This window comes from Butyrivibrio sp. YAB3001, from assembly GCF_900112195.1.
Lineage (GTDB): Bacteria > Bacillota > Clostridia > Lachnospirales > Lachnospiraceae > Butyrivibrio.
Map to the genome: position 1 here is coordinate 1 of NZ_FOKR01000003.1, position 57,671 is coordinate 57,671.

Sequence of the window (57,671 nt, forward strand, 5' to 3'; positions counted from 1 at the left end):
GCAATTGTGAGCACAAAAGCAACTGTTATTATACTATGCAGCTATATTATCATTCAAGATTTTTTCGCTAATGATACAATGTCTGATTCACATTTCATACCATTTTAAAATTTCATCTTGCCAAAATAATAATGAAAATGGTATACTCATTTTCGTGCTCCATTCAGAGCAGGATGTCACATTCGTGACATAGTCAGCGATTTCGCTGCATTTTCCAATTTTTTTTGAAAGGATTTTTAATGAACAAAAGTAAACTCAACAATCGTTCCTATCAGAACGCAACAGGAACAATCGAATTCTCACTCACCAGTGATCTGGTTCTTCACTACGTAATGCAGCAGTCAAAACGCGCATTGATACGGCTTGTATGCTCTCTCAAGGGTATAAAGATTTCAGACGTGCTCGACATTAAGGTTGAAAACCCAATTGACCTTAATTCCCTAAAAAAAGAAACAGTCATGGATTTAAAGCTTCTGCTTAATAATGGAGAAATACTGAACATTGAACTACAGATGTATACAGATAAATACTGGATTCCAAGGTCTGTACTTTACCTATGCAGAGCCTATGATTGCATAAAAGAAGGTGATAATTACTCCCTTTTAAAGCCTACAACACATTTTTGTATAACCAACCAGGATTTATTCCTTGACAGTCCGGAATTCTATTCAAAATTTATGCTACTGAACACAAAGACATTTAAACCTTATACTAAAAATATAGCTCTTAACGTGCTACAATTAAATCACACAGAACTTGCAACTGATGATGATATTGCTAACGACCTTGTTTATTGGGCCAAGTTATTTAATGCCACGACATGGGAAGAATTTAGAGTTCTTGCCAAGGATAATGAAGCTATCGAGGAGGTGGGGAACTTGATTTATACAATAAATACTGATGATCAGACCAGGGAAATTCTGGAAGGACAGCGACGTTATCGCGAACAGAGTGCTTCGCAGTACGTTGCCGGATATACTGACGCGGAAGAAAAGCTCAACCCCATTATTGAGGAGCAAGGCAAAATGTTAGCAGATAATGCTGATACAATGGCTAAGCAGAAAGAAACTATTGCCCAAAAGAATGAAACAATTGCTCAGAAGGATCAGACAATTGCCGATATGAACGCAACTATCACTAATAAAGATCAGACCATTTCTGATATGAACGCAACTATCACTAATAAATATCAGACCATTTCTGATATGAACGCAATTTTACAGAAGTACAAAGAAAAATATGGTGAACTATGATTTTTCCAAATAAAATCACTCGATGATTATCAAAAAAACGTACCGGCGAATCGGTGGTTATCACCCAATACTCGCTGGTACGTTTTTATTTAAAATTATTAAAAGAGTGTGTCAAGTTAAGTGTGTAAGTTTTTTTATTTTATTAAGGTTAACAAAGGTATTACTTTGATACCCTTGTTTTAATGTCTTCGATGATTTCCAAGACTTTGTTTTCTGTACGGATAATCTCATTTTCATCAATGGCAGTCTCTGGAAGATGGTCTACGACAAATCCAGATACCTTAAGAGATAAATTTGAAAAAATCCTATTACAAACAGCATATGAAGAGCCTGCGATAATGCTGATAACATCAGCTAATTCAAGCTTTTTTAAAACCAACTGTATAAGCAGATCATCAGCATTGATCAGAGAGCCTAATAATTCAGTATTGCTTGTATAAGGTTGTTTTTCTTTATTCTGCAAATGCCAGTCACTGATTTTTCGTTTAAGTAGTGCATTTCTATCTAGCAGTTCATCGATAGACACATCAAAGTATTCAGATAAAGTGCAGAGCATTTCTATGTCTGGGATAGCATTTCCACTTTCCCATTTGGAAATGGTACTCTCTGAGACACCGATGTCGCTTGCCAAAGCCGCCTGTGTTATGTTGTGAGATTTTCTTAGCTCTTTTAGTCTGTATTTTAAAACTTCCTCAACCATATGAATACCTCTCATAACTCAAGTATAACCTATATTTTTCAGTGTTTCACTTGATTTGTATTCATTTTTCTTTCTTATAATGAATTACTAAGCGGTAACCCGATGGTGGCGATGCCAAATGCTATTTTTATCTGCCAATCACTGCTGCTTTTACAAACTTGGTTATATCATCAACAGCTTTTTCAACTGTCAGCAAGTCACCATTAATACTTTTTTTGCCGAACTTTTTGGCGGACAAGAAAAGTATATCTGGGTTACTCTCTGTTTGATAAGCCAGTGCTTTTATAAAATTTTCTTCATTAGTATTGCTGAGAACAATACAGCGTTTAGGAACATGTAGATACGCACCAAGAATTTCTGGTCTGCATTGAAAATAACACTGGCTACGTTCATTAAAAATAAAGTAATTCGCACATGGGTAATCACAGTAGTTAGGCAAAATAAAATAGGCCACATCGCTTTGAGTAATTGTTTCTAAAAGTTTGAATTCCATGTCATCAATATATGCGCAAGCTTCACGCTCTTTGAAACACTCATAATTGCATCTGCCACATGCACGAATTTCAAACTCTGAAAAATCATACAACACCGACTCTGAATTCATTGTTTGAATCAGTTTCCCTATCTGAGCGCAGTTTCCGTTAGGCCTTGAACTGAATGATATTATTGTTGTTTTCATATGATGTATCCTTAATCATTTATTAGATTGTTAAGAGTAATAAGTAATTTAAAAGGGAAGACCAGCGGGATCTTTAAGAAACTCCTCATCAAGAATAAGACCACTACTTTCGGAGCAGTTATCATGTTTGTCCCCTCCATAATAATTTAGCGCAAATTTACGGGCTTCATCAGGGGACATTCCTTGGGGCGAGTGCAGATGTATTCTTCATCTTGATAAACTTCATCGATGGTGCTCCTTAATAAGCATTATCAGTATTTTTCGTAACGCATAATACGTTTTTGTATAACTTCATCCATTGCAAGCTGGTTTCTGACAAGCGCCCAGTTGAATACCGGACGATTATTCCATTTCTTGTAAAGCTCAGTAATACGAAGGCACAAAGCTTTTAAAACAGAATCTTCGCTAGGGAATGATCCCTTCTTGGTGACTTTTCTGAAGCTGGAATTAACAGATTCAATGGCATTTGTCGTGCTATAAAGATATCGTCATAGCACGACTAACGCGATTAAAAGCCTGAATTCATGCTATCGCAGACTGAACAAGCAAAGAGCTGTATTTCCTAGCCCTCAGGCGCTGATGAAGGCTCTTTATCTTGCTACATTTGAGGTTACCAAGAAGTGGATCATGCCAATCAGAAACTGGGGTAGAGTTCGCGGTGAACTTTCAATCATGTATCCTGGCAGACTTTCAGATTAACGATTTAAACCTCTATCTCATTTGGAATAGATGTTATTCGTGCAAATAGCTATTATCGCCAAAGCTTAACTGGTACGTTTTATTATAATTATAAAAATGCTATTATATTTTAGCGTTATATGTGCATTACTTTTTAGTTACCTTTATAGTATATAATTCTCCCCAAATTGGAACATTATAAGTATAATTTGAATTTGTTATGATTATATAAGCTGTTTCTCCCTTTTTCATTTTTTTGGAAAATGTAGTCCTTGTCATCACGCTTTCTTTCTTTTTTAACTCATCCCCATCTTGATTATAGAAATACATATTCCAACCATAGCCTATACTTTCTCCTGTCGTATAACTGAATGTAAATCTATAAGTGCCATTTTCAGGCGCTTTGAACTGAAAATAATCCTCATCACTTCCATCCATTATTATTCCGGAATTATTCTTATTCAAAGCAAGTGCACTGGCTTTAACAAAATTATCATTTTTTTCCACTTCCATATATGGTGATTTTGTCTCAACAGCCCAGATCAAGTACTCATCATATTTATCAGCATATGTATTAGCGTATCCTCTTGTTTCAACTTTTAAATAGTATGTTGTCCCTTTTTTAAAGTTCAATTTAAATGTAGTTGTAACATTATCTATGAGACTATCTTCCCATAATAGTCTATTATTTGAATCATAAACATATAATGAAAGATGTCTATAATTCTTTTTTATTCTAGAGATATTGAACTGAACATAACCCTTTTCAGTAGACTTGTATTTATAATAATCTGAATTTGAATATGAATTATTTTCCACTCTTCCCTGAACATATTTCTTAACCGGAATTTTGGTGGCTGAATTAAAATTATGGTTCTTGCCTTTCACATCAGATATTTTTCCGGTAGGTTTTCCAGTTGCAGCATAGGAAGTTATGCTGTTACAGTTTAAAGAAATCAAAACAAACACAGACAACAGTAACAAAATTTTTTTTAGCTTTTTCATTCATTTTCTCCATTTCTATTAAAATACTCATTTTTCAATGATATTACTATACTTCTGCAAATGCTTTCCGGAATACAATAATCCAATCAGCACCTGAACATCCTTCTTTTTCCTCTTTACTCAACCCATGCTGAGTCCAATATTTTCTGTCTATATGTGCTGATAATTTTTACCATTGCATCTGACAACTGAATATTGTACTGAGTCTCGGGATCCCAGAAATTTATTGAATAATGATATCCATTTTTATGATCTATCTCACCATATAGCTCATCTTCAGGAGCATCACTATTCTCATAAACTGAATCGCTACATTTTTCAGCTTGGCACAGATATTCGTTGTTCATCCCCATACCTGTAACATAATATGCTTTATTTACAAGTCCGGAATTATAAAGTGGTTCTTTGGTTGTTACTTCAAGCTCACTTGGAAGATAAAAATGTATACCAAATTCTTCATCAACATATTCTTTAACGCTGATGTCTCCCCAGATTTCCGTAGTGCTATCAGATGAGTCTTCTTCAGCCTCGTCTGTATCATCTGATTCAGCATTATTATCTACTGAATTATCATCAACTATATAGTTTTCATGATTCAAACCTAAATCCTCGTAAGATACACCACTTGAAACAAAGGACATTTCAACAGAATCACATTCTCCAGTAGATAAATCGATATAAAAATGATAGTTGTATATATACGGATAATAACAAGTTTGAAAATACTCTCTGCTAAAACCATATTCAGATACTACACTCAAATCATACCCCGAATGTCCTTGAAGTCCTGTCCAATCGCTGTATGTCCATGTATTCGGTCTACTTCCTGCTCCGAAGGGAGTAATAGAATCTCCGATATACTCACTTCCATTCTCATACCCTTCAAAGAGTGATTCTATATTATCGAAATTGATATCTTTACCATCACTTCTTATACCACCAGCATAATAAACTGTTCCTGGATAATTCCATGATTGAATATAGTTTAGACGACAATCATCAATTTTGATCTTTGCATTACCATAATCAATAGTATTTGCAAAATGAAATACCAAATAGTTTTTTCCGTCAAGCTTTAAGGTAATACGTTCCTGTTCCGGAACATATTTATCGTATTCTTCCCATTCATACCTACTTGCTTCGCTGCTTTCGTTTATTATTTTGTTCACATCAGCAAATGTCATTGAATGAAGCTGAAAAATCATATCTTTTCCAACTTGCACTTTTCCATCTGTATATGACGCATTTATTATCTCTGGAAGTGGCTCAAAATCAGATGAATACATATTTTCATCAGTTTCGTTACCAGTTTGTTCCTCTGAATTTAAATCCTTTTCAAGCTCAGAAGCAATCTCATTTAGAACTTCTTTATCTTCATCAGTTAATTCATTCTCAAAAAACTCATTGATTTCTTTCTCTGTCTGATCAACCTTATTATTACCTCCACAGGCAGATAAAAGCATAAGAGACATGCTCATTATGCACGTAATTAAAATTCTTTTTTTCATATTATTTATCCAATGTGTTCCCACACACTAATCCTTTCATATTCGATTTATTAACTTATTAAAATTATTCATTGTTAGCACTGAAAAAATACTGAGAATCAGGATGATCTCCTACTCCTGCATAATCACCAAGATTCCAAGTAAATGTCTCTTCTGAGTATTTATCCATCATTTCATTCAAATATTTCTTGTCAAAATAGCCAACATAATATGCAGCGCCATTATATGATTCAGGGCAAATAAGTGTTTCGGTGAATGTATAGACATTATTAGCATAGTCATATAATGGTTCATCCTTGTAATAAATATCAAATGTTTTTCCATCAGATGTTATTTGACGTGGCAATGAAAAGTCTATATTTCCATTTTCATCAGCCACGCTGTGAAAAATAGCACCAGTATCCCGATCAAAAACTATATCACGCCAACTAATCTCGGCATCAGTTTTTTGACTTGTATCAAGAACCAACTTGAAAACAACTTTCTTCATTCCGGGCTCAACATCATCTGTTGATTCGGATATCGAAACGCTAAATGGTACATCTACCATACCTGTATCAACTTCGCCATCATTCTGAGAAGTATGTAATATATAATTTCCTTGCTCCGAAATTGTAAAACCATTTTCATTAAACCAACTATTCTTATTTAATCCACATGCTGTAACCAAGCATATACATGCGGTAATCATTGTTATAACTGTTCTTTTCACCTTTATATCCTCTACTTCAAACATTTTCTTGAACAATATCTACTTTCTTATATCGTCTAGTAGCTCGACATCCTGCAATCAAGCAGCAAATACAAGCTATCAACGCAGCACCACCAATAATAGTAGTTTTATTGAGAGCGGAAATTTCTGGGGAAGAATAATACTTTCCAGCACTTCTCCGCAAGTAATGCAGCTAATAGTCTGCTCACCTTCAGAAAAAGCTCTAGGCTTCTTTGAAATCACAGCTTCTCCTTCAGAATGGCCAAGTGCCGGAATACTTTCCTTATATGAATCTCCACATGTAGTACATGTGTAAGTATCAGTTCCGTCAGCAATACAGGTTGGATCCACAGTTACTTTTTCGTAACTGTGTCCTACTGCAGGAAGCACCTCTTCATAAGAATCTCCGCAGACTGAGCATGTGAATGTATCAAAACCTTCTGATATACATGTTGACTCAGTTGTAGTCTTTTCATAAGCATGGTCGATAGGACCTGATATTTCCTCAGTTTTGGTCTTGCCAGTAAGTGAATTCTTGTACTCTACAGTAGTTCCTTTAGTGCAAGTAGCCTCTGTCCTTGAGGCTTCCTCCCAGGCTGCATCTATCTGCTCTTGAGTATACTTGGGAGTTTTCTTCTTATATGGATTTGCTTCAGGCGGTAAGCCAAGACTTTCCAATACCTGAGGGATTCCGACTGCAATATGTTCTTCACTCCATCCCTGTTCTCTGAGCCATTGGATACAATTGTTCAGACGTACATATGGATCATCCGGAATTTCATATTCACTATAAATAACTGGAGCGCCAGGGCTACATTCCTGAACTTTAACCCATCCTTTTTTTGCTTGAACATTTAATGCAGGACAGATAACCAATGCGCAACAAATACATGCTAAACACGATAATACTTTCAATGAATTCTTTTTCATTACATTATTCCCTATAATTCTCACAACACACAAACAACATTACGCTTCTGCCAAATACTTCCTGGCGTTGAAATATCCCATCAGTACATGAATACCTGTTATTGCTACTCCAACCATTAGAACGAATACATAAGCTGTAACTATATACGAAATAACCGCTCCCCAGAAGCAATAACCCAAAACGCAAGCTGCTATGATTGAATGGAAATCTTTACCCATTTTCCATCCCTTCTTCGCAGAGTAAGGTATCAATTTAAGAAGATACATTATCTTATCAATGCCAATCAGCCACCAGATCAAAGCTATTAGAGCAACCAGTATCACTGCCCAAATTGATGATTCAGAAAATTCTATCTTACCAATCAAAAATATAGGTGCAAAGGAAAGTGCAAAAGCAATTACAATCTTAATCAGCCTCTTCACAAAACCATCAACATACTCCTGTGCCATTGCATTACTTGTTATTTCTTTTCCAATAATCTTTCTCATTTTTGTAAACCTCTTTCTATGAACTAAAACAATAATTACTTGATGAAAATATCTTAGCTCATCCTCGAGGTCGTTTTTTTAAGTAAACTTTACAATTTAAAATTTCAAAGTTTTCTCCACTCCTCTTTTGCTAAAAATAAAAATCTACTCCATTCACAATATAAATCCTGTGCATCTTTTTTTAACTTATCCAGACTAAGTAACAGAGTAAATTCAATTACAGTTATCCAAAACAAGCATCTCGGAGCATCTACATAAAAATAATCAGTTCCATGAATGATATCTGAAAATAGAATGCACGTCCCCCCAATATTCCATGCTTCTATTGCAAGTATTGATAAAAGGTATGTCATATCAATTTTTCGAAACAAATATAAACATCGATATATCTTTCTGTTACGTATGCATAGGGAAGCTGCCTTTATGCATACCACAAATCCCAAAACTGCACTTTCGGTCAGCCATGGCTGATATTCTCCCATTCCACTTATTGCCCCTTTAGCAATGAGCAATATTCCAAAAATAACATAACTCCAAATGTGCTTAACCTGCATCCCATACCATGGCCTGACCATGATACCCACTATCATCCCGATAATATCTCTCATTTTCTTAGGACGGTCTGCAGGATGGTAGCTGCACATTTTTCTAAGTATCATATACAAGTAATCATCATCTTCACTATCGTTTACAGGCTTTTCTAAAACATAATCTTCCTGATATTGCAATTCTAAGTTTGGACTATAATTACTCGATCCAATCTTAACCAATTGATTTCGAAGAATATAAATAGCCATGCCAAGTGAATAGATATCTGCAGCAGCATCAAATTTCCTTACAGTGCAGTTATAAACCTCCGGAGCGACATATCCATTCGTATACCCCGCAACTTTTGCGACTCCAAATTCAGTTTGTACTGCACTTCCGAAATCGCCCAACTTATATATTTTATGCACTTTGTCATAAAATATGTTTTCCAGCTTTATGTCTCCATGTAATATTTTGCGTTTGTGTGCTGCTTCAACCGCACATGCAGTGTCATAAAAAAGCTTCATTACCTCTTCATTAGTTTTACTGATAAGCTCATTATTAAAACACTTTATCTTACCGGACTCATCTTTATATATGACCGGTTGAAGTTTTTCCATACGAATAAATGCAAGAGTAATACAGTTACAGTCATATTTAAATTCATCTTTAGCTGACTCTTTCTGCATTATTTGTGTCTTTGTAACCTGTCCATCTTCATTGAGCCACAGCTTAAGACAAACAGCTTCATAGATCTTAACTACATTTTTACATTGCCTTGCAACCTCTTGTTGCAACATAGTTTCTCGATGGATTCCTATGTAATCAGCAAAGTCTTTAAAGCCAATTACTTTTATTACTCCTTCACATTTTCCATCACGGCGTCTATAGCAATCGAATACATAGCCCGATCCGCCTTCACCTAATTCTTTATTTTGATTCGAAAAAAATATAGAGCTATTCGTAAACGGCAACTGCATTTTATCCAGTTGCCATAATATTTCCTCTATTTCTTTTTTTGTCCAGCTCGTATCCATTTGTATAAATCCCTAATCAAACAAACGATCATTGTCAACATACCGCACAATCGAAAGAAATACTCAACATAATCTCTGTGAAGTATGCTCTTTCTGGCACCATAATACTCAGGGCTTCGAAATAGTATCACCATCAATATCAATGGCAATAAGTACCTGAACAATCGATAGTAAAATAATAGAATTATATTTCCCTGTTTGAACTTTATGCGGTAATTCATCAATCTCTGTATCAAAATAATCAATATAGTAACAATAAAAAAATAAACTGCTTTCGGAACATAGTGCGTAAACGTATATTCAAGAGGAATGGCCAGAAGTGCTCCCGGCACAACAGCAATCATTACAGAAGGAGTCAATGACAATATACAAACATATATTGCAACCATTATTCCTTCGTAATTATGATGCGCATAACCATCCCACGTTATTCTTGCCACCTCTGCCAGCAATACAACAAACAGCGGCATCATCAAAGCCACATACAGTATTTCCTTTTTTCTATAATCAATCTTGTTACGATGCTTCTCTTCAATCAAAAGTAATCGCTTTGAATTCTCATTTTGTAAAGCGTTTGACTGAATATTAGGCTGTTCTCTCAGATTCTTTATATTTGAGTTATCTTTGCAAATCGTTTCTTCGTCTATACAAACTGTCTCTTCATTATCATTATGCTCAACATCAACATCTGTAATCATTTCTTCATGATGTTTCAAACCATTAATTTCAACCATTACCGCTTCCATGGAAGGATAACGATCATTTAAATCAAATGCACAGAGAGTACGAATGATACAAGCCATCTGCTCAGATGCATTCACCGGAGCCGGCAATATAAAATCATTTTCATATTGTCTTCCTGAAGGATGATAACCATTTGATCCAGGAAATCGAAGTTCATTAAGCAGAACATACAAACACATTCCAAAGGAATATATATCTGCCATTTCGTTGTAATATGCCTTATTCATAGTATTCAGCACTTCAGGTGCCACATACCCCGCAGAGCCCAATCGTGTCATTGTGCGATTTGTAATCTGAACTGTAGCAATACCAAAATCCCCCAATTTGTAGCACATATTCTTTTCATCCCAAAAGATATTTTCAAGCTTCACATCGCGATGCAAAATTCCTATACTATGCGCAACCATCAATGCCTTAGAAATATCCCCAGCCATCTTTATTACGCCTTCTTCTGTGGTCAATTCCTCACGCCTTATTGCAGCTTTATGAAACTTATTGATATACATAATTGGTTCCAGCTTTTCCATTAGGATCATCTGTAAATGAATATGTGCATTATTGCTTTCAGCATCGTTCAGTAATACTTTTTCTATATTGCCTTCGTAATCAAGAATTATCCTATATTCTACTGCCGCAATAATACTTACTACATTGTCACTTGCAGCACTTACCTGACTTTGCAAATTTATCTCAGCTTTAAAATCACGGCTTGGAGCTGCATCCATGAATATTACTTTTAATGCATATTTCCGCTCTTCATTAGAGTCCTGCTCCATCTGATATATTCGTGATGAACCACCTTGCCCAAGAATAATAGGTTTCTTGTCTACATATGAAAGATGATATCCAGAAAATAAAAAGCCCCTATTATTTAGTTGTGACAGCACGTCATCAAGATAGCTTTCCGTTCCCACCTTTTCTCCTCAAATCTCCATAAACTCCACTTTTCCGGTTATATAGACATAGTCACCCAGATATATAGCGCGCCCGCTTTTACTATCCACTAATAAACCACATGTTGGATTCTGAAATCTGTCTGTTATCCCATCACACTTTATCGCAAAGCAATCAGTATTCTTTGCATCAATAGTTCTCCAATCTCCATCAAATGACTTATCAAAAAAGAAAGATACCACATTGGCATTGCTTTCCATATCATAGACAGAACCGCCAAACACAAGACAGTCCTTGTCACTTAGCATAATAGGGCGTTTTCTTCCCCCATATCCGCTTCGAATGTAATTTGCGTTGTATGCAGTTCGCCTCTCATCACTTTCATTAAAGAAAAACCAATATCCATCAATATTTGCAAACATACCATGCCTGCGACTTATAGTTGGCAAATATAGTTTAATATCCGGATCATTTCCTGCTGATGGGCGCCCAATCTTCCATTGGGCACGGTTATCTAATTTATATACATGCGTTAATCCGTTTTCAATTACCAAAAGGGTATGCTCTTTTATCATATTATTCTTCCTCATCCACCCTTGTTATTTCATTAAAAAACCGCTCTATTTCCGGATATTTACGATATTTGTTCAAAATATCATACGCATAGTTAAGCAGTGCATATTGGGAGACCTCACCATCTTCATCCGGATCATATAGGCCTTCTAAATCTGCACTCTCCGTAATAAAAATGATCAAAGCTTCAAAAACATTCTTCGCATATAGTTCTTTCATGTGGGCTCTGCGAAGCATCTCATCAATATCTACGCGATACATATTTAAATGAATTCCTAATGAAATTATCTTTTCTCTCGTTGGAATCCATTTCCTATTTTGGATTTCTGAAACAGCTCTTTTAAGTGATGCTGACCACTTCTGTTCATCAGCAATACCATAAATGGGTGAATTCGCATACATTCCATCAATTCCAAAAAGCCCGGATTTTTCACTATCCTCCGCCCCATAAAACAATGCATGGACATAGGCATATAGACGATGATAAGTATTCTTAAATGTTCCAATATTCTCTGAAATGAATTTTACCAGCTCAACCTCAGCCTCAATATCTGAGACCATTGCCCCGAAGTATTCAGTATCTATTTCCACTTCTTCCGGAGAATTATCTGTAATACTCTTCTCTAATTCGCCAAGTATCCTTCTATACTGTTCACAACGCTTCTCGTTATATGTATTGATTACGAACAAACAAACACAGTCGGAAAGAATTTTCGGATACAATTCCTGATAAAATCCGTACTTAGTTAGTAACTCATTTATTTGATTCAGATCGTATCCGGCAACCAATCCAATGCGAATCATATTCTCCCTAGATGGAATAATTCCCTTTAGCCACGAGTCAAGTGTTGGCCTGGAACATCCAATTACTGCTGCCAGTGAAGTTTTTGAATACTTTGCTTTTTTTAATAACTGTCCCTTCAGTAAATCATCGAATACTTCTTTACTCTTTTTCTCCCAACGAGACTTCTGCTCGTAAAGATTAGAGATTATTTCATCCAGATTCATCAAGTCATCACAGCTTTCCAGCATGGATGAAACTATTTCTGTATATTCATAATTATTTTCGTTACTCATCATAACTTTCCTGGCTTGAGCCATCATCCGAATTCATGTCTTCGTCTTCTGTAGATGTTGTAGGTCCAAAAGTAGTTGAACTATCAAATCTGATAACCGGCATATTGTTATTGAAATATTTACCAACTGTAAACAAAAGCAATAAAAGCACCATTACAAAAACAGTCTTCCATTTACGCTCTTTTTTCTTTTTGTTAACAGCATTAATGAGTTTTTTTACATTTGTGCTTTCCAGATTAAGATCTTCTATATATCTTTGTGCAATATTTAATTTATCCAGATCATAGGGGTAATGGTCAGTATAAGCACTGGATAAAATTCTCTTTGCTTCTTTGACCTTTTCATCATTATCCCCTGGGCTATCTATGAATTGTTGCAGTGAATCTGCTCCTTTGGGGATACTTCTGTATACTCCGATACCATTTATCCTTGCGTATCCTTTCCAGAAGGTTCCAACAGGATCATTCATTTTTTCCAGCTTGCACGCATATTTATATCCTTCGCTTCTTTCCTCCTGGCTCTTTCGTGGCTTTATATAATACTCTGCAAGTTCTGCAAAACCTACCCTGTTATTCATTGCAACAAGTTGTTTCATATTGTAGAGATAGTTATTATCATCCTTGATATTCTTGTAAAATAAACCGAGCTTTTCCAGGTTATATTCTTCCCCGCCGTTTCTTATTTCCAAAGCTTTAAGAAGCGCTGATTTATCTTTTACTGTTCTGACCATTGAATCTATCTTCTGATCCAATGTAGCAAACTGCATCTGATCAATATTAAAATTGTCAGATGCTGCCGGCATTTCTTCCATATCTGCTCCAAGCATTCGTTCAGTGCCCAGATCTATGCTATCAAAGTCAAAATCAACCGCAAGGCTCAGGTCATATCTATAATATTCACTGCCAGTTAATTTGATAGCAAAGGAAAAAATCAAAGCAAAATTTTCTTTTTCTCTAATCTTTTCTACTTCAACATCTATATTGGTAATTTCTCTCGGAGAACAAACTATTGTCTCTTCCACTTTTAATGGATCATGATCCATCTTGGCAAGAACAACATTATCTCCATATGTAATCTTTCCTTTGCGAAAAGAAATAGTATCCGCCAGATTATTGCATAACACAAACTTAAGCATTCCCTTTTCATAATCTAAGCTCGAAAGTACAATTTTGTATGATTGCTGTTCATCTACAACAAAGTCTTTTATATTTTCTTCGACAGTATATTTCATGTCACACTGAACCTCTCATATTGCTACAATCATCAGAAATCACCTGTATTACAATAGGCTCGCTAAGATAGTAATGTTTATTGGCATACTTTTCTTTAATATCTTTTCTTGACCTATAAAATGAATGCAAAACACTTGCCAGAATAACGATTAGAATAAACTCTGCTGACACACAGAAGCCGCCTAACAGAAGCACGAACCACAAAGATGCAATTATGGCCAACATCTTTAAAACTCCAAATACAGAAGGAGTAATGTATGCAAATTCTATCTTATCTACCAGATTAGCGAATAAATTCCCGAACTGGCTTTCAAAAAAGCGAGTAATAGGTGCATTACTTTCAATGTTTTTTTCAATAACAACAGTGCAAAAGCCAACAGCCCCAAGAAAAAAAGCAACGATACTCCATACATATCCCATCTTCTGGGCAAATTTATAACAGGGATAAAGTCCCAAAATAAGTGCTATAGCCAGCATAAAATCATCCTTTCAAACAAGCATTCCATTAAAATCTTCAACCAACTTATCAATATTTGTAATATTCTTTTCACCTATGTACCTGGTAATAACAGTACCTGCAGGAATACGAGATTTATATTTTTCATTGTCAAAAGAAAAAACAACCTCAACTGAAATATCAAGTCTGTTTGCCAGATATGGCAAAAGCTCATGGAGCATTTTTTCTCCATATGTAGCCTCATCTACCGTTATAGTCGCATTCTTTTTGGCACTTACTATACTGTCTCTTAATTGTTTAAAATATTCTACTCTTCCCATATTCATAGCCCTTTAAAACTCAACATCAGTTAAATCTTCTCCAATTATCTGATTTAACTCAGTTTCAGAAACTTCACTTAGATCGGAATACATACCTGCTATACGCTTATGCTGGTTTCTGACTATTTTCTCATATAAGTTTCTTACATCACGGCCATTGGCAAATCTGTCTGTTTTCTGCGCACAGTATCTGTTAATCTTTTCTTTTGCAGCATCTTTACAGCTGGGAGTAGGTATAAAACCGGCTTTTTTGCATGTATAGTTAAATATTTTCAGCATTTCTTCAGGTGTATAATCCTCAAAATGAATAAATGTATTAAAACGGGATTTTAATCCGGGATTTGATGATAAAAATTTATCCATCTTACCTGTATACCCGGCAACTATCACTATAAGTTTGTCTCTATTATCCTCCATGGATTTGAGTAAAATATTTATTACTTCACGACCATAATCATTGCTACTTTCTGTATCAGACAGCGCATACGCTTCATCGATAAAAAGAATTCCGCCCATAGCCTGATTGAGAATTTCTTTTGTGTTTCTCTCTGATTGCCCAATATACGCGCCAACCAGCTTTGACCTGTCTGCTTCAACCAGCTGGCCCTTTGCAAGTATTCCCATTTTCTTATATATCTGGGCCAGCAGCCTTGCCACAGTCGTTTTACCTGTTCCAGGATTTCCTGTAAAAACCATATGAAGAGACATATCAGAGTTTTCCATACCTCTGCGCTCTCGTTCTTTCCTGACCTTTAATAGCTCAAGCATTTCCTGAACATTGGCTTTTACACCATCAAGTCCAATCATTTCATTCAATTCTTTAATGAGATCTTCCAAGTTTTTTTCTCTTTCCTGTTCAGGCTTCTTTTCTTCCTTCAAGTACCAAAACTTTTCAAAAATGGATTTATTATCGATTCCCTTGTAGTTCACATTCCTACTCTTTACATATTCTTCAAGTGCAAAATATGTAGTTTTTATGCACTCTTCACGTTTTTCACCATTTTGTCTTTCAAGGCATATGAAACAATCAAGAATAGTCATGTATTCTTTAAAGAAAATAGTTGTAAACTCATCATGTCTGTTATTATCCATCTTTAAAGCAAGTAAAACGCAGTATGGAATATCCTCCAGGCTCCCCGTAACATCCTTGGAGATATTCTCATAATTTGCTCTGCATACTCCCTTTATGAATTTTCTATAGCCCTCAACCCCCTGGGTAAGCTCATCTTTGTTGTTTATAATATGTTCAACAAAAAACATCTCAGAACCAGAAAGCTCATCCTCATAACTTGATGTGATCTCAACCAACTTCTTTTGAAGTTGAAGATCAAAAATAGCTGCCAGGCTAAGATTATCCAATCCTTGTGGCTTAATTATCTGATTCTCGTAATCAATACAAAACCCCAAAAGTTCATTATATGCATCATATGCTGCATTAAATATTTTTTCCTGTCGACCTTCTAACACTTTTTACCTCATTTCTTTAAATCCTGATATCCGCCTGATCGTTTTGTTCTTCTTTTTTAGAATCGTCACGTATTTCTAAACCTTTTAAGCTATTTAAAGCATTTTTCAAGCCTTCTTTATCTTCATTTAATATGGCCTCATATGCTTTTTGGTTCCAATAATTCGCCTTTTGTTCATCTTTATATCTGGCATTTTTATTGTCTTTATAAAACCTATAATATTCCTCTTTCTGCCACTCAAAGCTTGACCAGAAAACTTTGTTGTTTAATTCATTGATCTTATTAAAAAAGTGCTCTCTTATTGAATCATTTTTCTCAGCCAGATATCTGTTTTTCAAATTTTCAAAAGTTTTCCTGTCACTCTCGTTTCCATATTGAGCTATATTTTTTTCTACCTGTGATATTCTTTGTAATTCCTGTTTATTCTGTGTGTTTTCCTTGGTATCACGCTCTTTTTTTATGATTTCCGATTCAAGTTTACGAAGATTATCTAAAAGATTCTGCGCATCATCATTATCAAATTGATCATCTAATTCTTCAGATTTTTGCTTAATCTTCTCTAACTTCTCAGAAAAATCATCCACTTCATTTCCTTCATTTTTAAGTTTCTCGATTTTTCCTTTGGCATGCTGTATCTCATCTCTGGCCTTTTCTATTTCTTTCGAAAAACTGGTATATTGCGTCTGGCCACCCATTATCTTTTCTTCAGTCAAAATAAAATCAAACTTAGGGATATATGCCGAAACAGTAACTACCCTGCTTATATCAACATCTATAGTAATCTCTACCTCTTCGCCTTCAATCAGCGCTCTTGGTAAATCCTTTGAGTTCACTTTTATATCACCAATCAGATGATTAGCCTCGGGATTGTATGTATCTTCTCCTTCATATACTTTTAATGTAAATACATCCTCTTCTTTGGGATTCAAAGTTTTGTTTAGTCTGTAGTTTCCACGTCCTGTACTTGGAAGTCTTGTATTTTTCCTTAATAACCAGTCAACTATATTTCCCGAGCCATCTGCGGTCATGATTCCCATATTGAAAGGAAGTGGTGGTGCTGCAAGCTTTAATCCCCCACCATAAGTAATAGTAATTGGCTGAACATTAAGTCCAACAACTGTTCCAGTACTATCTATAGCACTCATAACATAGGTATTCTCACCATTTGCGTTATAAATACTTACCTCATATTCAAATACTCCTGCATCTATATCCAGAAGTTCTAACCAGCCACCTTGCCATAAACCGTTTTCTCTTGAGCTAAACTTTATTTTATCTACAGATCCCGGAATATAATTGGTTAATCTTCCAATAATAGAAACGTTATTTTCAATAGTACTTTCATCATATTCAAACTCCGCTCCTATGACGTCACCATTATTCTGATAGTCTGCATCAAGATCATCCGCAGTTTCAATATAATTCTGAGATGCGAACATAGCCGCACCCATAGCTACAACTGTCATTGGGTCACAAGAACAATCAAGATCAACTTTAAATTCCTCCTTGAGTTTTTCACGAACCAAAGGAATATATGTTGAACCACCTACAAGTATTATCTTTGTAATATCGCTATCCTTTAAATGTGCTCCTATAAGTGCATCTCTTGCTATATCAATAGTTTCATCAACTATTTCCTCGATTGCTTCATCAAACTGTCTGCGTGTTATTTCAAGTTCAAACTCAATTTCTTCATCGTTATCATCTTTCACATCAAACAATTCAAATATAGACTGCTCGATTTTTGATAACTCTATCTTGCATTTTTCAATTTCAAATAAAGCCTTAGCTTTAGCCTGACCATTAAGGTCTTTTACGATTTGATATTTATCCTTAATTGCGGGAAGAACTATTTTTTCATAGATAGCCCTATCTATATCCTTTCCTCCCATTCTGTTATTACCCTTATTATTTATAGCAGCCAATTCACCATTTTTAGTTGACACTACAGCAACATCCAAAGTTCCTCCGCCGTAATCAAAAACAAGCCAGTTTTCTCCGACATCACTTGCCTTAGCGCCATAAGCAACTGCAGCCGCAACCGGCTCCTGTAAAAGTATCACTTGCTCAAATCCGGCTAAGCCTGCTGCTTCCTTGGTAGCCTTTATCTGTAATTCCTGAAATGCCGCAGGAACTGTGATTACTGAAGTGGAAACGCCTTTACCGATTCTTGCCTCCACATCTCTTTTTACAACTTTTAATACTTCTGCAGATAATTCAATCGGAGTCATCTTTTTTCCTGATTCCGGAAATTCATAAACTGTATCAGTTCCCATGTCTCTTTTGAACTCTTTTTTTACAAAACGTCCATCCGGATATGTATAAGCTCTCTGTCCTACAGTTATCCTTCCGGTCCTGCTTACCTGCACTACTGAAGGTGTAACATACATCCTGTCTGTATTATTCTCAATGACCTCAGGTTTATTTTCTTCATTCATTATTGCTATACAGGAATTTGTTGTTCCTAAATCTATTCCACACTCGTATTTAGCTTTCATCAGTCACATTCTCCTTCATTAAAAGCACTTTGCCAAAATGTACTATTGTCTCTCCTAGAAGTATTGTCGGCTCAATAGTCTGCTCAATAATTGCCTTGTCACAGTTGAGATATTCATCCTCATCGGCAACAGAAACAGGCAGACCTATATCATATAGCTGGCCATCATATCCAATAAGCTGTACTCCCTGTTCATTCAGATAACGCTCAATTTTTCTAAGTGAACTATAGGCAGAAGTTTTCTTATCTACTTCAGTCTTATCAACCCATCGTTTTAATCGCCAATAAGCAAGCGCCAGTTCTACAATTTCCATAATTTGATCACCCCATAATGTTATTACCGGTTATAAGCTTTGCTGCCTCTTCTGCACCGGATTCTGTACCATCATTTTTAATCGTATAAACCCAGGTATTTCTAAGTAGATTTTTCTTATATCCGGCTGTTTTTAGTATATTTTCGATATCTGCCTCTGCCTTGCACGGAAGCGATACTTCCAAGGCATTACGCCCTCTGTTTCTAAGAGCGGTACTGTTCTGAACTCTTGGCACATATTCTTTTATATCGCCTGTACGATACTCAATCATTTGTTCTTTATTATTTATATTGAACTTTATAGACACACCTTCAAAAAGAACAGGAACATATCCTCCAAACATATCTTTGTCTTTAACTGACAGTTTTAATTCAAAATAATCCTTATCTGTCCCGGTCAAAAATGCTTTAGGAAAACATGTTTTAATGCTGTGTAATTCTTTAGACTGTATATCCGTTTTCCTGGATTCACCTACATTATTGCCATCACCACAAAAAATCTGTGATTCCAAAATTACAGGAACCGTATTTCTATTTGTAGCCCAGAGAACTATTTCAACTTCTTCCATGTCATTTATCCTGATGTCCTTGAAATATACAGAGCATTGAGAATTCTTCAAAACAATCGGGTTTCCAAGCAAGTCATAACTACTATATCCATGCAGCGTAAATGAATTAGTTGCATTCTCATCAAGCCATTTTATTGCACTCTTAACCCCCAGATCAGCTGCATATTTGATATACTTTATTCCTTTTTCTTCATCCTTAGGCACACCCTGTCCTTCATAGGTAAGCTTTCCCAATAAATAAGCACAATCAGGGTCTGAATTGCAGCCTTTAGAAAGATAAAATACAGCCTTCTTATAATCCTTCTCAACGCCAATACCGTTGTAATAGCATTTGGCAATATGGTAGCAACTTTGGATATTTTTCCCCTTATAGGCTTTCATAAGCCAATACCAGCCAACGACGTAATCTTTTTTACAATTAGAACTAAGGATTTTCTTCCCTACATTTAGCTGTTCGTCTTTATCCGTCAAATAACTGCCATATGCAGAAAATGCACGGTCAATTTCTTTCTGAAAAATATCTATGCCTTCTGAATCACCATAAATATCAAGTGATAAGAACATATATACCATAGAGTTATAGTAATTTTCTTTTTGTGAAGATTCTAAAGAATTATAGAGCAAATATGCTTTTTTCATGACATCTGCCATCTGTTTTATATCACTGATTTTCTCATAGTAATCAAAAAGCTTTCTATAACCGATAAACTCATTTCTTCTTATCAGCTCATCAAATACACTTTTGGCATCTTCAACTCTGTTGTTATCAAAATAGTATTCTGCCTTTTGGCACAGTTCATCTACACTAAAGTATTCCAGTGGTGTATCCAGATATTCAATACCAAATCCTTGCGTCCAGTTGTCTTTATATTCCGGAAAAAGCAAAAAGTAATAGCAAAATAATTTTGAATAAAAATATGCTGCTTCCTTCTCAAATGAAAAATTTGCTGCATCCTGAAGCTTTACTCTACAATAATTTATATATGCTAATACAGTATTTCTGACTGAATCTTTTATAATATCATTAGCTATATGATTCTCTATATATTCATATGTATTCCAGTTATGTGCATCATATTCAGAGAGTACTCTCAGCAGTTCTTTTGCATCTTCTACAGGTATTTCTACATACCTTCCACTGTATATTGCTTGGATACCATCATTAACCTTTTTCACATCTACTATCGATTCTTCCGCCCACCTTGTTATGCCATTTGTAATGTGGTTCAAAAGAGCTTCAGTAACTGTATTATAAGAATCAGTTGAATCCAAAAGATTATATACATTGCACATTTCTTCAATAGAAAGGGCATTTATGGCACTTGAGCATATTCTGATCATTTCATTTGAAAGACCATTTAGATCAGCTCCAAAATCAAGCAATTCTTTTATTTTTTCATTATTGCCCTGAAGCGTGTTTTTGATATAAGAAAAGATTCTTATCCATCCGTTACTATCAGAAAATGAAGCATCTTCAACTAAAAGATATAAAAAATGCAGGAGAAATATGTCATATTCATCCGAATCTTTTAACTCAGTCTCCTTAATGTCCTTCCAGTTGTCACTTAACTTGTAAGACTTTTCCCCATATTCAACTTCTGCTTTTGAAAACCATAGCCATCTATAACTATTATTTGCGATTCTATCAAAAGCAACCTGTATCGTTGATTGCGATCTTTCGGGATTCTCAATTTCCCCCAGATTGAATTCAGTTTTATATGAAGACGCCACCTTTAATTGCGCAAATCTTTGTATTTTTTTTACCACGCCTGACGCTTCACTCTCTGTAGCCAGGCTACTAACCCCAAGTACAAAATAAGGATTGTCCTGCAATAATGCTTTTGCACCGGCAGGAAGCATACTGATCTGAAAGTCCATCTCTTCTCTCCTAAAAAACTAATGTTGCGCTCTTGTTACATAAAAATGCATAAAAAAAACGATGCTAACGCATCGCTATCTACAAAAATGCAACTGGCTGTCCTTTCGGACCCTATAGCTTTGCGTCACCAGATTTCTCTGGCTTTGCCAAATATAATTATTTTATATCATTCAATAAAGCATAAATAATTACTCGTCAAAAAGCGAATGTCATTATACAACATAAACCAAATAAAGTCCACATATTTTTTATAATTTGGTTTCAAAAATTTGACCAAAATTTTATAGACATTTTATAAACCATGTAGTATAATCACTATCGCTTTTGTAAAAACATATATCCATTTTTGTTTTTTTGATTAAATGTCATAGGGCAAAATTAGAGAAATCTAATGACGCAAAGCTATAGGGTCCGAGAGGACAGCCAGTTGCACCTTACTTGATAGCGATGCGTATGTATCGCTATTTTTTTGCTCCATTGTACAAAAAAGCAAAGAAAGCATGAAGACAGAAAACTCCAAAATGCATAAATTTAGGAATATGAGGTAACCATGCAAGCTACTGAAACTTGTAAAAAGAGAGCATTTCATACTTTTTTTCACATTTTGGAAATAGTCGTCGCAGTATTTCTATATACGGTATTCTTTACAATTACAGGAAAGGGAATTCCTTGCATATTTCGTTTGATCACAGGATTAAAATGTCCCGGGTGCGGCATGACACATGCGCTATCTGAAATACTTCAGGGGAATATCAGGAATGCATTATCATATAATGCCCTATCTGTAACTATCTGCCCTATAATTGGTTTTTATCTTTTATATAAAGAAATCAATTACATCAAAACCGGGGATAAAGAATTAGGCATCATAGAAATACTGGGTCTGATTGTCTGTTTCTTGGTCGTAACCTGGTACTTTTTGTACCGTAACAATTTTATCTAGGGAGAATATTATGTATTGTATTCATTGTGGAAAAGAAATAAGCGATGGCAGTAAATTTTGCAAATACTGCGGTGGGAAGCTTCCTGAAGGAAATGCACCCAAATTAGACAATATCATTGATAACGCAGGTGATGATATTGGAAACGGAATCGATGAGGCCGTTAATGATTTAAAAAATGCTATAAATGGCAGCAACAAAGCCATCTCTAACACTGTAAAGCAGACAGAGCCGCATGTTTCAAATATGCATCACAATTGGAAAGACTATCTTACTCCGGATAACATGGAGCGTTTAGCAGCATTAGTACTTGTTCTGCCTTTGTTTATGTTTGTTGTTAATGCTGTATTAACAACAGTGTTTAGAATATTCATTCCCATCCCTTTTATTGGTAAGCTTTTTATGCTTATATCAAGACTTGTAAGACTTGTTTTTGTACTGGCTTCAGCTGCCGGAGTTGCAGGCATAGCATATATTTTAGTAAATAATGAGTCAAAGAGAAACATGTGGTCATACATCACTGCCGGTGGTGTTGCATTATCATTTTTATCTTGCTACGGAATAATGCACAGATGGAAATTCGTTCCCGTTTTATTTGGACTTGTTTCACTGGTCTATGGAATTGACTGTATTTCCCGTGTAATCCTTCAGGGAAAAGGCATTGAATCTGAGCCGGTGGTCAATCAGGATCTAGAAACATATAAAACCTGGTACGAGAATTATAAAATTGAACATCTTTCAAACAAGGATAACACACCTAAGTCAGATATTAATAATGTTCCATCAAATCGTAATGATTCATATTTCGATGGAAGTGGATTATCACTATTAGGATTGTATATCTTAACTTCTATAGTTTGCACTATAACTTGTGGTTTAGCAGCTCCATGGATGATCTGTAAGATTCTCAGATGGAGAAAATCACACACAGTCATCGATGGAAAGAGACTTGAGTTTAACGGAACCGGTGGTTCTCTATTTGGACATTGGATCATATGGGAAATCCTTTCCATTATTACATGCGGTATATATTCTTTCTTTGTACATGTAGCATTAAAAAAATGGGAAATGGAACATACTACTTACCAGGATCAGACAGTTTGTGCCGGATCATTTGACGGTAACAGTTTCCAGTATTTTGGATATGGTCTCTTACAGCTTCTTTTATTAGTTATAACTTGCGGATTGGCTGCTCCTTGGACAATTACTATGATACAGAAGTGGGAAATGAAGCATACTTCTATTGGTGCTGACAGACTTAAATATGAAGGTTCAGCTTTAGGACTTTTAGGTCAGTACATTATAATATTCATCCTCAGCGTTATTACATGTGGTATTTACTCACCTTGGGGCACAGTCAGACTCAACAAATACATCTACTCACATACTCACGTAGACTGCTAAGAATTATATCAATGCTACAAGTAGATTATTATAAGGAGTTCCTATAATGAAAAATGGAAACGAAATGAGTAAAGAAGAATTGCGAAGTGCATTACAACACGCACGTGATGAGCTATCTAACAGCTTAATAGCAAGCGACTTGCATACCCAGGAGATGGAGCTTAAATCTGACTATGAGTATAAAGCTTTATCGCTTGATTTATTAGATGTAGTAGATTTTTTTGATGCCATAAAATGGTTCTTCGCTGGTTACTTGGGTTTTGGTGTGTCATCGATGCTCATTCTAATTATATTAGGATTTGATCCAGAATTATTAAATTTAATACTCCCTCTTTCAGTAATAGTTGGAATACTTTGTCCTATTGTCATACCAAGAATTGCAGATAAAAAACTTGATAAATTAACCGAAGAAACTGCAGAAAGACTCCGAGAAATCAATCAACAAAAGTATGAATACATATCACAACATTTAGATGTATACGGATTTATCCCTCCAAAATATGTCGATAAAACAAAGATAAGCAAATTAATCAGTTATCTTGATAATATGCGTGCCAATAACCTTCAAGAGGCATTAAACCTCTTAGAAGCAGAAATGGCTCATAATTGTGAGTTTTAAATTTTAGTCAACACTATATTTTTATGCAATAATGAAAACGTACCAGCAAATTGGCGTCTCTCGCCAAAAAACACTGGTACGTTTTTTATTAATTATCTGAATCTATCACTGCACTTTCTTTAGAACAAAATCATCTATCGTGCCCCAACTTGCAACATTGGATTTCACCGATACTCCTATTTTAAGAACGCCGTCCGTGACCTGGATGTTTGTTATGACCGGATTTTTCCACTGAGCCCAGCTTGTAACAGCAAATTCTTCTGTCATTTGCTTTCCGTCTGAAGTTTCACAGAAAAGTTCCATTTTTGCAGTATCGTCGGTATCGCCACCCTGGGCAAAGCACTCAAGCTGATATGTTCCTGCTTCAAGGCCTGAAATTTCCTGAGATGCAGTGAATTCGATGTCTTCTCTTCCATTCCAAAAATGAAGAGCTATGCTTCCATCGTGAGCATCATCTTTTTTATTCTGATAGTCAGTCGGATTTGTTGCATTTGCGTAGTCAATCTTCCACATAGAAAGATCTTTATCCTCAAAGCTTGGATTCTTAACAAAGTTTTCTTCTTTTACCTCAAGATGGCAGATTACTCTGCTGTTTTCTTCATTTTTCAAAGTACCATGGAGCGTTATTTTTCCTCCCTTACTTGTATCTAACTTTGCAAGATCAGCCTCATCCCACACTATCTCGATACTGTCCTGTACAGAAGGATCATTGTAAATAACAGGAGCCTCTGTCGGAAGTTTTACTTCCTCTCCTACCTGAACTGTAATTTCAATATCAGGAACAGACTCTACTTTAAGTCCTGCTGAATGCCCCTCATATACGTATTTAAATACATTGAGCGACTGCAGTGGATATCCCTTAAAGTCAAACATTGCCTGATTATCCCACGAACATCCACCATAATATTTGCCTGCATCATTTGGGTCATAGTCCTTGGCAAATCTGCTTGCCCATCCGCTTCCATATTTTTCCCAGATAGCATTATTGGTATTTTTGCTTGAACCTACAGGGATCCACACTCCTTCCCAGTAGCAAACTCCGCAGGCTCCACCTTCATTTGCTGATGCTATGATATCTCTTATCATATGCGCCTGTCCTTGAACCGAAGCAGAATATCCGTCTATGAGATCTTTTTTTCCATCAAAACTGTTTCCTGAATCATCGCCATCACTGGTGGTATATGGATAAGATGTCTCAACAAGCATTACTTTCTTTCCATATCTGTCGATCAGCTTCTTTACGACGTTCTGCATATTTTCAAGGTCGCCGTGCCAATATGGATAGTAAGACAGCCCCACTATATCATAGTCAATGCCGTTATTTTCAAGGTTAGAAACGAGCGCCGGTACCTTTCCGCCGCCATCTTCAATATTTGTATAATGCACTATTATCTGAATATTTTTGTTCCTATCAGCAGCAACCTTTCTCACAGCTTTACTTCCGGAATCTAAAAGCCTGGTCACATTGGGTAAAGAACTTTCTCCGGACATTCCGTTGTTTATTTCATTTCCAATCTGCACAAAAGTAACATTTACTCCCGCATCCAAGATTTCTCCAAGAGCCTCAGTGGTAAACTCTTCAAGAGCGCTGCATTTTTCATCAATATCCATGCCTTCCCATGCTTTTGGAGCAAACTGCTTCTTGGGATCTGCCCAAAAATCTGAATAATGAAAATCAATCATTACCTGCATTCCGGCATCAGTCGCTCTTTTTCCAAGAGTAATTGCAGTCGTAACGTCATTGTTTCCGCCGCCATAGCCATTCCCCTCAGCATCGTACGGGTCATTCCATACCCTAAGTCTTATACAATTAACTCCCGCTTCTGCCATGGTCTTAAATACATCAGCTTCTTCACCCTGAAAGTTATAGTATTTCACACCACTATTTTCTTCAACTAAAACCGATGACGCATCCATTCCGCAGATAAAATCTTCTGGGAGATTCTCTACCTTCTCAACGAAAATATCATCCTCATTTGCGCCTCCTTCAGCAACAGCTTCACCTAAATTAGTTTCATCATCGTTTACTGTAGCTTCAACATCGTCCTTTTTTTCACTTTCATCTGTCGTTTCACCATTTACCATCCCCGAATCAGCCGCAGCATCCTTCTCTTCGCCCTGTTCATCCGACATAGCCCCCTCAACATTTGCCTCTCCAATAGTATCCGCTGTCGCAGCTTCCTTCCCACATCCGACAGCCATTCCGGCAATTATCGCTCCCACCATCACAGCAGTACCAATCTCAATCAATTTTCTCTTTTTCATACCCTTTCCCTTCCTATAATTCCAAGCTCATATTTCAGTATTTATTAGCTTTTTGTTTATTGATATGCCACTTTCACAAGCTCAAAAGGATTAGCAAGTTTGAGCGTCACAGACAGTTGTGGGAATCAGCCTGAAAATGTGCAGTTCTCGGACGAGGAGATGATTTACAAAATGAAGAATCAAAGGAAGGTCGACTGTTTTGAACAGCGCTGAAAGGAGACCTTCCTTTGATTCTGAATTTTAGTAAATCACGACGCAGACGAAAGCCAACATTTTTAGGCAACTCCCGATAACTGTCCCCTACGTTCTGCCCCCCTACATTCAAATTATCCCCCTCAGTAATCCATTATCCTCTCAAGTTCATCCATCTGCTCCCCGCAATATTTTACATAAACTTCAGTCATTGCATCCCTAAAACGCTTCTTCTCCTCCAAAGAAAGCTCAATAACTGTTATCCCACTCTTTTCCGCAATCTGCCTTGAGCTCTTTTCCCGCTCAGCCCAAAGCTTTCGCTCATAAAGTGCAGACTCTCTGGCACAATCTGCAATTATACTCTTATCTTCTTCAGAAAGCTGGTTCCATATGGCGCTTGAACATATCTGCAGCTCCGGAACTCTTGTATGCTCATCAACGGTATAATATGGAGCCACAATATAATGCCTCATAGATTCATATGAAGGCCAGTTATTCTCTGCTCCATCAACCATCCCCTGTTCAATTGCCGAATACACTTCAGAATAAACAATCTTGGATGGAACTGCCCCAAGCGCCGACACCATATCCGCCATCATTGCAGACTCCTGAACCCTTATGTTCATCCCCTCTATATCTTCAAGCTTTCTTATTGGACGGATACTATAGAAATTTCTTGCCCCTGCATCATACCAGGAAAGTCCTTTAATTCCATAGCTTTCAGTCTTATTGAGGTATTCATCCCCAATTTCCCCGTCCAGCACTCTCCACATATGCTCGGAACTGGAATACAGATAAGGCATCTGCAAGATATTCATGTCAGGAATTATTTCCGCAAGCTGAGACAACGAAACTCTGGCAAAAGCAATTCCTCCATAGCGCATCTGCTTTATAACTTCGCTCTCACTTCCAAGCTCGGCATCATATTTCACAAGAATCTTTATTCTTCCACCTGTCTTTTCATAGACAAGTTCAGAAAAATAGTCCGCCCCCAAGGTTGTGGGATAATTTGCTGTCTGATTTTCCGCATAAAAAAACACATATTCAGGTGTAGGCCCAGTATCTTTTTTCACATTAATTGTAGCCAAGACTACTATCAAAACAATAACTAAAACTGCAGAAATTAATGATAATACTATTACAAGCTTTCTTTTCATTTCCCTACAGCCCCGCTTCTGTATTCACTTGGCGTCATTCCCACCATCCGCTTAAATACTCTGGTAAAATAATTTGCATCACGAAATCCGGCTTTATTACTTATATCTTTAATATTGATCATCGGATCTGCCAAAAGAAGCTTTGCCTTATTTAAGCGATATTCATTGAGATAGGTGATAAAATTTTTGCCAAAATTCTGCTTAAAAAGCTTGCAAAAATACACCTCAGAATACCCAAAGGCACTTGCGATATCCTGCAGAGCAATGTCATCCCTGAATCTGCTATCAATAAATTCACCGACTTTTTTTACAAAAGCATTGTTTTCCAAAAGCGCGTCTGCAGGCTCTCCTTCAACAGAAGGACTTACGTTTTCATGCTTTTTATCACAATGCCCAAAAGCCTCCTCCAAAACATTTATAAGTTCTTCTCCGGAACAGGGCTTTAAAAGATAGTCCAAAGCCCGCACTTCGATTGCTTTTTTTGCATAGCTGAATTCATCAAATGCTGTCAAAAAAATAATCCCCGCATCCGGATGCCTGTCCCTGATAACGGAAGCTGCCTCAAGTCCGTTCATTCCGGGCATTGCTATATCAAGAACTGCAATCTGGCAGCTCTTTTCCTCATATAACTGCACTGCTTTAAGTCCGTTTTCAGCAAGATACACTTCAACCTGCTCAGGAAAAAAACTCATAATTTTCTTATTTACAACCTGTCTCTCGATAGGTTCATCATCTGCCACAAGAATTCTGTATTTATCCACTAGTCGTCAACCCCATGCAAAGGTATACAGATTGTCACCACTGTACCTTCATTCTTTTTGCTAACGATATCAAGGCTTCCTTCATCGTACATAGTGCGAATCCTTCTATTGATATTTCCAAGCCCGATACCTACCGCTTCGTTACCGTCAATTGTTTCCTTCAAATCCTGAAGATTTTCCCTTATATCGGATAATAATTCATCATCCATTCCAACTCCGGTATCCGATACATCTATAACAAGTTTCCCGCCGTCTTCCCTGATAGCAACCTTTATGCTCCCGCCTTCAACCTTTGGCGAAATACCATGAATAATAGCATTTTCCAAAAGAGGCTGGAATGTAAACGTAGGAACTATAATCTTGTTCTCATCTACCATGCAGTCAATGCTAAACTTAAGTCTATCACCAAACCTCATCTGCTGAAGATACATATAGTCTTTGGATATCTTAAGTTCCTGATAAAGAAGAGCTTCTTTTGAATGATTCTTAAGATTATAACGGAATATCGAACTTAAAGCCTCTATCATCTGCTCAGTTGTCTCTGCACCCTCAAGATTTGCATTTCCTGCGATCACATTTAAGGTATTAAAAAGAAAATGCGGATTTATCTGGCTTTTTAGAAGCTCAAGGTTCATCGCTTCCAGTTGCTTTTCTATCTCAAGATTTTCCATCTCCTGCAAATGAAGTTTATCAAGAGCCTCTCTTTTTTCCTCCATAGCCTTGATGTACTCACCGGTTGCAAATTTCATCTTGTTAAAAGCGGCCACCATATCTCCAAGCTCATCCTTATTATCAACTTTGACGTCATCGATAAAAAAGTCATTGGCCGCAATTTTCCTTGATGCATTTGCAAGCTTGATTACGGGCACTGTCACGCTTCCGTTTAATATCCTTGATATTTGAAGAATAAAGAAAAACAGACAAACACTTAGTATAGCAGCAATAAACGGCGCCCTTATAGCAATGGGGCGAAGCGCGCGATAGCTCTGATTTCCCTCCTGCATATTGGATTCCACAAATTTCTGAGCGTACCCTGCAAGATACTGCTGCATGCTATAGACATCGTACATTTTTTCTATATACATATTTTCAGAAAGATGATCTGTAATGACCTGATTTCTGTATGAGCAGTACACCTCATAAGCGCTTCTGAGTGCCTGAAGCTGAGCGTATCTGTCATCCCCAAGCTTCTCATAATTTAAAGGCATCGCATAGATAGCTTTTTTTGTAGCACTAACGCTCTCTTCCCAGGTTTTTTGGTCAACTTCTTTCGTTCCGCGGATAAGTCCGTCAAAAAGATCTATCTCCCTGCCAAGTGTAGTCACTATCTCACCACATTTAGAATTAGCCTCCATGACATCATTAAAATCAACCATAAAAAGCTTTACTATCCATACATCAAGAAGAAGCGCCACAGAAAGCGCCACAAAAACACTTGAGGAAAAAAGCCGTATTTTATTCTTTATTGTTAAGTTTTCCCAGATATGCCTCATTTTCTTCATCTGATATGACTGCAAAGGAAATTGTAAAATTCCTCTTTTTCTTTTCCCAAAACTCTGTTAGTAAGCATGTATCCGTGTCTGTCATCTGACATGATAACGATCATATTTTTTTGCCTTATCGCATTCGCAATCTTTTTCCAATGGATATTCTCGCTCTTGTTTCCGGTACTTACATGCATACCGCTCTCATCAAAAGAAAGCTCCATATCTCTTGGCAGATCTTCGAGCTGCCTTGCGCTTGCCCCTAAGATTGCAAGTGGCTGTATTACAGGGAAAAGAAAACATCCAAGAAGCATAAGAAGTTTAAAGAAGTCATTGGCAGATGTAAAAAATCTGACTGTCATATAGATCATAGCAGCTGTGAAAATAATATTTACCAGCCCAACAGATGATCTGTATGTTCGCTCCATTGCCATTTTCCACAGATCTATTGCTTTGACATCGCAAATATACTTATATTTCATACGCTCCCCCTATATAGAAAAAACTGATGACTGAAAAAGCGGTCATCAGTTTTTGTAGTTATATACAATCATTTCATCAACAGTTCCGGCAAGAACATGCTTATCTCAGGAATAAATGTAAGAAGCATGAGAACCAGAATCATACATAAATAAAATGGTAATGTTGCCTTTACTACTCTCTCCATCTTGACCTTGCCTACTGCAGAGCCGATAAACAATACCGCTCCAACAGGTGGCGTCAATAACCCGATACCACAATTCAGCACTATCATTATACCAAACTGTATAGGATTAATGCCAATAGAAGTAGCAATCGGAAGAAGTATCGGTGTAGCAATAAGGATGATCGGTGCCATATCCATTATGCAGCCCAGAACAAGCAGTATCAGATTTAACAAAAGCGCTATGAGGACCGGATTTCTTGTAAGTCCTATGATGGCATTTGCTGCAAGATCCGGAACATGAAGTGTTGTCAGGCAATATCCGAAGATACTTGATGTAGCGATAAGAATAAGCACGATTGAAAGTGTATCAATGCACTGCTCTAAAGTCTTCCATACCCCCTTGAGGTCAAGTCCTTTATAAATAAACACGCTGACTATTAGAGAGTAAATAACAGCTATAGCTGCTGACTCAGTAGCAGTAAACACTCCGCCGACAACTCCCACAACTACTATGATAACAGCTGCCAGAGCCCAGAATGAAACTCCAAGCTGTTTAATGAACTTCTTAAAGCTGAACTTATCTCCCTTTGGATAATGTCTTTTCTTAGAAATGATAAAAGAACCTATCATAAGAGATGTCGCCAAGAGTGCCCCGGGAATATATCCTGCAAGGAAAAGACTTCCTACTGATACTCCTCCTGCGCTCATTGCATAAATGACCATGTTGTGGCTGGGAGGAACAAGCAGGCCCTCGCAGGAGGAAGTAATTGTAACAGCAGTTGAAAAATCATCATCGTATCCCTGCTCGACCATCATAGGGATAAGGATGCTTCCAAGCGATGCAGTATCAGCAGCTGCAGAACCTGAGATTCCGCCAAAAAAGTATGATGCCACGATATTTACCATAGCCATACCGCCCGTCATCCAGCCAACACACGCATCAGCAAGAGCTATCAGCTTTTCGGATATTCCACCGCTTCCCATGATGCAGCCCATTGTAATAAAAAACGGTACTGCCATAAGGCTGAAAGAGCTGATTCCTTTTACCATCTGCTGACAAACGGTAGTAAGGGGAAGCCCCTGATACAAAAGGCAAAAGATAGATGACAATGCCACTGCATAAGCAATATGAAATCTGAGAAAAATCATAACGACAAAACTTATAAGTAATATCGCGATAGCAGTTGTATTAACAGTCATTTATTTTCCCTCCTCCCTGATAAAAAATCCTTTGATGTGGTTATAGATTGCCTCCAGTTCAAAGATTATCATTGCAAAACCTGCAACGGGAATAGGAAAATACATCCAAAATCTTGAAAGCTTCGGGAGTGAAACGTAAACGCCCTTACTTCCTATGTTCTTTGCATATTTCCAACCGACTATAAGCATTACAAAGGCAAGCCCCATAATGAATATATCAGCCAGAAGGTCCAATATTTTTATTAGTTTTTTGGGAAGATAGATGTCAAACGCTGTCATGCGGATATGCGCTCCACGCCTTATGGCAAGCGCTGCTGACAAAACTGCCATGTATGACATGAGAGTAAGGACTACTTCTTCACTCCAGGAAGGATCCGGAATAAAAGGGATGTACCTTCCAAGAACGCTCATACTGGTTATCAGAATGTCCGCTATCAAAAGAAGTTTGCATATAAACAATACAGTCTTATATGTTCCGTCATATACAGGCTTTAACTTATCCACTGTATCAAAAAATGATTTCATATTACCTCATTCCTTAGTTTAAGTATGTTGTACAATACTCCTGTCACTACACAACATGCACTGACAGGAGTACTGATTAAAGTGATGTCACAGATTCAGACTTTTGACCCTGACATCATATTATTTCATATCAACGATCTTCTGATAATAATCTTCAAGTCCCTTGATATTGGCATCGATAACAGGCTTAACTGCTTCCTGCCAAGGAGTGATATCATCAACTTCGATGATTGTTACACCGTCTGCCTTAAGCTCATCAAGTACTTCTTTTTCCTTCTGCTCTGAAATTGAGCGGTTGTATTCGGAAGCAACTTTTCCAGCTTCTTCAATAGCACTTTGCTGATCTGCGGAAAGCTTGTTCCATGCCTCATCTGTGATGATAACCTGGATAGCGCCAAGTGTATGTCCATCGAGGATCATGTAAGGAGCAACTTCAGGGAATGCATTTGACTTGTAGTTTGCGATTGGCTGCTCAGCTCCATCTACAACACCTGTCTGAAGCGCTGAATAAAGTTCGCCGAAACTTACAACTGTAGGAGAAGCTCCAAGTCCTTCAACAAGACCGTTCATGATAGGGTCATTTGATACGCGGATTTTCTTTCCCTTAAATGAATTAATATCTGAAATCTCATATGTTGTGAAGAAGTGACGGAAGCCCTCTTCTCCATAAAATAATCCTCTAACGCCACTGCCGTTGTCTGAAGGCTCCTGAAGGAATTCCTTGGCAAGGTCTGATGTTGCAAAGTTCCAGAAATGTTCTCTGCTTGTAAATATATATGGAAGTGAAAGAAGCATTGACTTCTGTCCGCCATAGCTTGTGAGCGCAAAAGCTGAAATTCTCGAAATATCGATAGTTCCGCCACCGCCAAGCATTGTATCAAGGACATCATTTTCTGAACCAAGTACTCCACTTGCCTGAAGGTCGATCTTTACTGAGCCATTTGTTCTTGCCTCAACCTCTTCCTTAAACTTCTGATCTGTCATACCAACAATTGTGTCAAGTGGGTTAACCTCTGCCATAACAAGAGTAATGGCATCTGCTGCCGGTGTAGTCTCCTGTGCAGTTTCCTGAGTGCTTTCTGTCTTTGTCTCAGTTTCTGTTGCTGCCGGTGTCTCTGTAGTTGCCGGTGTTTCAGGCGCAGTAACACCGCATGCTGTCATTGATAAAACAGTTGCTGCCGTAAGGACCATAGAAATTAGTTTCTTTTTCATTAAAAAGCCTCCCTCTGAAAATAAGAACGTGCTAAATTGCACACCATAGAACTGTCAGAGTTTTTTTCTGACAATTCAATTATAAGACAGTTATTTTTATCGAAAAATCGGATATTTTTATCATAAATAGCATTTTTTAAACATTTTATTCAAAAAGAATAAAATTATCTTTTTTTCAAACTATAATAAATGTAATAATCCCTTTATGCTTAACAAATGGTACGAGGTCAGTTTAATAGTTCATAATGATAATGGAGGATAAAATGAAAACAACAAAAGATCAGATCTGGGTACATGGAATAGAAATCGACAAAACACCTGCAGGAGACGGTGTCGAAAGAATAGTAAAGAGCTATACTGATGAGCTCATGGTTGTAGAAAACCATTTTAAAAAAGGTGCTGTCGGCGCGCTTCACAGCCACCCTCATACCCAGATTACGTATGTTGTAAGCGGCAAGTTTGAGTTCAGTATCGGTGATGAAAAAAGAATAGTTGAAGCAAGTGATACCATGCTAAAAAAAGACGGCATAATCCATGGTTGCACCTGTCTTGAAGAAGGAATACTTTTGGATATCTTTTCACCGATGCGTGAGGATTTTGTATGAGACAGCATAAACTTAAGTAGCAAATTACATTATTAGAGACAGCAAAAAGAGGAAACAGCATACTTACATGCCGTTTCCTCTTTTATTCTTTCATATATTCTTTATGCTGTAACACCTTCTTCTTTCATTCCGGTGTACAGGTGATAATATCTCTGTTTCTTAGCTATAAGCTCATCATGTGTTCCCTGCTCAACAATTCTGCCCTGCTCAAGAACAATGATACAGTCACTGTTTCTTACAGTTGAAAGTCTGTGAGCAATTACAAAAGTAGTTCTTCCCTTCATCAGTCTGTCCATACCATCCTGAACAATCTTCTCAGTTCTGGTATCGATTGAAGATGTAGCCTCATCAAGAATAAGAACCGGCGGATCTGCTATGGCTGCACGGGCAATTGCAAGAAGCTGCCTCTGACCCTGTGACAGGTTAGCCCCATCTCCTGTAAGCATTGTATCATAGCCATCAGGAAGTCTCTTGATAAAGCTGTGGGCATTTGCAAGCTTTGCTGCAGCGATTACTTCTTCATCAGTAGCTCCGAGTTTACCATATCTGATATTGTCCTTAACAGTTCCTGTAAAAAGATGTGTATCCTGAAGAACAATACCAAGTGAACGCCTTAAGTCTGCCTTCTTTATCTTATTGATATTGATGTTATCATAGCGGATCTTACCATCCTGAATATCATAAAATCTGTTGATCAGGTTTGTAATAGTTGTCTTACCTGCACCTGTAGAGCCTACAAATGCTATCTTCTGTCCTGGAAGCGCATGAAGCACAATATCATGCAGAACCATCTTTTCATCTGTATATCCAAAGTCTACGCCATTAAAGGTAACATCGCCCTCCATCGGCTGATAAGTTGTAGTATCGCTGGCTTTGTGATAGTGCTTCCAAGCCCAGTGACCTGTGTGATGATCAGCTTCAACAACCTCACCGTTCTTTTCCTCAGCATCAACAAGCATTACATATCCGTCATCTGTCTCTGGCTTTTCATCCAAAAGCTTAAAGATACGCTCTGCTCCTGCCAGGGCCATGATGATTGAGTTAAGTGTCATACTTACCTGGTTGATAGGCATACTAAAGCTCTTATTAAATGTAAGGAAACTTGCAAGTGCTCCAACTGTAAATCCAACAGCCAAATTATCTGAAAGAGCAATTGCACCACCTATCATCGCGCACAGAACGTAGCTCGTATTACCAAGCTGTGCATTGATAGGTCCAAGTGCGCCTGAATAAGCATTTGCCTTGAAAGAGCTCTGGAACAGTTCCTCATTAAGCTCATCAAACCTCTTGATGCTCTCCTGCTCGTGGTTAAATACCTTTACAACCTTCTGGCCTGTCATCATCTCTTCAATATAACCATTCAGCGCACCGATATTTTTCTGCTGAGCCACAAAGTTTTTTCCTGAAGACTTTGTAGCCTTAGCTGAACAGAACAGCATAACACCTACCATCAAAAGAGTTACGATAGAAAGTGGAATACTCAAAACCAGCATGGATGCCAGAACGCTCACAATTGTTATTGCAGAATTAAGAAGCTGTGGCATACTCTGGCTTATCATCTGACGAAGAGTATCAATATCATTAGTGTAGATAGACATTATGTCGCCATGAGCATTTGTATCAAAATACTTGATTGGAAGACTTTCCATGTGCTCAAAGAGTTCTTCACGGAGTCTTTTAAGTGTTCCCTGGTTTATATAGATCATTGTCCAGGACTGTATAAATGCTGCAATAACACCGATTGCATAGAAACATGCAACCCTCGCCATTGCTCCAAGAAGCGGACCATAATCACTGCTGTGACTATCAAGCATGGGCTGTATATATGAATCAATAAGTGTCTTTGTAAAAAGAGTTCCCTGAACACTTGAAAAAACAGTTACTACGATACAAACTGCCACAATGATCATATGTACAGGATAAAACTTAAAGACATAGCCCATTATTCGTTTAAAAAGTTTCCCCGGATTTTCAACCTTGGGTCTTGGCATTCCGCGTCTGTTACCGCCTCTGCCTTTTATTTCCTTGACTTCTGCCATTTCTTTTTTCTCCTATTATTCTCTATACTCAGCCTGCCTGGTCAAAGTCAGCATCACCGCTTGCGCCGGTCTGTGACTCATATACTTCACGATAAATATCATTAGTCTTAAGCAGTTCCTCGTGACTTCCGAATCCATTAACTTTACCATCGTCCATAACTACGATTCTGTCACATCCCTGAACAGAACTGATTCGCTGAGCAATGATAAGCTTTGTTGTTCCGGGAATTTCCTCAGCAAAGGCTTTTCTTATCTTAGCATCTGTTGAAGTGTCAACAGCGCTTGTTGAATCATCCAGGATCAGGATCTTAGGCTTTTTAAGGAGTGCTCTTGCAATACAAAGTCTCTGTCTCTGACCTCCGGAAACGTTTGTGCCGCCCTGCTCAATCTCTGTATTGTAACCATTTGGCATTTTTTCGATAAATTCATCTGCGCAGGCCATTCTGCATGCTCTCTTACAATCTTCTTCAGTTGCATTCTTATCGCCCCAACGAAGATTATCAAGTATTGAACCTGAGAAAAGAACATTTTTCTGAAGAACTACAGAAACCTGATCTCTTAAAGTTTCCAGATCATAATCTCTTACGTCAACTCCGCCGACCATAACTTTACCACCGGTAACATCATAAAGTCTGCTTATCAGATTTACCAAAGAAGACTTGGCTGAACCGGTTCCACCGATGATTCCAATTGTTTCTCCGGACTTGATTTCAAGATTTATATCCTTAAGAACAGGTTCTTCGCTTGTCTGGTTATAGGCAAATTCCACATGTTCAAAAGTAATGCTTCCATCCTTAACTTCTTTAACAGGATTTTCTTTATTCTTAATAGATGTGTCTTCCTCGATAACCTCAGCAATACGCTTTGCGCTTGCAGATGCCATTGTCATCATAACAAAGATCATTCCCAGCATCATAAGGTTCATAAGGATTGACATACAGTAAGTCAAAAGGCTCATAAGATTACCTGTAGTAAGCTCGCCGCCAACTATCATGTGCGCACCAAACCAGCTCATCAAAAGGATACACGCATATACAGTTGCAGACATTACAGGGCTCATGAAAACAAGGTTTCTCTCAGCCTTTACGAACATGTTATAAATGTTCATGGCAGCTTTTTTGAACTTGTCATTTTCATAATCTTCACGGACATATGCCTTTACAACTCGAATAGCAGAAACATTTTCCTGAACACTTTCATTGAGTTCATCATACTTTTCAAATACCTGTTTAAAGTACCTGGTTGCTCTGTTCATGATAAAGAAAATGAAGCTTCCAAGGAAAAGAACTGCCACAAGATAAATGCTTGAAAGTCTTGCGCTTATGGTAAATGCTGCTACCATAGCTATAACAAGTGATGCAGGCGCTCTCATTGCCATTCTCAGGATCATCATATATGCATTCTGAAGGTTGGTAACATCAGTTGTAAGTCTTGTTACAAGACCTGATGTTGAGAACTTATCAATATTGGCAAAAGAAAATGTCTGAATGTTATCAAACATTGCTTTTCTAAGATTTTTTGCAAAACCTGCTGATGCATTTGCGCCAAAATACGCACCGCCAAGTCCTGCCAGGAGTCCAAGGATGGCAATTACCACCATCAGTCCTCCGGTTTTAAAAATCACGCCCATATTATTTCCGTAAATACCATCGTCAACAATCTTTGCCATAAGAATAGGGATTACCATTTCACAGATAACCTCACCTATCATACAAAGAGGAGTAAGTATGGACGGGAGCTTGTACTCCTTAATCTGTTTCATTAATGTCTTGATCATAAATAAAATTTCTCCCTTGTAATTTGTTAAAGAAACTCTTTTATACATAAAAAAAACTAATTGAAAAACTACATTTTTTCCATGTTATCCACCACTCTGTCCAAAAGTTTCCGAAGCTGCATTTTTTCTTCTTTCGTAAAGCCGTCTACCATATACTCATCGGTATGTCTCCTAGTTTTCCGGTCCTTTTCTATAAAAGCTTCTCCTTTTGAAGTAAGAGTGATATTTCTGTACTTCCTGTTATCAGGGTCAACCACAACCTTTAACATTTCCTTCTCTTCAAGCCTTTTTAGCAGACCTATTGTAGTCGGATGCTTGATACGAAGCGCATCTGAGATATCCTTCTGCGTAACCTTACAGTCTCTGTGCTCCCAAAGGTAATGCAAAAGAATAAGTTGAGAAAAAGTGATATCTTCCTCTTTAAGACGTCTGTTTAACAGTGCAACAAAAGATTCATGAATGCACTTAAACTTGAAGCTGATAGGCTCATGTTCACGATCGCGGAAAAATTCCCTTTCTTCCTTGTCTCGATTCATCTTCACCTCTCTTTTCCTTTCACATGTAGCTAAGTACATATTACATAATACGTAGCTTACTACATATTGTCAACTCATATATTGCTATTTAAAAAATTTTAAGGAATAGTTTAGAAACTTTAACAAATAGAATTGTAATTAAAAAGAAAAAGCCCTCCTGAAAATCGGAGGGCTGAAAATGCAAAACGAACACATATAAACATCATAATAATCAGTATCAAAAAGCTTTGATTGTAATTTTCTGAGGCTGAACCTGTCTGGCTTCTCCCTTTCTTCCCCGGCTCACAATAGTTTCACCAAGGCTTATCATCTGTGCCTTCGCAGCCATAGCCTTCATGATCTGTTTGGCAGCATCCTCGTAATCTTCAACTGCCATGGGAATAACATAGTCGTGGTTTAAATGCTCAGTAGAAAGAATTGCTGCACGATACCTTGATTCATAACGGATTCCATAAAAAGTACAAATCTCAGTATTGAGCATCCCGTTACTATCTGCGCATTGCATTGCGATATACATAACATCCACCTCTCTATAAATGATTATATATAATGATGTCACGGATTGTTCAAACTTTCGACTTTGACATCATATTATAATTCTATGCTTAATTCCCCATAGATGCAATCAGTGCATCAATTTCTGCCTGAGATAACATTTTCCCGGGATCTGAAGCAACCGGAGCCGCAGGTGCAGCTGCTGCAACAGGTGACTGTACCTTGGTGGTAAAACTAAAGCTACCTGGCTGTGGTGAACTTCCCATTATGCTGGCTAAAAGCGCCTGCTGTTCAGCGTTAAGTACGTTAGCATCCATAATCTCACTACCCTTTCAACATCCGTGTCAATACAGTAACATAAGATTATTCTAATCATAGCCCTAAAATAAAGTCAAATAATCTTTTTATAAACAATTCATCGTATTAATAAACTTGAATTGTAATAAATTAAGCAATACATATTGTCTTCATATACTATATCGGATAAATTGAGGATTTAATTAACCTTACCTTTTCCTGTCTTACAGATATCATTTAGACAGCAATGCTCGCAGTCAGGTCTCCTTGCAACACATACCGCGCGACCATGGTCAACAAAACGATGACAAAGCCCATTTCCTTCTTCGGGTGGAATTATCTTCCAGAGCTCTTTTTCAACTTTGAAAGGTTCCTTTATATCATCAACAAGACCAATGAGATTACATAGCCTTATGCAGTGAGTATCAGTAACTATAGCAGGTTTACCATAGACATCTCCAAGAACGAGGTTTGCGCTTTTCCTTCCAACCCCAGGAAGTTTTAACAGTTCTTCCATGGTGTCAGGCACTACGCAGTCATATTCATCTCTTAACATCTTCATACATGCAGAAATATCCCTTGCCTTAGAATTTCCCAGTCCACATGGCCGCACAATCTCTTCAATCTTTTCTACGGGCGCATCTGCCAGCGCTTCCACCGTCGGATACTTCTCATATAATAAAGGCGTGATCATATCAACTCTTTTATCTGTACACTGAGCTGCCAATCTGACACTTACCAAAAGCTGCCATGCTTTGTCATATGCAAGCGTGCACTCAGAATCAGGATATTCTTTTTTTAATCTGTCGATCACTTCAAGAGCAAGTTTTTTCTTGGTCATGTAATAGTTTGTCTCCTAAATTGTAATAATGAAGCCGCAAAAATATATCATTTGCTAAGCCAATTTAACAATCACCTTTTTTAAAGTAACACATTCTCTTCATAAGAGACAATATCAAAGACCAATCTACTTGTATTCTTGTTCGATTTCCATTTTCTTCTTTTCACGGCGCCTTTTAATTGTTACTCCATCATATATAAATAGAATAAAACCAATTACAGTAAACGCAATTCCTATATATATTTTTAAATCACTCATACGCAATTCCCAATATTCACTCTATCCATCCATTCTCTACAGCTTCGCTATACATCGCATCCAAATAGTCCATTTCTAAATCTCCTCCGATTTTTTTACTATTCTTGTACTTTGTTTTTGCCGTTTCGTAGCAGTATGCAAAAAAAGAATACTCTCTTTCGTTTACTTCTTTATTCTTCTGGACATCCACCTCAAGATATGCCATTCGTTTATATGCCACATAATTGTCAGGATACTCATTCATCAGTTTCTCAAGAATTTCTTTTGCCTTATTATAATCGGCTTTTTGTTCATATAAAAAAGCAAGATTTACATAATTTGTGTAATCCTTCCACCCCCTACTTATAGATTTTTCCAACAACTCAATACCCTTTTCTGCAAAAACAGAATCTTGCGTTAGCTGGTATAAGTCCACATAGTTTTGAATCTGTGACTGAACAACTTGAAGTTGATAGTCTCCAGGAAGATTATTCATGGCTTTATTTAAAACGCTTACAGCTTCATTTAACGAGGTCTCATTTTTATTTTCTGTAATGATTAGCTCATTAAGCCCCAAATATGCCCTTAGCAGAACATCATAATCACCTGTAAGTAAAGCTTTTTCTATACAGGACTCATAATTCTTTTTCGCATCTGAGTAATTATTTTGAGCCAGATTAACTTCTCCCGCCATAAGATCCATATCAGCTCCGGACACACTTTTTTCTTCTGCTTCCGAAAGAATTTCTTTTGCCTTTGCAAGCTTTCCTATGACAAGATATGTTTCTGCCAACTCACGATAGCAACTTGCATTTGTATATCCCTTAGAAATCGCTTTTTCCATAGACTCTATTGCAGACTCATAATCAGGTTCTTCACAGTTTTTAAGACTACTTCCATAAATATAGTATGCCGTTTCTAAATCAGTCTGCACTGATAAGACCGGATCATCTAAAACATTTTCCTCGAGATATTCTATCGCAGCATCATAATTCTTCTGCGTATAAAGAAAAATCGCCTTATTCAGGTACACATCCAACTGTTTATTATTTATCTTAACACACTCATCATACAGTTCATCAAACTCTTGAGAACTGATTTCATCGCCGTTCTGAGCCTTTCTTATCATTTCCGTCATCAACTCGATATTTCTATCATAAGTAGACAGATTATCCATCTTCCGAGAGTTAATCCCATTAAAAATCAAGGCAACACCTACGCTCATCATAAATATTGCAACGCAGAAAAGAAGATTCTGCTGCCGTATTAGTTTCTTATATCTATTATCAAGTTTATGTATTTCATTTAACGCTTTTAAAACATCCGAAGAACTCTGAAATCTTTTATCAGGTTTCTGTTCCATCGCATGTTCCAAAATATAGCTAAATCCTTCTGATATTTTCGGATCAATAGAATTTGCTGGCGGTATTCTTCCTTCTTTTACCTTAGGCCTTACGCCAGTAAGAATATGATATATAGAAGCTGCTGCGCTATAAATATCGGCCCTTTCATCTATATAAAAATCTTGTTTATGATCTGTATTTACATTTTCGTATCGAAGCTCATCTTTGTCTAAAAAAGCTTCCTCTACAAGAGAAGTTTTTTCATAATCATCGTTGTTTTCTGCTTCTGCTGATATAATCTCAGTTTTTTCATATTCAAAATTCTCATCACTCTGTTTTGTTTTCTGTTCGCGTTTTCTTTTAAAACCTTCTACCTGCTCCGGTGCTGAGTAGTCATAGGAAAAGCCATCAATAACAGCTCCCTCACCATCAGCAATTCCAGAAATATTAAAATCAATAAGACAAATATTGTCTTCAGGAGTAAGCATGATATTATCCGGCTTAATATCACCATGAATTATCTTTGGCTTCCGAGAATGAATATATTCAAGAGTTTCAAATAACTGTCTTGCATATTTAAGCGCTTCTTTTTGCGAAAAACGCCTTCCGGTATCCATCAGTTTCTTGAACGTTGTCCCCGGAATATAGTCCATAACAGTGTATATACCATCATCAAGCTCAACAAAATCAAGAACCTGCGGAATATACGAATGTCTAAGATTTTTTAAGGCATCAGTTTCAGTCCTCTTATTCAGGACCTCTGCTGCCTTTTCGTTCATCTTCTTAAGCACAACGTCTTTACGCAGATTCTTGTGATATGCTTTGTAAACTGTTCCTCCTGAGCCTTCTCCTAATTGCTCCTTTATCTCATAGGTCTCAAGGAATGATTTTTTCTTATCATTTGAATTCAAAGTCGTCTCCATGGGGAATATAGTCTTAGTAGATTTATGCTATGGTTAAAAAAAATAAATGTTACTAATAAAGTTTTTCCTCCTCATCACCATATTCATATTCTTCAATCCCATCTGTTTCTTCCTCTTCTCCGTTATTTTCATCTGTTTCTCCTCCATCACCAGTGTTTTCTCCGTTATTATCTCCCCCATTATTTGTATTCCCTCCGCTATTTTCTTCTCCATTACCGGTGTTTCCCCCGTTATTATCTCCCCCATTATTTGTATTCCCTCCGCTATTTTCTTCTCCATTACCGGTGTTTCCTCCGCTATTTTCTCCCCCATTATTTGTGTTTCCTCCGCTATTTTCTCCTCCATCACCGGCGTTTCCCCCGTTATTTTCTCCCCCATTATTTGTGTTTTCTCCGCTATTTTCTCCTCCATCACCGGCGTTTCCCCCGTTATTTTCTACCCCATTATTTGTATTTCCTCCATCTCCTTTTTCCTCCGGAAGAAAAGGACAATCACATTCTTTACCACTATTGCAACCACAGCCACAATTACTAGCAAGACAGCCACAGCCACATTTGCACAAAAGTATCACTACTTCCAGCTCAGACGTTGGTGCAGGTGTTGGAGCAGATGTTGGCGTTGAAGCTGGCTCGTTACTATGAGTCGTCTGTGGCACATCTTCTTTAGCAGAATTAGCTACATGAGTTCCACTATTTTGCGATTTATTTTTCTCTTCTTCCTCTTCATTGCTCTGTTTTAATGCTTTTTGAAATTCCTCCCATTTCTCCAAATCAGACTTACTGTCTTTCTTTGCAGTTGCTTCAGCAGTCTCTTTGACAAGAGTCTCATCAATTTCTTTTTCCTCAGTTATTTCTTTCTCCTTTACCAACTTGGCTGTTGCAACAACTTTACCTTTTTCAGCATCTTCAGCCTCTTCTTTCTCTTGGACATGCGCAAAATCAACCAGCTTTGCTTCATATATATCATACGAACCATCGCCTTTTTTACTTGAAGTTATGCATATTCCAGAGCTATCTTTCTCCTCATCATTTCCTACAAAGACGTATTGTTCACCCTCTGAATTTCCGATGACCAAGTATCTACCATCACCAATCTCCATCTTAAGAGCATCACTATCATTATCCAAAATCCGTTTGAATTCATCTGAACTCATGAGTTTGGCAATTTCATCCCAATTATTCTCTTTGGCAAGTTCTAACAGCTTATCCAAATAAACGCTTATATCATTTTTTATTATAGGGGGATCTTGATCTGGTTTTGAATCTTCATCATCGTTTTCTGAATTCCCATTGTTAGAAGTCAAATTCTCACTGCTATTTGTCTCATATGTAGCAATGCTACTCTCAACTTCACTCTTTTCCTCCCTAATGGCATCAACCACTCCTGAATCAAATGCATCCGAATAAACAAGCGCTGCTTCGATCTGAGCAAGATACTTCTCATACTCTTCTTTAGATTCTGCTTTGTTTGCATTTTCTACTATTTCATTAAGATGAGCAGTAATAGCCGCTTTGATTTCTTCATTATCAGGATCCAACTCGAGGGCTTGTGCAAAATAGGCATACGCCTGCTCATAATCAAGCTCACTAAGATAGGTTTCACCGGCAGCCAATACTTTCTCGGCTTTCCGCTCCGGACTAGACTGATAACCAATAATGCCTATAGCTATCATAGCTGGCAACGTCACAGTCGGAATGGCTAACAACGCTATTTTCCTGAATTTTAAAACATCCATGTTAAAACTCATAATAAGCACCTCCATGTAAAGCAGCAAAAAAGCAAGTTGCCAATAATAGCAGCACTATAACCTTTAATAGGTCTCAAAAAATGTTCTTTGTAAATACAATCCTCCATACGTTTATTATAAAATTAATGCCTATATAGTTATCTAAAACTTTAATTAAATAAGCATTAAAAGAATGTCTTGCAAAATCTTTAAAAATGATGTAAGCTTGCAAAGTCGGTTTTCAACCACCAGAATGTGATTGCCTTCAGCTTTCACATTTCCCAAACAAATAATAAAAAATATGTTAGTATTAATGTGGTTAATACCTTTGGTGTCTTTTCTGCATTAATGCAGAAAGGAACAAATAATTGGGAATTAAAATCAAAAAACAGTATATTTTTAAGAAAATCAGATGGCCTTGGGCTAACAGGAAATATAAGGATACCGTATTCAGGCTCTTGTTCAAAAATGATAAGAAGGCTCTTTTAGATCTCTACAACGCTCTTAATGGTTCACAATATAACGATCCGGATGCCCTTATTATCAACACTTTAGACAACGCTATTTTTATGGGGATGCATAATGATCTTTCATTCATTATTGATACGCACCTGAATATTTACGAACATCAATCAACTATATGTCCTAACATCCCACTAAGATGCTTATTTTATGTCAGTAATCTATATTTACAGCTAATCGATGAAGATAGAATATATGGGAAATCACTATTGAAGATACCTGCACCTCATTTTGTAGTATTCTACAATGGTACGGATGAAATGCCCGAAACAAAAAGATATATCCTTTCTGATATGTATGAGGATAAATCCACGCCCCCTGAGCTTGAACTTACAGTTAAAGTCTTCAACATTAATCAAGGAATGAACACCTCTTTGATGCATAGCTGCAAAAAGCTTAATGAATATTCTATCTTTGTTTCCAAGGTTCGTGAATACTCTGAAACATATACACTAACCAGAGCTGTTTCAAAGGCCATTGATTATTGCATCGCAAACGATATACTTAAAGACTTCTTGATTCGCGAGAGAAAGGCGGTCACCATGTATAGTTTATATGAATACAATAAAGCTGGACATATGAAAGTTCTCAAGGAAGAAGCCTTCTCTGAAGGCGTTGAACATGGTAAAACCATTGGCAAAAAGAACGGCATTTCTGCAGAACGTTCCCGTATCATTACTTCCATGGCAAAGAATGGCGAAACTCCTGATAAAATTGCTAAATTATGTGATTGTTCTTTAGATGAGGTTCTAGCCGTACTAAATCGCTCTTGATTTTTTAAGAGGGTGCCAGGTAAATCTGATGCCCTCTATATTAAAATATACCTTAAGCAAAAACATTTCAAAGATTATTGTACTGATGACAATATACTAAAAGACTTCTTGATTCGCGAGAGAAAGGTGGTCACCATGTATAGTTTATATGAATACAATGAAGCTGGGCATATGAAGGTTATCAAAGAGGAAGCCTTATCTGAAGGCATTGCAATTGGCGAAGAACGTGGTGAAGAACGCTATAAAGCTCGCATCATTTCTTCCATGTCAAAAAACGGCATGACTCCTGATGAAATTGCTAAATTATGTGATTGTTCTTTAGATGAGATCCTAGCCGTACTAAATCGCTCTTGATTTTTTAAGAGGGCGCCAGGAAAATCTGATGCCCGCTATATTGAATTGCACATTTAACCATAGGCATTATCCCAAAAAGCTTAGGCTGTACTCATTACTTTTTCTCATTCTTTCATTTAGTAGCACCTTTGGTGTAATTTTTTGCATGATGAATATAAATTTTTCCATTGTTGCTCTTTTCAGCTCCGGTATTATTATCCCCATTAAAAAAATTAGAAATACTAGAATTTTGGGAATTTCCACCACTCCAAGGATATGTCTTTTTTTCGACAATATTTCCATTATCAATACCCGTTGATTGATATACAGTAATTCCATTCTCATCCCATCCAGCAACTATAAACCAATGTTCTTGTTCCCCATCTACTAGTTTTATACAATCTCCAACATGAATATTATTCATAATATCTTCTGAATCATATATTTTGCATTCAGCACAAATATCCGCGCTAGTTCTGTGATAACCATACATTTCATACCAGATATACTTCGTAAACGCACAACATCCCCAACAACTATGATATTCATTTGGAAAGCTTTTCCCTTCGTTTGTGGCAAAAAGTTCATCTAACTTTTTTTTCAGTTCAAGGTCTTCGGATGTATTATTATCATCTCCCCGTTCACCTTCTGGCTCTTCCGGTCGATCTGGTGGATTTGTTTCATCCCCACTGCCGCTATCTGATCCTCCTGTTATCGGATTCCACATATCTCCAAGTATCGAACTCCACCCCGTTGTTCTTGCTCCACTAGCAATAATTCCTTTTCCAATACCAGCCAAGATTTCATCAAAATCAGTTATCCATCCTGGGAGTCCTATAATAGTTCCAATCCATGGAAATATTTTTCCCATGATTGTAGGCAGAGTTTTAATCAAGTCAGAAATCCAATTCTGCAACCAATTACCATTATCATTTTGTCCATTTTGAAAGCCTTGTTCAAATTTGCCCTTTGATATATTGTTAATAACATTATTCTCTGCCTCAGAGTACAAACTGGCAACAACGCCACAGCTTGCACCATAATTATCTACTTTGTATCTACATGTTGCAACATTATTACTACAGTTACGTAACGCTGTATCAACCCCTTCATATCTTTTTATGTCACTGCTAAGATTATCTTTGATAGCATTTATCTCCTTAGCAAGAGCTTTCATATTCATACTAATGTTTAAATACTTATTATCTGCATTTCTTAAAGCATTCGTATCAACAGAATATCTGCTCATCCATATGCCTCCATTAACGCCACTTTCCAACACCGATTCAGAAATCGATAATAATCTTTTATCATGCATTTTTAATTAATCGTAATCATATTATCGATTAATGAGATACCATTACATATCCTTGTATTTTTCCCATTTCTTATTTAATCACTTTGAAAAACACACTACTCCATTTATAGCATTCTTAGGGAATGTTTTATAAAACTCTTCCAGTGTAAGCTTTATCATCTCCCCTTCTTTCTTTGCTGCATTTCCCGACAATGCCCCCCAATATGTATCGCTACTGTCCATAAAATAAATATATCCGTCACGAATTTCAGAAATCATAAGCACATGTCCAGCATCACTATTAAATATCTTTCCATCTTTATTAAAAGAAACCACTATATTACTTAGATTCTCTCCATTATGATTTTCAATCAATTCAGAAAGTGCATTTTTTCCACCTATGGCTTCAACACTATATCCAGTAGATGTTTCAGTCATTTTACTATATACATCATAGTAATCTTTACCTAGAGGCACTCCCGGCTCATTATCAATAATTCCTCGATCTTTCAATTGTCTATATGTAAAGGAACTGCATTTTCCTTTAAATGATTTTCCTCCATTTCCATCTTTTAGTCGGCTATATCGCTCCCTTAACTCATCCTCTATCCTTTTATTAAACTGTTCATCTGTTTCATAATCATTTTCTATTTTTTCATCTTCTTTTTTAGAATCTTGCATTAACGAGGAATCTGAATTATTTCTTTCATTACCACCATCTGAATTTTCTCCTGTTACCAACTCCCACATATCTCCAAGTATCGAACTCCACCCCGTTGTTCTTGCTCCACTAGCAATAATTCCTTTTCCAATACCAGCCAAGATTTCATCAAAATTAGTTATCCATCCTGGGAGTCCTATAATAGTTCCAATCCTTGGAAATATTTTTCCCATGATTGTAGGCAGAGTTTTAATCAAGTCAGAAATCCAATTCTGCAACCAATTACCCTTATCATTTTGTCCATTTTGAAAGCCTTGTTCAAATTTGCCCTTAGATATATTTCTAATAACACTCTCTTCGGCTATCATATACTTATTTGCTATGAATCTGCCGTGTATGCCATACCGATCAACTTTATTCCAACATTTATTGATATTGGAACAACAATTGTCTAAAGCAGCATTTACACCTCCATACCTTTTAATATCGCTGCTTAGATTATTCTGTATTGTCCTTATTTGTCCAAGAAGGTCATTCATTTCTTGCTTGATTTCATCACATTTATCAGCTGCACTTATTAGTTCATCCGTATTAACTGAATATCTGCTCATCTGTCAGCCTCCATAAATACATTTCACCAAGATGCCTGTATTATTATCTGGAGCGCCCTTGCATAGAACATTCTGCTTTATCATCTCTAATACTGCATCCATTTGTGCATCATGTTTACTTTTTCTTGTCGTTCTGACTATTTTGTTCAGTTCTTTTTCTGCAATAACTTTATACACCCCATCTGTGCATAAGAAAAAAACTGTTCCATTATCAATACTGCCTGTAACACGGTTACATATTAAGCTTTCTGCAATTCCGACCGCTTTTGTCAATTTGCCGTTATCGGCGTTGAAGCGCTCATCCCCTGATTCATTAATCCATACATCATCTCTGGTAATCTGTATTATTTTTCCTTTTTCAACTTTGTAAGCCCTGCTGTCTCCTGCTGAAATAACACAATACTCCCCATTCTTGATTAAAAGAGCTACTATTGTCGCACCACAAATTGAAGCTTGGTTATATTCTTTGTAGATTTTTAAATTTATACTATCTACAACTTTTTCAAATTCATCAAAAATCATCTGTGACAACAGCATTTTCTTTTCATATAAGCCTTTAAGCCATTTTTCTATCGCCTTTGTTATTTCACCTGATGCCACCTCTCCTTTAGAATGCCCTCCCATGCCATCTGCAATGCAGAATAATGAGAAATTCTCGCTTCTGAATACAAAGTAAGCATCCTGGTTTTCCCCATCTCTTCTCCCTTTGTCTGAGTATGCTGAATAAATAATCCCTATTTCTTTGTTCTTATTAAGAGATAGAAACCACATAGGTATGTCTCCCTATCGTAATCTTGGAATTTGTAACAATCAGCTGACGAATTCCGGGTTTTAATGCAACTCCGTTCACAGAAGAATGATTTTTAACATCCTTTAAATCTGTAATATAAAAAGTTCCATCTTCAACAATAACCTTAGCATGATGCCCATGGACAGCCGTATCATCGCTAAGAACTATATCATTATCAGCTTGTCGTCCAACTTTGATCTCATTTATAAGTTCACACCTAAAAGATCTTGAGGAATCTGCTGCATCCGTCAAAGTAAATCTATACTTTTTCACCTCATCATCAGTTCCTTCCGGTGTCATCAATACAGTCCCATCTCTGACATGCTTAGATTCATTTGACATTATTTCTGTCCTATCATATTGCTGTTCAGGCTGAAGATTGTCCGACTCCGATATGACTTCTGGCCTTCTCTTCTTTCTAAAAATAATGATAATTATCGCAGCTACAATTATTATCGCTATGACCACAAATGCAATTAAACCCAATGTCAAAATCGAATTTGATTTTTCTTCTTCGACAATCTCAACTGGTTCACTTTCCTGCGGTTGAGGTTCAGGTTTTGGTTCCGGCTCCGGATCAGGCACAGGCTCAGGTTCAGTTTTTGATCTAAATGGTGTATCCACAGCAAAAATAATTTCTGTTCCATCAGTAAAAGTCAGCTTACTGTTCTGTTTTCCGCCAATCTTCGCCTCCTCAGGAATAGTGATCTCATATACAGTCATATCCGCATCCTTTGCGGTAGTTTCTGTAATAATCCCAGTTTCCGATTCTTCAAGCATAAAATATTCACAGGACGCAAGCCTTGAAATAGCAAACATATTTTCAAGTTCTGAATCATTTTTTCCTGTTTTGATTCCAATTGTATAAATCGGATATTGGGATTCTTCTATTTTTTTATTTAACTCTTCTCTGGTAACTCCTATAGGCTTATTATCCACACCATCTGAAAAAATAATAATCCTTGTGTACCCCTGGTATTTCTCACCATTTAACTCATCAATAACTGAATAAAGTACATCAGTAAGATATGTTTCCTGATCTTTATTCTCAATTGAATCCACCACATTTTTAAGCGAAGTATAATCATTGGAATACTGATCAGATAAATACACTATATTTTCATCGAAAGTTGCCAGCCTAAACTTCTCGTTAGGTCCATGCGCGTCTATGATAGCCTTTACTTCATCCTTAACAAGGCTCCTATAATTCTTAGGAATAGAAAAAGAATTATCCACCATAATAAGCGTACGTATATCATAAGCATCATCTGCTACAAGATAACCAAGTATTTCTTCAGTAATCTCATTTCCAATCTGATATGAAACAACCTGGTTTATAGCTGCATCACGAAGATAAACCTTAACCTTTCCTTCATACGTTAAGGCAGTCATCAACTTAATTGGAGATTCTGAAAAAACTGTTAAACTATAGCCTGTAAGAAAAAGAATAATTACAAGCATTGTCGTTAAACTTTGTATTTGCTTTAATAGTTTTCTTTCCATTTCTATTCACCAATCACAAAAATAGTATTCGTAAATGCTATACCGTTGTCTTATAAATTTGCACAAAAGACAGCGCCAACGGTATTGTCTTGAACTTTTATAATACTTCTCATAAAAGAATCAAAACCCTACAGCAAGGACGCTGTCTTTTTGTATTTTTCAATTATTATCCCTGTACAAGATTAACATCTGCCTTCAGGCTATTTGCTCTGGCTTCATTATCACTTTCTGCCGTCTCATAATTCTTAGCAATTTCTACAAGATCAGTGTAATACTCATGGCACATATCGTAGATTACTTTCATATCATCTGTAAGCCCTTTAAACTGATTACTATACTTACTCTGAGCAGTTCCTCTCCAGCAACTGATTGTGGAATCAACAAGCTCCAGCATCTGATCAGTAATCTTTTTGATTTCATTTGCATGCTGATCGAAGTTATTAGCTTCAGTCTTCAAATCATTAACATCAGTTATAGATAATTCTGTTAATATCATAATAATTCCTCCATGTTCCCTACGAAAAATCGCAAAAACCTACTTCAGACAACACTGCTAATAAACTTTTTATTCTATTTTTGCAGAACATACGCTTAATTACTTGCTATCTGCTTATTCATATCCTCTGTTCTATTATATTCGTCAAGAATCTGCGTAAGTCCTTCTACATACTCATCAATTGTAGTAGCAAAGCTTTCAAAATTCGGATACTCTTTCCTAAAATTCTCCTGGAATGAAGTGCTGGCGTCACCTCTCCATTTAGTTGTGAGATTTGTCTGCTCCGTATTGATATCATTAGCTTTATTGCGAAACTCTGTGTTCAACCTTCGCAAATTATTGATCACCTCCTGAATATCATTACTGCTCTTAACATAAATTTCTGCCATTTGCATTTCCTCCTTGTACTCTGATATTGATTACATACAATTTATAGTTGCAAATTCATCAAAAAACTAATCTCTTGCTATCCTGATAGCATTAAGCTCCGCATCTCTTAGTCTTTTGGCAATATCTTCTATAGCATCAGCAGTTTTCCTGATTCCCGCTGACGTTTCACTAATTTTCCCTTGAATTGTTCTTCCCTTTCCTATAAATTTCTCCGAATTTTCTCCATCCCAATTGTTATCTATTAAGTTAATTACGCCTCCAAAATCATCATTATTATCGTCCAATTTGTTAGCTATCTTTCTAAGATTATTCACTGCAGCCATGGCCTTTTTAAAATCCATTTTTATCTGCCATTCAGTTTTTGTCACTATCATAAGCTATCCCCCTAACCAAATAATTGGGCATCCGGACTCAACATTGAAGATATAGTCTCTGCCATTTCTTCACCTGCATCATATATTCCTGCCATAGTCATGATACGATCTGGGTATGTACCTAGCCTGTCAAGCATTGAAGTGATTTTTCCAAGCTTATCTGTATAATCCGCCCTTTGCTTGTTGCCTGCTTCACCATTCCAATAACCTGAAGTATCGTTTATCTTGTTAGTCAGCTGCATTATATCATTTCTCATATTGTTAATATCTGTGTCAATATAGCCTTTTTGCACTTTCAACCTATCAGTGCTCACATTAAGCGTTATCTCAATCGCCATAACTGCCTCCTGTTAAACCGACATTTCTTCTATCATATTTGAAATATTGTTTTCACACTGCGAATATTCAGTATGAGCAAATTCCAATTCAGACAAAACCTTCTTAAAATCATCCAACATCGCAAAAGTTTTACTCTTATCAACTTCAAAAGTTGAAAGAAAATCGTTATGAGCTTCACCTTCCCACATACTATTGAGTTCACTCATATGTGTGATCATCTCATTAAAATGATCTGTTAGTTGTTGAAGATGAACCCTGTACTCATCTATATCACCATTAAAGGATTCAAGATTATTAGCCATTCTTTCTGCCATTCCATCACTCCTCTCTAAATAATGAAAAGATGCCTCTTACATCAAACTAGCACCAACCTTGTCCCACTTGTAACAAAACAATCAATTAAAGTATTTTTCCCCGGAAGCATAGATGAATTTCTGGTTGAATACAAATGCATATCCTTTTTATCGCCCAAAAGATTGCATTTTTCTTTCTGTTCGATCATTTCTACAATCTCAGAAATCACATCCTCTATGATTACTTTTTCGTTCAAGCTAAAATTGTATGTTTTATCCACAGACGGAACAAATACATCAACTAAAACCATAGATACCTCCTACCGTCCTTTGTATAGCGGAATTACAACTTCTTTTACCGATTCTTCATTATCGAGCGGAAGCATCGCTCTGCCTGGCGCTTTCGGAGCATCAAGCGTTTTTCTATCATGATTGTCAAAATTCATGTTTGCAACTGATGTAGAATGGACCATGCCGCCCAAATGCATTCCTTTTCTATCTCTGACAAAAAGCTTGTAAAGATTAATCGCCGTAACAGTACCAAGATTATCCTTATCCACCGTAGCAAACCAATAAATATTGTGAAGAGCTCCTCTTTCTATTACCATCTCCATATTCAACATCACATTTGCTGGAACATTCTCTTCTGTTGGTCTTTGCATCCTCTCAACAAACAACGGCAGATTCTCAATAAAGATAAATATCTTCCTATATTTCTGCATAAACTTGAATATTTCGCTGTCTTGGGCATTTCCTTTCATCAGTTCAGCTTTATCTGCATTTCTTGTAACAAGATCATTCTTTAACAGATTACTAATAAATGATGCCCATTCCACCTCGCTTTGTATGCATTTTGCTCCCACATTGTCAGCAAAGCCTTTAAGATGTTTATCAAAATCTACGATCACGGCATTTCCACCTTTAACAATCGCTGAACATGTAAGAATTTTAAGTGCATTGGTCTTTCCTTTTTTCTTTCCTCCTGTTATAAGATAAACATATAGCTTGCTCAGATCTATGCCATAGCTTTCTGCAAACCTTGTTTCATAGCCAACCGGCAAAAGATTATCCGTTTCAAACATGGTTCTGACTTCAGGGCTATCAATAAAGCTATTCCATTCCGGTTCTGCTGGAATCTCAGGAATTTTCCTTGCACTGTCATTTCCACTTTTCTCCCAGACATCCAACATATCTTTCGCAATTTTTGAAGCTTTCTGATTCATGTCATTTTCGTTATCTGCTTCAAGCATAATAGCTGTCTGAAATTCTAAAATTCGGTCTCCTACTTTTCCAAGACCACGCCCCTTAACTCCCGATTCTGGATTTATCCTCACCCTTGGAACGCGCAAATAATTGCTATAATCGTATACATTATTTAATTCCAGGCATATTGGCATTCTAAAGTTCTGAGCTACACTGTTGGAAATTTCTCCGCTCCCTATTCCAGTAGCAGACACAAGCATAAATATTCCACAACCTGCTCCTTCTTTTACAAGTTTTTGTATTACATGAATATAAGCATCCCCTGTCTTATTCAGGAAAGAAGCATAATTATCAATAACCAAAACTATGGCCGGAATCTTACCTTGTCCATGAGCCTCACAGTATTGCACAAAACCAATATCTCCAAGTACTTCCTTTCTCTCATTCAGAATACGCAACATGAGCGAAAACAATTTCTCTATACGCTCATTTCCATCATTTTCTTTTACAATTCCACCTATATGCGGTGCACTTTCAAAAACAGAAAACTTTCGAGCGCTAAATTCAAGAATATAGAAGTTTACTTCTGCAGGCGAATACTTCATCATCATTCCAAAAACAAAGGTTTGCAGGAACGTACTCTTTCCAGATGTTGGAGCACCTAAAAGAATAATGTTTCCCATCTTTGCTATATCAAGAACAAATGCATCCTGCCTCTGATTTTCTGGATCATCATACAATCCCATACATATTTCCAGTCTTGAGCTATTACCATGTTCTTGCCAGGAAATACCGTTAAACAGTTCCTCAGTATCAAATCCTGGACCCTTTGGCAGCTGGGAAAGATAAACAACACTTGGAAGTAAAGGCAAAAACAGACTAAAATCATGATTAAATCCATTTTTCTTAGCAAGATAATCAATATATCTGACAACTGCCTCTAATTGCGTATGTTCAGGTTGCTGTGGAAGCTTCTTTTTTGCATTAGTAAACTCACTCTCTGCTTTTAATATTGCTTCCGAATCATAGCCATATATACCTATCTCCTCTAGAAGAGTAATCAGATTTTCTCTATTGTTATCTGTATTTGAATAATCAATTCCTTTTGAAATCAGGTTACTAATGACTTTCTCTGCAATCTGTCCTTTTTCTATTCTTGAAAGATTTGCAAGCCTACTGCTATCTTCGCCTACAATTGGTTGTATTGCATTTTCAAGCTGTTCAAGCCAAAGTTTCTTTTTTTCTTTCTGTCTGACACTTCTTGCATGATTGCCCTCAAGCGAAGGTATTCCATTAATTTCAAGCATAGTTGCAACGCCTGTATTGACATCTGCCTCATCATCATAATAGGTTGCGCCCGAAAAGCCTGACTGAAATAATTCGTACAATTCATCATTTCCAACTTGCAAGTAGCATCTACCTGACTGTGTAAGATACGCTGCATCAGGCTTATGAAGCATATCCATTGAATCCTGCTTGCTCTGAACACGAAGACATAGTTTAAACCTAGAGTTAGACCATATATCATCACTGACACTTCCAGCTGGTTTCTGCGTGGCCATGATCAAATGAATTCCAAGGCTTCGACCAACTCGTGAAATACTCACTATCTCTTGAATAAACTCTGGTTCTTCTTTTTTCATTTCCGCAAATTCATCTATAACAATGATCAGATGCGGCAATGGCACCGTTGCCTCATTATTCTTGTATACCTTGGTGTAATCTCTGATATCCTTTACTCCAAAGCTTGCAAAAAGCGCTTCTCTTCTATCTTTTTCACTTTGAATAGACATAAGTGCTCTTTGTATCTGATTTCCGGAAAGATTCGAAATCTGTCCGACCATATGTGGCAAATCAATAAAAAGATTCGCCATTCCACCACCCTTATAATCGATGACAAAAAAGCTCACATCGTCAGGACTAAAATTAATTGCCAACGAGAGCATATATGTCTGCAACGTTTCTGATTTTCCGGAACCTGTTGTTCCCGCAACCAAGCCATGCGGTCCATGGTACTTTTCATGGATATCAAGAAAGCACGGAACTCCTCCAGCTTTCTGTCCAACAAGCGCCTTCATGGATTCGTATGTCCTGTTCTTTTTCCATCTGTTCTCGATATCAAAATCCTCTAGTCTCTTCGCGCCATACATTTCAAAGAAACTTATAGATACCGGAACATCTCCTCCAACCTCTATTTCCTGTACTTCTACATTTGCTATTTTCTCAGCAAATGCAGATATTTCTGATACGTCAACCTCATCAAATTCTGTCTTGATTCTGTCCTCGTAGTCATCTGTAGTTCTATAGCAACCACTATAATTCTCATCATTCTCAATAATATACTCACATTGATTTGGCAAATCCTCATATCGCTGAGCCATATATATACATGAAATGCCATATTCAGGACTAGGGCTAAGCACATATTTAGATATTATTTCTCCCTCCATAAGTTCGTGAGAAGCCAATACCACAACGTAATAAGGCTTGGGTACAACTCCCTCACAATTTCTTGATGAAGAGTCATCAATTCGTTGTCTAAGAATTCTATTTAATTCGTAAAAAACTTCACTTGCTGACTCTTTTCCATTTGCAACATATCTAAATGTCTTTGTCTCATTCCAAACATGAGGTAGCCATTTGACAAAATCCCATTCTCTGCCGATAACACTTTTCTTTTCATCATAGATAAAAACAATTTTCACATCCGTATATGAATTATTGGCTGCAATCTGCGCTATCAGATTTCTGACAACTGTAATTCCGCCTTCCATCCTGCGGCCACCAATAACTCCAACCAATTTCTCTTTAAAAAGATCAACGCAGATTGGAACATCATGAAGCATTGAATAACTCTTTTTCAAATTGGCTGGAATCTCCGTAAGAGAATTCTCAGACATTGTAAATTTCTGCTCCGGAATTTCAATTTCCACCTGAAACGGTAAATCACCTATTCCTAACCTATGTGTGAGAAAATCACTCTGTGTAGCATTTCTGCACCACAAAAGCATATTTGAAGCATTATAACTGCAGCACTCTTTTGCCGAAACATATCTGTCCCTTAAAGAATTTGTATTTTTCTCATATTTTTCTTTTATTATGTTTTCCTGCTTTTTTAGATATTCGCCATACTTCTTATTTCTCTTTTCTTCATATTCCTTATATTCCCGGACCGCTTTACGTATGCCGACTATTCCACGTATTGCACCTATTGTCGCTGATGACACGCTAGTCACAAGGCCTATGTACATAAAAAGGCCACGACTCATCCCCGAAACCTGGGATGCATATATCATAAATGCACAGCCAAGAAGCATTGGC

At 37.0% G+C, this 57,671-nt stretch carries 53 protein-coding genes, 2 pseudogenes and 2 riboswitches (1 of these 57 running past the window's edge); of the genes and pseudogenes, 8 read left to right on the top strand and 47 right to left on the bottom strand.

Annotation, left to right across the window (positions count from 1 at the left end):
* The first annotated feature begins 239 nt into the window (after window positions 1-239).
* Window positions 240-1,253, top strand: coding sequence for a PD-(D/E)XK nuclease family transposase (locus BM086_RS03505; RefSeq protein ID WP_092323545.1), 1,014 nt, complete (start codon window positions 240-242; stop codon window positions 1,251-1,253).
* Window positions 1,254-1,413: 160 nt separating this feature from the next.
* Here BM086_RS03505 and BM086_RS03510 read toward each other — a convergent pair whose 3' ends face one another.
* The 3 genes and pseudogenes from BM086_RS03510 to BM086_RS22030 form a co-directional block, all read right to left on the bottom strand.
* Window positions 1,414-1,953, bottom strand: coding sequence for a helix-turn-helix domain-containing protein (locus BM086_RS03510; RefSeq protein WP_175560083.1), 540 nt, complete (start codon window positions 1,951-1,953; stop codon window positions 1,414-1,416).
* Between the two features lie 127 nt (window positions 1,954-2,080).
* Complete coding sequence (locus BM086_RS03515) at window positions 2,081-2,632, bottom strand: hypothetical protein (protein WP_092323552.1); 552 nt, start codon at window positions 2,630-2,632, stop codon at window positions 2,081-2,083.
* Between the two features lie 251 nt (window positions 2,633-2,883).
* Window positions 2,884-3,120, bottom strand: a pseudogene (locus tag BM086_RS22030) (transposase); the annotation flags it as partial.
* A 7-nt stretch (window positions 3,121-3,127) separates the two neighbouring features.
* On the opposite strand from BM086_RS22030, the pseudogene BM086_RS03520 reads away from it, so the two are divergent.
* A pseudogene (locus BM086_RS03520) lies at window positions 3,128-3,331 on the top strand (transposase); the annotation flags it as partial.
* Between the two features lie 126 nt (window positions 3,332-3,457).
* Here BM086_RS03520 and BM086_RS03525 read toward each other — a convergent pair.
* The 16 genes from BM086_RS03525 to BM086_RS03600 all read right to left on the bottom strand — a co-directional run bounded on the left by BM086_RS03525 (window position 3,458) and on the right by BM086_RS03600 (window position 21,539).
* Window positions 3,458-4,315 carry a hypothetical protein gene (locus BM086_RS03525; RefSeq protein WP_092323555.1) on the bottom strand — a complete coding sequence of 286 codons (858 nt, stop codon included), beginning with the start codon at window positions 4,313-4,315 and terminating at the stop codon, window positions 3,458-3,460.
* A gap of 116 nt (window positions 4,316-4,431) precedes the next feature.
* Window positions 4,432-5,823, bottom strand: a complete 1,392-nt coding sequence (locus BM086_RS03530) for a hypothetical protein (protein ID WP_141107690.1) — start codon at window positions 5,821-5,823, stop codon at window positions 4,432-4,434.
* Between the two features lie 64 nt (window positions 5,824-5,887).
* The gene (locus tag BM086_RS03535; protein ID WP_141107691.1) at window positions 5,888-6,535 is read right to left on the bottom strand and encodes a hypothetical protein; all 648 of its coding nucleotides are present in this window, start codon (window positions 6,533-6,535) and stop codon (window positions 5,888-5,890) included.
* A 99-nt stretch (window positions 6,536-6,634) separates the two neighbouring features.
* Window positions 6,635-7,465: a hypothetical protein gene (locus BM086_RS03540; protein WP_092323564.1), complete on the bottom strand. Its 831-nt coding sequence runs from the start codon at window positions 7,463-7,465 to the stop codon at window positions 6,635-6,637.
* A gap of 39 nt (window positions 7,466-7,504) precedes the next feature.
* Window positions 7,505-7,954: a hypothetical protein gene (locus tag BM086_RS03545; RefSeq protein WP_092323567.1), complete on the bottom strand. Its 450-nt coding sequence runs from the start codon at window positions 7,952-7,954 to the stop codon at window positions 7,505-7,507.
* A gap of 104 nt (window positions 7,955-8,058) precedes the next feature.
* Window positions 8,059-9,519 (bottom strand): protein kinase domain-containing protein, encoded by a 1,461-nt coding sequence (locus BM086_RS03550; protein WP_092323570.1) that lies wholly within the window; start codon window positions 9,517-9,519, stop codon window positions 8,059-8,061.
* Complete coding sequence (locus BM086_RS03555; RefSeq protein ID WP_092323573.1) at window positions 9,489-11,177, bottom strand: serine/threonine protein kinase; 1,689 nt, start codon at window positions 11,175-11,177, stop codon at window positions 9,489-9,491. Before BM086_RS03555 ends, BM086_RS03550 begins: the two co-directional genes overlap by 31 nt.
* Window positions 11,178-11,186: 9 nt before the next feature.
* Entirely contained in the window at window positions 11,187-11,732 is a 546-nt protein-coding gene (locus BM086_RS03560) for an FHA domain-containing protein (protein WP_092323576.1), read from the bottom strand.
* A gap of 1 nt (window position 11,733) precedes the next feature.
* On the bottom strand, window positions 11,734-12,807 hold the full coding sequence (locus tag BM086_RS03565) for a helix-turn-helix domain-containing protein (RefSeq protein WP_092323579.1): 1,074 nt from the start codon (window positions 12,805-12,807) through the stop codon (window positions 11,734-11,736).
* Window positions 12,800-14,038, bottom strand: a complete 1,239-nt coding sequence (locus BM086_RS03570) for a hypothetical protein (RefSeq protein ID WP_092323582.1) — start codon at window positions 14,036-14,038, stop codon at window positions 12,800-12,802. Before BM086_RS03570 ends, BM086_RS03565 begins: the two co-directional genes overlap by 8 nt.
* 1 nt (window position 14,039) lies before the next feature.
* Entirely contained in the window at window positions 14,040-14,516 is a 477-nt protein-coding gene (locus BM086_RS03575; RefSeq protein ID WP_092323584.1) for a hypothetical protein, read from the bottom strand.
* Window positions 14,517-14,528: 12 nt separating this feature from the next.
* Entirely contained in the window at window positions 14,529-14,816 is a 288-nt protein-coding gene (locus tag BM086_RS03580; protein WP_141107692.1) for a hypothetical protein, read from the bottom strand.
* 12 nt (window positions 14,817-14,828) lie between these two features.
* Complete coding sequence (locus tag BM086_RS03585) at window positions 14,829-16,283, bottom strand: AAA family ATPase (protein WP_092323590.1); 1,455 nt, start codon at window positions 16,281-16,283, stop codon at window positions 14,829-14,831.
* Window positions 16,284-16,299: 16 nt separating this feature from the next.
* A complete protein-coding gene (locus BM086_RS03590) occupies window positions 16,300-18,780 on the bottom strand; it encodes an Hsp70 family protein (RefSeq protein WP_092323593.1) in 2,481 nt (826 codons plus the stop codon).
* Window positions 18,770-19,093 (bottom strand): hypothetical protein, encoded by a 324-nt coding sequence (locus BM086_RS03595; protein WP_092323595.1) that lies wholly within the window; start codon window positions 19,091-19,093, stop codon window positions 18,770-18,772. The genes BM086_RS03590 and BM086_RS03595 overlap by 11 nt, the downstream gene beginning before the upstream one ends.
* Before the next feature lie 7 nt (window positions 19,094-19,100).
* Window positions 19,101-21,539: a tetratricopeptide repeat protein gene (locus BM086_RS03600; protein ID WP_092323598.1), complete on the bottom strand. Its 2,439-nt coding sequence runs from the start codon at window positions 21,537-21,539 to the stop codon at window positions 19,101-19,103.
* Between the two features lie 85 nt (window positions 21,540-21,624).
* Window positions 21,625-21,698: riboswitch (cyclic di-GMP riboswitch) on the bottom strand.
* A 203-nt stretch (window positions 21,699-21,901) separates the two neighbouring features.
* Window positions 21,902-21,975, top strand: a riboswitch (cyclic di-GMP riboswitch).
* Between the two features lie 115 nt (window positions 21,976-22,090).
* On the opposite strand from BM086_RS03600, the gene BM086_RS22035 reads away from it, so the two are divergent.
* Genes BM086_RS22035 through BM086_RS03615 form a run of 3 tightly spaced genes read left to right on the top strand, consistent with a single transcriptional unit; the run spans window position 22,091 to window position 24,504 of the window.
* On the top strand, window positions 22,091-22,483 hold the full coding sequence (locus BM086_RS22035; RefSeq protein ID WP_092323600.1) for a DUF2752 domain-containing protein: 393 nt from the start codon (window positions 22,091-22,093) through the stop codon (window positions 22,481-22,483).
* A gap of 10 nt (window positions 22,484-22,493) precedes the next feature.
* Window positions 22,494-23,885 (top strand): DUF898 family protein, encoded by a 1,392-nt coding sequence (locus BM086_RS03610; protein ID WP_092323603.1) that lies wholly within the window; start codon window positions 22,494-22,496, stop codon window positions 23,883-23,885.
* A 46-nt stretch (window positions 23,886-23,931) separates the two neighbouring features.
* Window positions 23,932-24,504: a hypothetical protein gene (locus BM086_RS03615; RefSeq protein ID WP_092323606.1), complete on the top strand. Its 573-nt coding sequence runs from the start codon at window positions 23,932-23,934 to the stop codon at window positions 24,502-24,504.
* Between the two features lie 105 nt (window positions 24,505-24,609).
* On the opposite strand, the gene BM086_RS03620 is transcribed toward BM086_RS03615, so the two are convergent.
* The 8 genes from BM086_RS03620 to BM086_RS03655 all read right to left on the bottom strand — a co-directional run bounded on the left by BM086_RS03620 (window position 24,610) and on the right by BM086_RS03655 (window position 33,946).
* Window positions 24,610-26,769: a glycosyl hydrolase 53 family protein gene (locus tag BM086_RS03620; RefSeq protein WP_092323609.1), complete on the bottom strand. Its 2,160-nt coding sequence runs from the start codon at window positions 26,767-26,769 to the stop codon at window positions 24,610-24,612.
* A gap of 335 nt (window positions 26,770-27,104) precedes the next feature.
* Complete coding sequence (locus BM086_RS03625) at window positions 27,105-28,118, bottom strand: TRAP transporter substrate-binding protein (RefSeq protein ID WP_092323612.1); 1,014 nt, start codon at window positions 28,116-28,118, stop codon at window positions 27,105-27,107.
* Complete coding sequence (locus BM086_RS03630) at window positions 28,115-28,879, bottom strand: response regulator transcription factor (RefSeq protein WP_242952117.1); 765 nt, start codon at window positions 28,877-28,879, stop codon at window positions 28,115-28,117. The genes BM086_RS03625 and BM086_RS03630 overlap by 4 nt, the downstream gene beginning before the upstream one ends.
* Window positions 28,879-30,381, bottom strand: a complete 1,503-nt coding sequence (locus tag BM086_RS03635) for a sensor histidine kinase (RefSeq protein WP_242952118.1) — start codon at window positions 30,379-30,381, stop codon at window positions 28,879-28,881. The genes BM086_RS03630 and BM086_RS03635 overlap by 1 nt, the downstream gene beginning before the upstream one ends.
* Window positions 30,378-30,845: a YcxB family protein gene (locus BM086_RS03640; protein WP_092323615.1), complete on the bottom strand. Its 468-nt coding sequence runs from the start codon at window positions 30,843-30,845 to the stop codon at window positions 30,378-30,380. The genes BM086_RS03635 and BM086_RS03640 overlap by 4 nt, the downstream gene beginning before the upstream one ends.
* A gap of 68 nt (window positions 30,846-30,913) precedes the next feature.
* Window positions 30,914-32,209, bottom strand: a complete 1,296-nt coding sequence (locus BM086_RS03645) for a TRAP transporter large permease (RefSeq protein ID WP_092323618.1) — start codon at window positions 32,207-32,209, stop codon at window positions 30,914-30,916.
* Complete coding sequence (locus tag BM086_RS03650; RefSeq protein ID WP_092323621.1) at window positions 32,210-32,734, bottom strand: TRAP transporter small permease; 525 nt, start codon at window positions 32,732-32,734, stop codon at window positions 32,210-32,212.
* Between the two features lie 120 nt (window positions 32,735-32,854).
* Window positions 32,855-33,946: a TRAP transporter substrate-binding protein gene (locus BM086_RS03655; RefSeq protein WP_092323624.1), complete on the bottom strand. Its 1,092-nt coding sequence runs from the start codon at window positions 33,944-33,946 to the stop codon at window positions 32,855-32,857.
* Between the two features lie 263 nt (window positions 33,947-34,209).
* Here BM086_RS03655 and BM086_RS03660 point away from each other — a divergent pair, with 263 nt between their 5' ends.
* Window positions 34,210-34,551 carry a cupin domain-containing protein gene (locus BM086_RS03660; protein WP_092323627.1) on the top strand — a complete coding sequence of 114 codons (342 nt, stop codon included), beginning with the start codon at window positions 34,210-34,212 and terminating at the stop codon, window positions 34,549-34,551.
* Between the two features lie 101 nt (window positions 34,552-34,652).
* Here BM086_RS03660 and BM086_RS03665 read toward each other — a convergent pair whose 3' ends face one another.
* The 9 genes from BM086_RS03665 to BM086_RS03700 all read right to left on the bottom strand — a co-directional run bounded on the left by BM086_RS03665 (window position 34,653) and on the right by BM086_RS03700 (window position 44,786).
* Entirely contained in the window at window positions 34,653-36,590 is a 1,938-nt protein-coding gene (locus tag BM086_RS03665) for an ABC transporter ATP-binding protein (RefSeq protein ID WP_092323630.1), read from the bottom strand.
* Between the two features lie 28 nt (window positions 36,591-36,618).
* A complete protein-coding gene (locus tag BM086_RS03670) occupies window positions 36,619-38,367 on the bottom strand; it encodes an ABC transporter ATP-binding protein (protein WP_092323633.1) in 1,749 nt (582 codons plus the stop codon).
* A gap of 68 nt (window positions 38,368-38,435) precedes the next feature.
* Entirely contained in the window at window positions 38,436-38,903 is a 468-nt protein-coding gene (locus tag BM086_RS03675) for a MarR family winged helix-turn-helix transcriptional regulator (protein WP_175560084.1), read from the bottom strand.
* 217 nt (window positions 38,904-39,120) lie between these two features.
* Complete coding sequence (locus tag BM086_RS03680) at window positions 39,121-39,420, bottom strand: hypothetical protein (RefSeq protein ID WP_092323640.1); 300 nt, start codon at window positions 39,418-39,420, stop codon at window positions 39,121-39,123.
* An 88-nt stretch (window positions 39,421-39,508) separates the two neighbouring features.
* A complete protein-coding gene (locus tag BM086_RS03685; protein WP_092323643.1) occupies window positions 39,509-39,715 on the bottom strand; it encodes a hypothetical protein in 207 nt (68 codons plus the stop codon).
* 179 nt (window positions 39,716-39,894) lie between these two features.
* Window positions 39,895-40,536, bottom strand: a complete 642-nt coding sequence (locus tag BM086_RS03690) for an endonuclease III domain-containing protein (protein ID WP_092323646.1) — start codon at window positions 40,534-40,536, stop codon at window positions 39,895-39,897.
* Window positions 40,537-40,662: 126 nt separating this feature from the next.
* A complete protein-coding gene (locus BM086_RS21545) occupies window positions 40,663-40,794 on the bottom strand; it encodes a hypothetical protein (RefSeq protein ID WP_255367747.1) in 132 nt (43 codons plus the stop codon).
* A gap of 16 nt (window positions 40,795-40,810) precedes the next feature.
* Entirely contained in the window at window positions 40,811-43,027 is a 2,217-nt protein-coding gene (locus BM086_RS03695) for a serine/threonine-protein kinase (protein ID WP_175560085.1), read from the bottom strand.
* Between the two features lie 64 nt (window positions 43,028-43,091).
* Window positions 43,092-44,786 carry a tetratricopeptide repeat protein gene (locus tag BM086_RS03700; RefSeq protein WP_092323651.1) on the bottom strand — a complete coding sequence of 565 codons (1,695 nt, stop codon included), beginning with the start codon at window positions 44,784-44,786 and terminating at the stop codon, window positions 43,092-43,094.
* Between the two features lie 347 nt (window positions 44,787-45,133).
* On the opposite strand from BM086_RS03700, the gene BM086_RS03705 reads away from it, so the two are divergent.
* Window positions 45,134-46,060 (top strand): hypothetical protein, encoded by a 927-nt coding sequence (locus tag BM086_RS03705; protein ID WP_092323654.1) that lies wholly within the window; start codon window positions 45,134-45,136, stop codon window positions 46,058-46,060.
* A gap of 12 nt (window positions 46,061-46,072) precedes the next feature.
* Window positions 46,073-46,414 carry a hypothetical protein gene (locus BM086_RS03710; RefSeq protein ID WP_092323657.1) on the top strand — a complete coding sequence of 114 codons (342 nt, stop codon included), beginning with the start codon at window positions 46,073-46,075 and terminating at the stop codon, window positions 46,412-46,414.
* 112 nt (window positions 46,415-46,526) lie between these two features.
* Here the strand turns inward: BM086_RS03710 and BM086_RS03715 are convergent, their stop codons facing one another.
* The 11 genes from BM086_RS03715 to essC form a co-directional block, all read right to left on the bottom strand.
* Window positions 46,527-47,642: a hypothetical protein gene (locus tag BM086_RS03715; protein WP_092323660.1), complete on the bottom strand. Its 1,116-nt coding sequence runs from the start codon at window positions 47,640-47,642 to the stop codon at window positions 46,527-46,529.
* A 147-nt stretch (window positions 47,643-47,789) separates the two neighbouring features.
* Window positions 47,790-48,962 (bottom strand): hypothetical protein, encoded by a 1,173-nt coding sequence (locus BM086_RS03720; RefSeq protein WP_092323663.1) that lies wholly within the window; start codon window positions 48,960-48,962, stop codon window positions 47,790-47,792.
* A 3-nt stretch (window positions 48,963-48,965) separates the two neighbouring features.
* Complete coding sequence (locus tag BM086_RS03725) at window positions 48,966-49,733, bottom strand: PP2C family protein-serine/threonine phosphatase (protein ID WP_092323666.1); 768 nt, start codon at window positions 49,731-49,733, stop codon at window positions 48,966-48,968.
* Window positions 49,714-51,255 (bottom strand): FHA domain-containing protein, encoded by a 1,542-nt coding sequence (locus tag BM086_RS03730; protein WP_092323669.1) that lies wholly within the window; start codon window positions 51,253-51,255, stop codon window positions 49,714-49,716. The genes BM086_RS03725 and BM086_RS03730 overlap by 20 nt, the downstream gene beginning before the upstream one ends.
* A gap of 166 nt (window positions 51,256-51,421) precedes the next feature.
* Window positions 51,422-51,751 (bottom strand): WXG100 family type VII secretion target, encoded by a 330-nt coding sequence (locus BM086_RS03735; protein ID WP_092323672.1) that lies wholly within the window; start codon window positions 51,749-51,751, stop codon window positions 51,422-51,424.
* Window positions 51,752-51,846: 95 nt separating this feature from the next.
* The gene (locus BM086_RS03740) at window positions 51,847-52,140 is read right to left on the bottom strand and encodes a WXG100 family type VII secretion target (RefSeq protein WP_175560086.1); all 294 of its coding nucleotides are present in this window, start codon (window positions 52,138-52,140) and stop codon (window positions 51,847-51,849) included.
* Between the two features lie 66 nt (window positions 52,141-52,206).
* Window positions 52,207-52,515, bottom strand: a complete 309-nt coding sequence (locus BM086_RS03745) for a WXG100 family type VII secretion target (protein ID WP_092323678.1) — start codon at window positions 52,513-52,515, stop codon at window positions 52,207-52,209.
* Between the two features lie 11 nt (window positions 52,516-52,526).
* Window positions 52,527-52,853 carry a hypothetical protein gene (locus BM086_RS03750; protein WP_092323681.1) on the bottom strand — a complete coding sequence of 109 codons (327 nt, stop codon included), beginning with the start codon at window positions 52,851-52,853 and terminating at the stop codon, window positions 52,527-52,529.
* Between the two features lie 12 nt (window positions 52,854-52,865).
* Window positions 52,866-53,168 (bottom strand): WXG100 family type VII secretion target, encoded by a 303-nt coding sequence (locus BM086_RS03755; protein ID WP_092323684.1) that lies wholly within the window; start codon window positions 53,166-53,168, stop codon window positions 52,866-52,868.
* 41 nt (window positions 53,169-53,209) lie between these two features.
* Window positions 53,210-53,458 (bottom strand): hypothetical protein, encoded by a 249-nt coding sequence (locus BM086_RS03760; RefSeq protein WP_092323687.1) that lies wholly within the window; start codon window positions 53,456-53,458, stop codon window positions 53,210-53,212.
* 9 nt (window positions 53,459-53,467) lie between these two features.
* A protein-coding gene (gene essC / locus BM086_RS03765; RefSeq protein WP_092323690.1) for a type VII secretion protein EssC crosses the window boundary here: on the bottom strand, window positions 53,468-57,671 show its 3' portion. Its footprint extends 848 nt past the window's final position; 4,204 of the gene's 5,052 nt are visible here — the last part of the coding sequence; its start codon lies beyond the right edge, outside the window — the gene reads right to left on this strand; its stop codon occupies window positions 53,468-53,470.

Bases quoted from the DNA above. Each gene is read 5' to 3' on its own strand.
- BM086_RS03625 (WP_092323612.1), bottom strand. From the start codon at position 28,118: ATGAAAAGAAAGCTTGTAATAGTATTATCATTAATTTCTGCAGTTTTA.
- BM086_RS03650 (WP_092323621.1), bottom strand. From the start codon at position 32,734: ATGAAATCATTTTTTGATACAGTGGATAAGTTAAAGCCTGTATATGAC.
- BM086_RS03660 (WP_092323627.1), top strand. From the start codon at position 34,210: ATGAAAACAACAAAAGATCAGATCTGGGTACATGGAATAGAAATCGAC.
- BM086_RS03600 (WP_092323598.1), bottom strand. From the start codon at position 21,539: ATGGACTTTCAGATCAGTATGCTTCCTGCCGGTGCAAAAGCATTATTG.
- BM086_RS03665 (WP_092323630.1), bottom strand. From the start codon at position 36,590: ATGGCAGAAGTCAAGGAAATAAAAGGCAGAGGCGGTAACAGACGCGGA.
- BM086_RS03685 (WP_092323643.1), bottom strand. From the start codon at position 39,715: ATGGATGCTAACGTACTTAACGCTGAACAGCAGGCGCTTTTAGCCAGC.
- BM086_RS03670 (WP_092323633.1), bottom strand. From the start codon at position 38,367: ATGATCAAGACATTAATGAAACAGATTAAGGAGTACAAGCTCCCGTCC.
- BM086_RS03565 (WP_092323579.1), bottom strand. From the start codon at position 12,807: ATGAGTAACGAAAATAATTATGAATATACAGAAATAGTTTCATCCATG.
- BM086_RS03505 (WP_092323545.1), top strand. From the start codon at position 240: ATGAACAAAAGTAAACTCAACAATCGTTCCTATCAGAACGCAACAGGA.
- BM086_RS22035 (WP_092323600.1), top strand. From the start codon at position 22,091: ATGCAAGCTACTGAAACTTGTAAAAAGAGAGCATTTCATACTTTTTTT.
- BM086_RS03590 (WP_092323593.1), bottom strand. From the start codon at position 18,780: ATGAAAGCTAAATACGAGTGTGGAATAGATTTAGGAACAACAAATTCC.
- BM086_RS03750 (WP_092323681.1), bottom strand. From the start codon at position 52,853: ATGGCGATTGAGATAACGCTTAATGTGAGCACTGATAGGTTGAAAGTG.
- BM086_RS03725 (WP_092323666.1), bottom strand. From the start codon at position 49,733: ATGTGGTTTCTATCTCTTAATAAGAACAAAGAAATAGGGATTATTTAT.
- BM086_RS03560 (WP_092323576.1), bottom strand. From the start codon at position 11,732: ATGATAAAAGAGCATACCCTTTTGGTAATTGAAAACGGATTAACGCAT.
- BM086_RS21545 (WP_255367747.1), bottom strand. From the start codon at position 40,794: ATGAGTGATTTAAAAATATATATAGGAATTGCGTTTACTGTAATTGGT.
- BM086_RS03635 (WP_242952118.1), bottom strand. From the start codon at position 30,381: ATGAAGAAAATGAGGCATATCTGGGAAAACTTAACAATAAAGAATAAA.
- BM086_RS03655 (WP_092323624.1), bottom strand. From the start codon at position 33,946: ATGAAAAAGAAACTAATTTCTATGGTCCTTACGGCAGCAACTGTTTTA.
- BM086_RS03515 (WP_092323552.1), bottom strand. From the start codon at position 2,632: ATGAAAACAACAATAATATCATTCAGTTCAAGGCCTAACGGAAACTGC.
- BM086_RS03720 (WP_092323663.1), bottom strand. From the start codon at position 48,962: ATGAGCAGATATTCAGTTAATACGGATGAACTAATAAGTGCAGCTGAT.
- BM086_RS03620 (WP_092323609.1), bottom strand. From the start codon at position 26,769: ATGAAAAAGAGAAAATTGATTGAGATTGGTACTGCTGTGATGGTGGGA.
- BM086_RS03575 (WP_092323584.1), bottom strand. From the start codon at position 14,516: ATGCTGGCTATAGCACTTATTTTGGGACTTTATCCCTGTTATAAATTT.
- BM086_RS03745 (WP_092323678.1), bottom strand. From the start codon at position 52,515: ATGATAGTGACAAAAACTGAATGGCAGATAAAAATGGATTTTAAAAAG.
- BM086_RS03740 (WP_175560086.1), bottom strand. From the start codon at position 52,140: ATGGCAGAAATTTATGTTAAGAGCAGTAATGATATTCAGGAGGTGATC.
- BM086_RS03540 (WP_092323564.1), bottom strand. From the start codon at position 7,465: ATGAAAAAGAATTCATTGAAAGTATTATCGTGTTTAGCATGTATTTGT.
- BM086_RS03730 (WP_092323669.1), bottom strand. From the start codon at position 51,255: ATGGAAAGAAAACTATTAAAGCAAATACAAAGTTTAACGACAATGCTT.
- BM086_RS03510 (WP_175560083.1), bottom strand. From the start codon at position 1,953: ATGGTTGAGGAAGTTTTAAAATACAGACTAAAAGAGCTAAGAAAATCT.
- BM086_RS03615 (WP_092323606.1), top strand. From the start codon at position 23,932: ATGAAAAATGGAAACGAAATGAGTAAAGAAGAATTGCGAAGTGCATTA.
- BM086_RS03735 (WP_092323672.1), bottom strand. From the start codon at position 51,751: ATGATATTAACAGAATTATCTATAACTGATGTTAATGATTTGAAGACT.
- BM086_RS03675 (WP_175560084.1), bottom strand. From the start codon at position 38,903: ATGAATCGAGACAAGGAAGAAAGGGAATTTTTCCGCGATCGTGAACAT.
- BM086_RS03700 (WP_092323651.1), bottom strand. From the start codon at position 44,786: ATGAGTTTTAACATGGATGTTTTAAAATTCAGGAAAATAGCGTTGTTA.
- BM086_RS03545 (WP_092323567.1), bottom strand. From the start codon at position 7,954: ATGAGAAAGATTATTGGAAAAGAAATAACAAGTAATGCAATGGCACAG.
- BM086_RS03530 (WP_141107690.1), bottom strand. From the start codon at position 5,823: ATGAAAAAAAGAATTTTAATTACGTGCATAATGAGCATGTCTCTTATG.
- BM086_RS03690 (WP_092323646.1), bottom strand. From the start codon at position 40,536: ATGACCAAGAAAAAACTTGCTCTTGAAGTGATCGACAGATTAAAAAAA.
- BM086_RS03595 (WP_092323595.1), bottom strand. From the start codon at position 19,093: ATGGAAATTGTAGAACTGGCGCTTGCTTATTGGCGATTAAAACGATGG.
- BM086_RS03525 (WP_092323555.1), bottom strand. From the start codon at position 4,315: ATGAAAAAGCTAAAAAAAATTTTGTTACTGTTGTCTGTGTTTGTTTTG.
- BM086_RS03645 (WP_092323618.1), bottom strand. From the start codon at position 32,209: ATGACTGTTAATACAACTGCTATCGCGATATTACTTATAAGTTTTGTC.
- BM086_RS03550 (WP_092323570.1), bottom strand. From the start codon at position 9,519: ATGGATACGAGCTGGACAAAAAAAGAAATAGAGGAAATATTATGGCAA.
- BM086_RS03640 (WP_092323615.1), bottom strand. From the start codon at position 30,845: ATGAAATATAAGTATATTTGCGATGTCAAAGCAATAGATCTGTGGAAA.
- BM086_RS03570 (WP_092323582.1), bottom strand. From the start codon at position 14,038: ATGAAATATACTGTCGAAGAAAATATAAAAGACTTTGTTGTAGATGAA.
- BM086_RS03755 (WP_092323684.1), bottom strand. From the start codon at position 53,168: ATGGCAGAAAGAATGGCTAATAATCTTGAATCCTTTAATGGTGATATA.
- BM086_RS03580 (WP_141107692.1), bottom strand. From the start codon at position 14,816: ATGGGAAGAGTAGAATATTTTAAACAATTAAGAGACAGTATAGTAAGT.
- BM086_RS03610 (WP_092323603.1), top strand. From the start codon at position 22,494: ATGTATTGTATTCATTGTGGAAAAGAAATAAGCGATGGCAGTAAATTT.
- BM086_RS03760 (WP_092323687.1), bottom strand. From the start codon at position 53,458: ATGGTTTTAGTTGATGTATTTGTTCCGTCTGTGGATAAAACATACAAT.
- BM086_RS03715 (WP_092323660.1), bottom strand. From the start codon at position 47,642: ATGAGCAGATATTCTGTTGATACGAATGCTTTAAGAAATGCAGATAAT.
- BM086_RS03680 (WP_092323640.1), bottom strand. From the start codon at position 39,420: ATGTATATCGCAATGCAATGCGCAGATAGTAACGGGATGCTCAATACT.